General features: G+C 44.8%; 55 protein-coding genes, 1 other RNA gene and 1 pseudogene (1 of these 57 running past the window's edge). 48 read left to right on the plus strand and 9 right to left on the minus strand.

The window, feature by feature from the left end:
- Positions 1 to 118: 118 nt before the first annotated feature.
- Both MK370_RS05375 and MK370_RS05380 read right to left on the minus strand, forming a co-directional pair.
- Complete coding sequence (locus MK370_RS05375; protein ID WP_061602575.1) at positions 119 to 406, minus strand: hypothetical protein; 288 nt, start codon at positions 404 to 406, stop codon at positions 119 to 121.
- Positions 407 to 415: 9 nt separating this feature from the next.
- Positions 416 to 826, minus strand: a complete 411-nt coding sequence (locus tag MK370_RS05380; protein ID WP_002893566.1) for an HIT family protein — start codon at positions 824 to 826, stop codon at positions 416 to 418.
- Between the two features lie 68 nt (positions 827 to 894).
- On the opposite strand from MK370_RS05380, the gene MK370_RS05385 reads away from it, so the two are divergent.
- From MK370_RS05385 to MK370_RS05455, 15 genes are all read left to right on the plus strand, one after another.
- A complete protein-coding gene (locus MK370_RS05385) occupies positions 895 to 1,626 on the plus strand; it encodes an ABC transporter ATP-binding protein (protein ID WP_268684471.1) in 732 nt (243 codons plus the stop codon).
- A complete protein-coding gene (locus tag MK370_RS05390; protein WP_268684472.1) occupies positions 1,623 to 2,669 on the plus strand; it encodes an ABC transporter permease in 1,047 nt (348 codons plus the stop codon). Before MK370_RS05385 ends, MK370_RS05390 begins: the two co-directional genes overlap by 4 nt.
- Before the next feature lie 50 nt (positions 2,670 to 2,719).
- The gene (gene ccrZ / locus MK370_RS05395) at positions 2,720 to 3,514 is read left to right on the plus strand and encodes a cell cycle regulator CcrZ (protein ID WP_048773521.1); all 795 of its coding nucleotides are present in this window, start codon (positions 2,720 to 2,722) and stop codon (positions 3,512 to 3,514) included.
- Entirely contained in the window at positions 3,511 to 4,149 is a 639-nt protein-coding gene (trmB, locus tag MK370_RS05400; protein ID WP_268684473.1) for a tRNA (guanosine(46)-N7)-methyltransferase TrmB, read from the plus strand. The genes ccrZ and trmB overlap by 4 nt, the downstream gene beginning before the upstream one ends.
- Positions 4,150 to 4,348: 199 nt before the next feature.
- Positions 4,349 to 4,837: a ribosome maturation factor RimP gene (rimP, locus tag MK370_RS05405; RefSeq protein ID WP_326845081.1), complete on the plus strand. Its 489-nt coding sequence runs from the start codon at positions 4,349 to 4,351 to the stop codon at positions 4,835 to 4,837.
- Positions 4,838 to 4,896: 59 nt separating this feature from the next.
- Positions 4,897 to 6,153: a transcription termination factor NusA gene (gene nusA / locus MK370_RS05410; RefSeq protein WP_268684519.1), complete on the plus strand. Its 1,257-nt coding sequence runs from the start codon at positions 4,897 to 4,899 to the stop codon at positions 6,151 to 6,153.
- A gap of 10 nt (positions 6,154 to 6,163) precedes the next feature.
- A complete protein-coding gene (rnpM, locus tag MK370_RS05415; protein ID WP_002893558.1) occupies positions 6,164 to 6,460 on the plus strand; it encodes an RNase P modulator RnpM in 297 nt (98 codons plus the stop codon).
- The gene (locus MK370_RS05420; RefSeq protein ID WP_002893557.1) at positions 6,453 to 6,749 is read left to right on the plus strand and encodes a YlxQ-related RNA-binding protein; all 297 of its coding nucleotides are present in this window, start codon (positions 6,453 to 6,455) and stop codon (positions 6,747 to 6,749) included. The genes rnpM and MK370_RS05420 overlap by 8 nt, the downstream gene beginning before the upstream one ends.
- A 19-nt stretch (positions 6,750 to 6,768) precedes the next feature.
- Entirely contained in the window at positions 6,769 to 9,564 is a 2,796-nt protein-coding gene (gene infB, locus MK370_RS05425; RefSeq protein WP_268684475.1) for a translation initiation factor IF-2, read from the plus strand.
- A 176-nt stretch (positions 9,565 to 9,740) separates the two neighbouring features.
- Positions 9,741 to 10,091: a 30S ribosome-binding factor RbfA gene (gene rbfA / locus MK370_RS05430; RefSeq protein WP_268684476.1), complete on the plus strand. Its 351-nt coding sequence runs from the start codon at positions 9,741 to 9,743 to the stop codon at positions 10,089 to 10,091.
- 240 nt (positions 10,092 to 10,331) lie between these two features.
- Positions 10,332 to 11,483 carry an N-acetylglucosamine-6-phosphate deacetylase gene (nagA, locus tag MK370_RS05435; protein WP_268684477.1) on the plus strand — a complete coding sequence of 384 codons (1,152 nt, stop codon included), beginning with the start codon at positions 10,332 to 10,334 and terminating at the stop codon, positions 11,481 to 11,483.
- Positions 11,484 to 11,641: 158 nt separating this feature from the next.
- Positions 11,642 to 11,836: a hypothetical protein gene (locus MK370_RS05440; protein ID WP_002903311.1), complete on the plus strand. Its 195-nt coding sequence runs from the start codon at positions 11,642 to 11,644 to the stop codon at positions 11,834 to 11,836.
- 76 nt (positions 11,837 to 11,912) lie between these two features.
- Positions 11,913 to 12,758 (plus strand): aldo/keto reductase, encoded by an 846-nt coding sequence (locus MK370_RS05445; RefSeq protein WP_268684478.1) that lies wholly within the window; start codon positions 11,913 to 11,915, stop codon positions 12,756 to 12,758.
- Complete coding sequence (locus tag MK370_RS05450; protein WP_268684479.1) at positions 12,759 to 13,211, plus strand: GNAT family N-acetyltransferase; 453 nt, start codon at positions 12,759 to 12,761, stop codon at positions 13,209 to 13,211.
- A 652-nt stretch (positions 13,212 to 13,863) separates the two neighbouring features.
- Complete coding sequence (locus MK370_RS05455; protein ID WP_268684480.1) at positions 13,864 to 14,622, plus strand: DUF6261 family protein; 759 nt, start codon at positions 13,864 to 13,866, stop codon at positions 14,620 to 14,622.
- A gap of 391 nt (positions 14,623 to 15,013) precedes the next feature.
- On the opposite strand, the gene MK370_RS05460 is transcribed toward MK370_RS05455, so the two are convergent.
- Complete coding sequence (locus tag MK370_RS05460; RefSeq protein WP_268684481.1) at positions 15,014 to 15,613, minus strand: hypothetical protein; 600 nt, start codon at positions 15,611 to 15,613, stop codon at positions 15,014 to 15,016.
- A gap of 661 nt (positions 15,614 to 16,274) precedes the next feature.
- Between MK370_RS05460 and MK370_RS05465 the strand changes: the two genes are divergently transcribed.
- From MK370_RS05465 to MK370_RS05490, 6 genes are all read left to right on the plus strand, one after another.
- Positions 16,275 to 20,795 carry a S8 family serine peptidase gene (locus tag MK370_RS05465; protein ID WP_268684482.1) on the plus strand — a complete coding sequence of 1,507 codons (4,521 nt, stop codon included), beginning with the start codon at positions 16,275 to 16,277 and terminating at the stop codon, positions 20,793 to 20,795.
- Between the two features lie 311 nt (positions 20,796 to 21,106).
- Complete coding sequence (locus MK370_RS05470; RefSeq protein ID WP_268684483.1) at positions 21,107 to 21,868, plus strand: elongation factor Tu; 762 nt, start codon at positions 21,107 to 21,109, stop codon at positions 21,866 to 21,868.
- 199 nt (positions 21,869 to 22,067) lie between these two features.
- A complete protein-coding gene (gene glyQ / locus MK370_RS05475) occupies positions 22,068 to 22,985 on the plus strand; it encodes a glycine--tRNA ligase subunit alpha (RefSeq protein WP_268684484.1) in 918 nt (305 codons plus the stop codon).
- A 2-nt stretch (positions 22,986 to 22,987) separates the two neighbouring features.
- Positions 22,988 to 23,332, plus strand: coding sequence for a hypothetical protein (locus MK370_RS05480; protein WP_268684485.1), 345 nt, complete (start codon positions 22,988 to 22,990; stop codon positions 23,330 to 23,332).
- Between the two features lie 39 nt (positions 23,333 to 23,371).
- Positions 23,372 to 25,411, plus strand: coding sequence for a glycine--tRNA ligase subunit beta (gene glyS / locus MK370_RS05485; protein ID WP_268684486.1), 2,040 nt, complete (start codon positions 23,372 to 23,374; stop codon positions 25,409 to 25,411).
- Positions 25,412 to 25,431: 20 nt separating this feature from the next.
- On the plus strand, positions 25,432 to 25,689 hold the full coding sequence (locus tag MK370_RS05490) for a DUF896 family protein (protein ID WP_002916326.1): 258 nt from the start codon (positions 25,432 to 25,434) through the stop codon (positions 25,687 to 25,689).
- A gap of 60 nt (positions 25,690 to 25,749) precedes the next feature.
- On the opposite strand, the gene MK370_RS05495 is transcribed toward MK370_RS05490, so the two are convergent.
- The 3 genes from MK370_RS05495 to MK370_RS05505 are packed head-to-tail and all read right to left on the minus strand — an operon-like array spanning position 25,750 to position 26,728.
- On the minus strand, positions 25,750 to 25,926 hold the full coding sequence (locus MK370_RS05495) for a hypothetical protein (RefSeq protein ID WP_268684487.1): 177 nt from the start codon (positions 25,924 to 25,926) through the stop codon (positions 25,750 to 25,752).
- Positions 25,923 to 26,465 (minus strand): DUF3278 domain-containing protein, encoded by a 543-nt coding sequence (locus tag MK370_RS05500; RefSeq protein ID WP_268684488.1) that lies wholly within the window; start codon positions 26,463 to 26,465, stop codon positions 25,923 to 25,925. The genes MK370_RS05495 and MK370_RS05500 overlap by 4 nt, the downstream gene beginning before the upstream one ends.
- 47 nt (positions 26,466 to 26,512) lie before the next feature.
- Complete coding sequence (locus tag MK370_RS05505; protein WP_268684489.1) at positions 26,513 to 26,728, minus strand: helix-turn-helix transcriptional regulator; 216 nt, start codon at positions 26,726 to 26,728, stop codon at positions 26,513 to 26,515.
- 200 nt (positions 26,729 to 26,928) lie between these two features.
- On the opposite strand from MK370_RS05505, the gene rsmH reads away from it, so the two are divergent.
- The 13 genes and pseudogenes from rsmH to MK370_RS05570 all read left to right on the plus strand — a co-directional run bounded on the left by rsmH (position 26,929) and on the right by MK370_RS05570 (position 40,055).
- On the plus strand, positions 26,929 to 27,879 hold the full coding sequence (rsmH, locus tag MK370_RS05510; protein ID WP_268684490.1) for a 16S rRNA (cytosine(1402)-N(4))-methyltransferase RsmH: 951 nt from the start codon (positions 26,929 to 26,931) through the stop codon (positions 27,877 to 27,879).
- A gap of 7 nt (positions 27,880 to 27,886) precedes the next feature.
- On the plus strand, positions 27,887 to 28,210 hold the full coding sequence (gene ftsL, locus MK370_RS05515) for a cell division protein FtsL (protein WP_002893529.1): 324 nt from the start codon (positions 27,887 to 27,889) through the stop codon (positions 28,208 to 28,210).
- Positions 28,200 to 30,488 carry a penicillin-binding protein PBP2X gene (gene pbp2X / locus MK370_RS05520; protein WP_268684491.1) on the plus strand — a complete coding sequence of 763 codons (2,289 nt, stop codon included), beginning with the start codon at positions 28,200 to 28,202 and terminating at the stop codon, positions 30,486 to 30,488. Before ftsL ends, pbp2X begins: the two co-directional genes overlap by 11 nt.
- Position 30,489: 1 nt before the next feature.
- Positions 30,490 to 31,473: a phospho-N-acetylmuramoyl-pentapeptide-transferase gene (gene mraY, locus MK370_RS05525; protein WP_268684492.1), complete on the plus strand. Its 984-nt coding sequence runs from the start codon at positions 30,490 to 30,492 to the stop codon at positions 31,471 to 31,473.
- Between the two features lie 104 nt (positions 31,474 to 31,577).
- Positions 31,578 to 32,921, plus strand: a complete 1,344-nt coding sequence (locus MK370_RS05530) for a DEAD/DEAH box helicase (protein ID WP_268684493.1) — start codon at positions 31,578 to 31,580, stop codon at positions 32,919 to 32,921.
- A gap of 258 nt (positions 32,922 to 33,179) precedes the next feature.
- Positions 33,180 to 33,989, plus strand: a complete 810-nt coding sequence (locus MK370_RS05535; protein ID WP_268684494.1) for an amino acid ABC transporter permease — start codon at positions 33,180 to 33,182, stop codon at positions 33,987 to 33,989.
- On the plus strand, positions 33,989 to 34,732 hold the full coding sequence (locus MK370_RS05540; protein ID WP_268684495.1) for an amino acid ABC transporter ATP-binding protein: 744 nt from the start codon (positions 33,989 to 33,991) through the stop codon (positions 34,730 to 34,732). The genes MK370_RS05535 and MK370_RS05540 overlap by 1 nt, the downstream gene beginning before the upstream one ends.
- Positions 34,733 to 34,903: 171 nt before the next feature.
- Entirely contained in the window at positions 34,904 to 35,128 is a 225-nt protein-coding gene (locus MK370_RS05545) for a DUF4059 family protein (protein ID WP_002903287.1), read from the plus strand.
- Positions 35,129 to 35,193: 65 nt separating this feature from the next.
- On the plus strand, positions 35,194 to 36,108 hold the full coding sequence (gene trxB, locus MK370_RS05550; RefSeq protein WP_268684496.1) for a thioredoxin-disulfide reductase: 915 nt from the start codon (positions 35,194 to 35,196) through the stop codon (positions 36,106 to 36,108).
- A 107-nt stretch (positions 36,109 to 36,215) separates the two neighbouring features.
- Positions 36,216 to 37,676, plus strand: a complete 1,461-nt coding sequence (locus MK370_RS05555) for a nicotinate phosphoribosyltransferase (protein WP_268684497.1) — start codon at positions 36,216 to 36,218, stop codon at positions 37,674 to 37,676.
- Entirely contained in the window at positions 37,673 to 38,497 is an 825-nt protein-coding gene (gene nadE / locus MK370_RS05560) for an ammonia-dependent NAD(+) synthetase (protein WP_268684498.1), read from the plus strand. The genes MK370_RS05555 and nadE overlap by 4 nt, the downstream gene beginning before the upstream one ends.
- 47 nt (positions 38,498 to 38,544) lie before the next feature.
- Positions 38,545 to 39,105: a GNAT family N-acetyltransferase gene (locus MK370_RS05565; RefSeq protein WP_268684499.1), complete on the plus strand. Its 561-nt coding sequence runs from the start codon at positions 38,545 to 38,547 to the stop codon at positions 39,103 to 39,105.
- Positions 39,106 to 39,183: 78 nt separating this feature from the next.
- Positions 39,184 to 40,055, plus strand: a pseudogene (locus MK370_RS05570) (C1 family peptidase).
- 77 nt (positions 40,056 to 40,132) lie between these two features.
- On the opposite strand, the gene pbp1a reads toward MK370_RS05570, so the two are convergent.
- Positions 40,133 to 42,271 carry a penicillin-binding protein PBP1A gene (pbp1a, locus tag MK370_RS05575; RefSeq protein WP_268684500.1) on the minus strand — a complete coding sequence of 713 codons (2,139 nt, stop codon included), beginning with the start codon at positions 42,269 to 42,271 and terminating at the stop codon, positions 40,133 to 40,135.
- On the minus strand, positions 42,264 to 42,866 hold the full coding sequence (gene recU / locus MK370_RS05580) for a Holliday junction resolvase RecU (protein WP_111675390.1): 603 nt from the start codon (positions 42,864 to 42,866) through the stop codon (positions 42,264 to 42,266). The genes pbp1a and recU overlap by 8 nt, the downstream gene beginning before the upstream one ends.
- A 67-nt stretch (positions 42,867 to 42,933) precedes the next feature.
- Between recU and MK370_RS05585 the strand changes: the two genes are divergently transcribed.
- From MK370_RS05585 to MK370_RS05605, 5 genes are all read left to right on the plus strand, one after another.
- A complete protein-coding gene (locus MK370_RS05585; RefSeq protein ID WP_268684501.1) occupies positions 42,934 to 43,461 on the plus strand; it encodes a DUF1273 domain-containing protein in 528 nt (175 codons plus the stop codon).
- A 71-nt stretch (positions 43,462 to 43,532) separates the two neighbouring features.
- The gene (gpsB, locus tag MK370_RS05590; protein ID WP_023917285.1) at positions 43,533 to 43,895 is read left to right on the plus strand and encodes a cell division regulator GpsB; all 363 of its coding nucleotides are present in this window, start codon (positions 43,533 to 43,535) and stop codon (positions 43,893 to 43,895) included.
- Between the two features lie 21 nt (positions 43,896 to 43,916).
- Positions 43,917 to 44,284, plus strand: an RNA gene (gene rnpB / locus MK370_RS05595) — RNase P RNA component class B.
- 283 nt (positions 44,285 to 44,567) lie between these two features.
- Positions 44,568 to 45,722 carry a THUMP domain-containing class I SAM-dependent RNA methyltransferase gene (locus MK370_RS05600; RefSeq protein ID WP_268684502.1) on the plus strand — a complete coding sequence of 385 codons (1,155 nt, stop codon included), beginning with the start codon at positions 44,568 to 44,570 and terminating at the stop codon, positions 45,720 to 45,722.
- 12 nt (positions 45,723 to 45,734) lie between these two features.
- Positions 45,735 to 47,192: a cell division site-positioning protein MapZ family protein gene (locus MK370_RS05605; protein WP_268684503.1), complete on the plus strand. Its 1,458-nt coding sequence runs from the start codon at positions 45,735 to 45,737 to the stop codon at positions 47,190 to 47,192.
- 95 nt (positions 47,193 to 47,287) lie between these two features.
- Here the strand turns inward: MK370_RS05605 and MK370_RS05610 are convergent, their stop codons facing one another.
- Positions 47,288 to 47,770 carry an S-ribosylhomocysteine lyase gene (locus MK370_RS05610; RefSeq protein WP_002893508.1) on the minus strand — a complete coding sequence of 161 codons (483 nt, stop codon included), beginning with the start codon at positions 47,768 to 47,770 and terminating at the stop codon, positions 47,288 to 47,290.
- A 166-nt stretch (positions 47,771 to 47,936) separates the two neighbouring features.
- Here MK370_RS05610 and MK370_RS05615 point away from each other — a divergent pair, with 166 nt between their 5' ends.
- The 9 genes from MK370_RS05615 to pknB form a co-directional block, all read left to right on the plus strand.
- A complete protein-coding gene (locus tag MK370_RS05615; protein WP_268684520.1) occupies positions 47,937 to 48,059 on the plus strand; it encodes a hypothetical protein in 123 nt (40 codons plus the stop codon).
- A 78-nt stretch (positions 48,060 to 48,137) separates the two neighbouring features.
- Positions 48,138 to 49,751, plus strand: a complete 1,614-nt coding sequence (locus MK370_RS05620) for a ribonuclease Y (protein WP_268684504.1) — start codon at positions 48,138 to 48,140, stop codon at positions 49,749 to 49,751.
- 187 nt (positions 49,752 to 49,938) lie between these two features.
- Positions 49,939 to 50,571 carry a guanylate kinase gene (gene gmk, locus MK370_RS05625; protein ID WP_268684505.1) on the plus strand — a complete coding sequence of 211 codons (633 nt, stop codon included), beginning with the start codon at positions 49,939 to 49,941 and terminating at the stop codon, positions 50,569 to 50,571.
- Between the two features lie 25 nt (positions 50,572 to 50,596).
- Positions 50,597 to 50,911, plus strand: a complete 315-nt coding sequence (gene rpoZ, locus MK370_RS05630; RefSeq protein WP_002893503.1) for a DNA-directed RNA polymerase subunit omega — start codon at positions 50,597 to 50,599, stop codon at positions 50,909 to 50,911.
- Between the two features lie 60 nt (positions 50,912 to 50,971).
- A complete protein-coding gene (locus tag MK370_RS05635) occupies positions 50,972 to 53,359 on the plus strand; it encodes a primosomal protein N' (RefSeq protein ID WP_268684506.1) in 2,388 nt (795 codons plus the stop codon).
- Between the two features lie 83 nt (positions 53,360 to 53,442).
- Complete coding sequence (gene fmt / locus MK370_RS05640) at positions 53,443 to 54,378, plus strand: methionyl-tRNA formyltransferase (protein ID WP_268684507.1); 936 nt, start codon at positions 53,443 to 53,445, stop codon at positions 54,376 to 54,378.
- Positions 54,368 to 55,684 (plus strand): 16S rRNA (cytosine(967)-C(5))-methyltransferase RsmB, encoded by a 1,317-nt coding sequence (gene rsmB, locus MK370_RS05645; protein ID WP_268684508.1) that lies wholly within the window; start codon positions 54,368 to 54,370, stop codon positions 55,682 to 55,684. The genes fmt and rsmB overlap by 11 nt, the downstream gene beginning before the upstream one ends.
- 18 nt (positions 55,685 to 55,702) lie before the next feature.
- Positions 55,703 to 56,443: a Stp1/IreP family PP2C-type Ser/Thr phosphatase gene (locus tag MK370_RS05650; protein ID WP_268684509.1), complete on the plus strand. Its 741-nt coding sequence runs from the start codon at positions 55,703 to 55,705 to the stop codon at positions 56,441 to 56,443.
- On the plus strand, positions 56,440 to 57,671 hold the 5' portion of the coding sequence (pknB, locus tag MK370_RS05655; RefSeq protein WP_268684510.1) for a Stk1 family PASTA domain-containing Ser/Thr kinase. 622 nt of this gene lie beyond the right edge of the window; 1,232 of the gene's 1,854 nt are visible here — the first part of the coding sequence; its start codon is at positions 56,440 to 56,442; its stop codon lies beyond the right edge, outside the window. Before MK370_RS05650 ends, pknB begins: the two co-directional genes overlap by 4 nt.

Below are 57,671 nucleotides of genomic sequence, written 5' to 3' on the forward strand. Positions count from 1 at the left end.
TTCTGTCTAACTTTTGGGGTGCAGTTCAAATGTCTCGGTCTCTTTTGGTTATGGCGGAAAGTCCTTGACGCAGTGGCTGATTGGAATTATTGTTACCCTATCAGACACCTTTTCTCTATCAAGACTCGTACTTTTCCCAGATGTCTTTGACTTGCTGGATTTGTACTTGAGCTTGATTTTCAAGGACTTTATATTTATAAGTAAGATCTTGGGCCATGTCTTTGACTTGCTCTTTTTGCTCTTGAATGATGGCAATATTTCGTTGGATATTGGCTAGACTGTCCTTTACTTTGTCTAGACTATCTGTTGTTTCAATGATTTCTTCTTGAATTTTTTGACGGTTTTCAACTAGCTTGTAGCTGGCTGCTGCGGCACCGATAAATAGGAAAATATTTGAAAGTTTCATATTCCCTCCTTAAGCTTGCGCAATCTTCTCAGCTAATTCGGCCAGAGCTGGAAAGTCTGGTTCGTGGGCTGCGAAAGTAATCTTGAGATCATCTGCATCACTGTAGCGTGGTGCTAAATGCACATGGGTATGAAAGACAGTCTGTCCAGCAATTTCTTCGTTGTTGTTGATAATATTCATACCAGCTGCGCCTGTGGCTTTCATCACCTTACGGGCAATGTCAGGTACGCGAGCGAAGAGCTGACTGGTGCTGTCTGCATCCATATCCAGCACATTTCGGAAATGCTCTTTAGGGACAACCAAGGTATGACCTGGTGTTACCTGGGAAATATCCAGAAAAGCAAGGACTTTCTCGTCTTCATAGACTTTAGAAGAAGGAATTTCTCCGGCAATAATTTTACAAAAAATACAATCAGCCATAAATGGTACCTCTATTCGCTAGATTTTGTTATAATATAAGAACCATTATACCAGAATTCGGAGAAAATATGTTAGAAATCAAAGAGCTTACGGGCGGCTATGTTAATAACCCGGTTTTAAAGGATGTCAGCTTTGAAGTGGGCAATGGCCAGCTGGTTGGTCTGATTGGTCTCAACGGCGCGGGTAAGTCCACTACTATCAATGAGATTATTGGTCTTCTGACGCCTTATAAGGGGCAGATTCAAATTGATGGACTGGAGCTGCGGACCAATCCCAGTGATTACCGCAAGAAGATCGGTTTTATTCCGGAAACGCCTAGTCTTTACGAAGAATTGACCCTGCGCGAGCACATTGAGACGGTAGCTATGGCATACGACATTGAGCAGGAGACAGCCTTTGAGCGCGTGGATAAGCTATTGGAAATGTTCCGGCTCAAGGAAAAACTGGATTGGTTCCCTGTTCACTTTTCAAAAGGGATGAAGCAAAAAGTGATGATTATCTGTGCTTTTGTAGTTGATCCCAGCCTTTTTATTGTGGATGAACCTTTTCTGGGTCTGGATCCGGTAGCTATTGCAGACCTTATCCAACTCTTAGATGAGGAAAAGAAGAAGGGCAAGTCGATACTGATGAGCACTCATGTTCTGGACTCTGCCGAGAAGATGTGCGATAGTTTTGTAATCTTGCACAAGGGTCAAGTACGGGCCAAGGGCAGCTTGACTGAGTTGCGTGCTCAATTTCAAATGCCGGATGCTAGTCTGAATGACATCTATCTAGCCCTGACAGAAGAGGCGGCGCTATGAAAGAATTATTTGCCAAACGAAAGCAGGATTTTCGTCAGCAGTGTCTGAAGTACCTGCGCTATGTTTTTAATGATCATTTCGTGCTCTTTCTGCTGATTTTTATGGGATTTTTAGGTGTTCAGTACAGTCAGCTTTTGCGGCATTTTCCGACCAATCACCTACCCATTATTGCTAGTCTGGCTATTCTGTCGGTCTTTATCCTGCCTTTTGGACGGATTGCGACCTATCTGGAAAAGCCGGATGCTCTCTTTCTCTTGGTCAGAGAAGCAGAAGTCAGAGCTTTTATCAAGGCTCAGATTCTACGTTCCTATCTCTTGTATGCAGTCTTACAGACTGTGCTATTGCTACTATTAGCTCCGCTTTTTCTGGCTCTGGGATTGTCTGTTTGGGGCTTCGGGCTCTACTGTCTCCTTATGCTAGTTTTGAAATGGTTTTTGTTTCAGGCTAAGGCCAAGAAGTTCTTTACTGAAAATGGTTTAGATTGGCAGGTTCTGGTGGCTTATGAAGCTGCTCGAAAGCAGACGATTCTGCGCTTCTTTGCTCTCTTTACCAATGTTAAAGGCATTTCAAACAGTGTCAAGCGCCGGGCCTATCTAGATGGTTTGACAAGGCTTGTGGGCAAGCAGCATAGCAAGACCTGGCAGAATCTCTTTTTGCGCTCTTACTTGCGAAATGGAGACTTCTTTGCTCTGACCTTAAGACTGCTCTTTTTGGATCTTTTGGCCTTGGTTTTTGTCAGCCAAGCTTGGATTGCTGCAGCTTTTGCGGTCTTGTTCAATTACCTCTTGCTCTTCCAGCTGACAGCCTTGTACGAAGCTTTTGATTATCAGTTTTTGACCCAGCTTTTTCCGATAGAAAGAGGGGAAAAGCTGAAGGGAGCAAGACAAATTATCACTTCGATTGGCAGCAGTGTTCTCTTGGCTGAAGTGCTGACTGCTCTGATCTTTTTCCAAGACAAGACAGCAGTGCTGGCCATGCTAGGAGCGACTGCCCTACTCTATCTGTTCTATCTGCCGTTTAAGTTACGTAGATTGGTTGACTAAAAGAGTTAAAATTAGTAAAATGATAAAGAAACTTTTTACGGAGGGGAAATATGGACTTGGTTGATAACGAGCTGACCCTGACACCGATAGCTGGTAAGAGCGGAAAGGCCTATATGGGGACTTATCCGGACGGGGGGCGCGTTTTCGTCAAGATGAATACAACCCCTATCTTAGCAGGCTTAGCTCGAGAACAAATCGCACCGCAGCTTTTGTGGAGCCGCCGGATGCCGGACGGCAACGTAATGAGTGGACAGGAGTGGCTTTCAGGCACTATTCTGACCCCAAATGATATGTCCAAAAAGCAGGTAATCAATATTTTGACTCGGCTGCATCGCTCGCGCCCGTTGATGACGCAGCTGACCAAGCTGGGCTATACACTGGAAACGCCAACTGATTTGCTAAATGCTTGGGTCAATCAAGTGCCGCTTGCTTTGAGGAATAATCAATATCTGCAATCAGTAATCCGCGACCTACGCCAGACTGTACCAGCTTTTCGTGAGGACTATGCGACCATCGTTCATGGAGATGTGCGCCACAGCAACTGGGTGGAGACCGACAGCGGGCTTATTTACTTGGTGGATTGGGATTCTGTTCGCCTGACAGACAGGATGATGGATGTAGCACATATTTTGAGCCATTATGTGCCTGATTCAGGTTGGCAAGAGTGGCTGAGCGCTTATGGCTATAAGTATAATCAGACTGTTTTCAATAAGCTATACTGGTTTGGTCAGTATTCTTATCTGATGCAGATTGCCAAATACTATGAAAATAATGATTTAGAAAATGTGAACCGGGAGATTTACGCATTACGAAACTTCCGTTCCAAATACGGAAGAGGACAATGAGAGTAAGGAATCGTAAGGGGGCGACGGAACTGCTAGAGGCGCATCCCCAGTATGTGATGTTAAATCCAGCAGACGCCAAGGGCAGATGGCAGGAGATTTTTGGCAACGACCATCCCATTCATGTAGAGGTTGGCAGTGGCAAAGGAGCTTTTGTGTCCGGCATGGCCAAGGCCAATCCTGAGATCAACTACATCGGGATTGATATCCAGAAATCGGTCCTCAGCTATGCCTTGGACAAGGTGCTAGCAACGGATGTGTCCAATATCAAACTTCTATGGGTGGACGGTTCGGATCTGACTGATTATTTTGAAGAGGGCGAGATTGACCGTCTCTATCTGAACTTCTCGGATCCTTGGCCAAAGAAACGTCATGAAAAGCGTCGTCTGACCTATCAGTCCTTTCTGTCAACCTATCAGCAGATTTTGCCGGAAAATGGAGAAATCCATTTCAAAACGGACAACCGCGGTCTTTTTGAGTATAGCCTAGTAAGCTTTTCACAGTATGGTATGAAGTTAAAGGGCGTGTGGTTGGATTTGCATGCCAGCGACTTCGAGGATAATGTCCTGACCGAGTATGAGCAGAAATTTGCTAACAAGGGACAAGTCATCTACCGGGTGGAAGCAGCGTTTGAATAAGAAAGAGTCTTCGAGGAAATATTCCTTGAAGACTCAATTATTAGGAAAGAATTCTACTTAAAAATAAGAGTATTTTAAGTTGCATTCTGTCTTTAAAAACTTGCATGGCACATTTCCCTTGCATTCTGGGACTTGTCGTGCTATAATACTAGTAATGAATAAGGAAAGAGAGGCGAGGAAGTATCTTCGCCTCTTATCTGTGAGGAGGTGTCGTCATATCGCAACGATTGTTGAATTGGTGAGGGAGGTTATTGAACCAGCCATTCTGCCCCCCTATGAATTAGTCGATATTGAGTACGGAAAGATGGGCGGGGACTACGTTCTCAGTGTCTTTGTAGATAAGCCCGAAGGTATTACGGTCAATGATACAGCGGATTTGACGGATATTATCAGTCCGCTCTTGGATCAAATCAAGCCAGATCCTTTCCCGGAACAGTATTTTCTGGAAGTGACCAGTCCAGGCTTGGAGCGTCCGCTCAAGACCAAGGAACAGCTAGCCGATGCAGTCGGCAGTTATATCCATGTCAGTCTCTATAAGGCTGTTGACAAGCAGAAAGTCTTTGAAGGCACCTTGCTGAGCTTTGAAGAGGATGTTCTGCAAATGGAATATCTGGACAAGACTCGCAGAAAAGAAGTCGAAATTCCCTACAGTCTGGTTTCCAAAGCCAGATTAGCCGTTAAGTTTTAGCCGCAGAAGCAATATAGAAAAGAAAGGAACACTTTTGTTTCGGCAAAAGTCACATGAAAATGAGTAAAGAAATGCTAGAGGCCTTCCGCATTTTGGAAGAAGACAAAGGAATCAAGAAAGAAGATATCATTGACGCAGTGACTGAGTCACTCCGCTCAGCCTATCGTCGTCGCTATGGTCAGGCAGACAGCGCAGCCATTGAGTTTGACGAAAAGTCAGGAGATTTCCGTGTCTATACTGTTCGCGAAGTCGTGGACGAGGTCTTTGACAGCCGTTTGGAAATCAGCCTCAAAGATGCCTTGGCTATCAGTTCAGCCTATGAATTAGGAGATAAGATCAAATTTGAAGAAGCGCCAGCTGAATTTGGCCGTGTCGCTGCTCAGTCAGCCAAGCAAACCATCATGGAAAAGATGCGCAAGCAGACCCGAGCAATCACTTACAATACCTACAAAGAACATGAAAATGAAATCATGTCAGGAACTGTGGAGCGCTTTGACAATCGCTTTATCTATGTCAATCTTGGCAGCATTGAAGCGCAGTTATCGAAACAAGACCAGATTCCTGGTGAGGTCTTTGCCTCTCATGACCGCATCGAAGTCTTTGTCTACAAAGTAGAAGACAATCCTCGCGGTGTCAATGTCTTTGTCAGCCGCAGCCATCCAGAAATGATCAAGCGTTTGATGGAGCAGGAAATCCCAGAAGTTTATGACGGAACTGTGGAAATCATGAGCGTGTCACGGGAAGCGGGCGATCGGACCAAGGTAGCCGTTCGCAGCCACAACCCTAATGTGGATGCCATCGGAACCATCGTCGGACGCGGTGGAGCCAATATCAAGAAAATTACTAGCAAGTTCCATCCTGCCAAATACGATCCCAAGAGCGGCCGTATGGTGCCGACTGAAGAAAATATCGACGTCATCGAGTGGGTCGCAGATCCAGCTGAATTTATCTATAATGCTATCGCTCCTGCAGAAGTTGACCAGGTTATCTTTAATCAAGAAGATAACAGGCGGGCCTTGGTTGTCGTACCGGACAGCAAGCTTTCTCTGGCTATCGGTCGTCGCGGACAGAACGTACGCTTAGCAGCTCATTTGACAGGCTTTAGAATTGATATCAAGTCTGCCACTGAGTTTGAAGAAATGGAAGCAGCCAATGAACTGGGCGGATTTGCTCAGGAAGCAGAAGAAATTCTTGCGGATGCAGCTATTCTAGAGACAGAAGTTTCAGCAGCAGAAGCAACTGACTTTGACGCAGCAGCAGAGGAAACTGTACTAGAAACAGCTGGTTTAGAAAGCGAAGCTGAAGAACTAGATTAAGGGGGCTGGAATGGCAAAAACAAGAAAAATCCCTTTAAGAAAATCAGTGGTGTCCAACGAAGTGATTGACAAGCGTGATTTGCTGCGGATTGTCAAGAACAAGGAAGGTCAAGTCTTTATCGATCCGACAGGCAAGGCCAACGGCCGTGGAGCCTATATCAAGTTGGATAATCAAGAAGCCCTTCAAGCTAAGAAGAAGCGGGTTTTTAACCGCAGCTTTAGTATGGAAGTGGACGAGGCTTTCTATGATGAGTTAATCGCTTATGTCGATCATAAGGTCAAAAGAAGAGAGTTAGGTCTTGAATAAAGAGAAACTTGCAAATTTGCTGGGACTGGCTCAGCGGGCTGGCCGCATCATTTCTGGTGAGGAGCTGACCGTCAAGGCTATTCAGGAGGGAAAAGCACATTTGGTCTTTTTGGCCCAGGATGCAGCTCCTAATCTCAGCAAGAAAATCACTGATAAAAGTCGTTACTACCAAGTAGAAGTATCAACCGTGTTTTCAACACTGGAATTAAGCTCTGCCATTGGCAAGGCCAGAAAAGTGCTCGCCGTGACAGATGCTGGTTTTACAAAGAAAATGAGGTCTCTTATGTAATAGAAGAGGAGGACAAGATTTGTCTAAAGTAAGATTGTATGAAATCGCCAAAGAACTGGGAAAAGAAAGCAAGGAGGTAGTGGCTCGTGCGAAGGAGCTGGGACTAGATGTCAAAAGTCATTCATCCAGCGTAGAAGCTGACGCTGGTGAGCGAATCAAATCCAGCTTCAAGAAAGCAGCCGCACCTCAAGCTCCTGAAGAAAAGCCTGCAGCAGCTCAGCCATCACCGAAAAAAACTCCTGCCAAAGAGGAGGCGGCACCAGTCAAGGCAGAACAGACAGAAGCAAAAGCAGCTGCTAAGCCAGAAGCGAAAGCAGAAACGGTAGCGCCTGTCAAGCGCCCGCAAAGCCGGAACTTTAAGGCAGAGCGTGAAGCGAGAGCCAAAGAAGAGGCAGAGCGTCGGAAGCAGCAAGGCAACCGCAAACCACAAAACAAAGAGCAAGGCAAGCGTGAGGACCGCGATAATCGAAATAAGAATCGCGGAAACCGCAACGACCGAGATAGGGGCAATCGTCCAAATGACCGTCGCGATAATCGTGGTCAAGATGGCCGCCGCAATGGTCAGAATCGTCAAGGATTTAACGGTCAAAACCGCCAACAGCCTCAAGGTCCGAAGATTGACTTTAAGGCACGGGCAGCAGCTTTGAAAGCAGAGCAGAATGCTGAATACGCTCGCTCAAGCGAGGACCGCTTTAAGCAAGCTCAGGAAGCAAAAGAAGTGTTGGAACGGCAAAACCGCCGCAAGGAGCAGCCTAAGGCAGAAGCAAGTGCACCAGTTCAGCCTGCACCGGCCCCATCTGCTCCAGCAGCGAATCCAAGCGCAGCGCCAGCCGCTGTGAATACGCGTCGTAAGAAGCAAGCTCGACCAGATAAGAAGCGCGATGATTTTGATCGCGAAGAAGAAGGTCCAAGAAAACAACAAAAGAATCGAAGCAGTCAAAATCAAGTGAGAAATCAAAGAAATAGTAATTGGAATAAAAACAAGAAAAATAAAAAAGGAAAGGGCAACAATAATCAGGCACCAAAACCTGTTACAGAACGTAAGTTCCATGAGTTGCCAACTGAATTTGAATATACAGACGGAATGACCGTTGCAGAAATTGCAAAACGCATCAAGCGCGAGCCAGCTGAAATTGTCAAGAAACTCTTTATGATGGGCGTCATGGCAACGCAAAACCAATCTCTTGACGGCGACACTATTGAGCTCCTCTTGGTGGACTACGGTATCGAAGCTAAGAAGAAGGTGGAAGTTGACACAGCTGACATTGAGCGCTTCTTCGTAGAAGAAGGTTATATCAACCAAGATGCCTTGGTAGAGCGTCCGCCAGTTGTCACCATCATGGGACACGTTGACCATGGTAAAACAACCCTCTTGGATACCCTGCGTAACTCTCGCGTAGCAACAGGTGAAGCAGGTGGTATTACTCAGCACATCGGTGCTTACCAGATCGAGGAAAGCGGCAAGAAGATTACTTTCTTGGATACGCCTGGACACGCGGCCTTTACTTCTATGCGGGCCCGTGGTGCCTCTGTTACGGATATCACTATCCTGGTCGTAGCGGCTGATGACGGTGTTATGCCGCAAACGATTGAAGCTATCAACCACTCCAAGGCGGCTGATGTCCCAATCATCGTAGCCATCAACAAGATTGATAAGCCGGGAGCGAATCCTGAGCGCGTGATTGGTGAATTGGCTGAGCATGGTGTCATGTCAACAGCTTGGGGCGGAGATTCTGAATTTGTTGAAATCTCAGCGAAATTCAATCAAAATATTGACAGCTTGTTGGAAACAGTCCTCTTGGTGGCAGAAATCCAAGAACTCAAGGCAGATCCGACTGTTCGAGCGATTGGTACAGTTATCGAAGCCCGTTTGGATAAAGGAAAAGGTGCGGTTGCAACCTTGCTTGTTCAGCAGGGAACTCTGAATGTGCAGGATCCAATCGTTGTTGGTAATACCTTCGGTCGGGTTCGGGCTATGACCAACGACTTGGGCCGTCGCGTGAAGGTGGCTGGACCATCTACACCGGTTTCCATCACTGGTCTCAATGAAACTCCGATGGCTGGTGACCACTTTGCGGTTTATGAAGATGAAAAAGCTGCGCGTGCAGCCGGTGAAGAACGTGCTAAACGTGCCCTTCTCAAACAGCGTCAAGCTACTCACCGCGTCAGTCTGGAAAATCTCTTTGATACCCTCAAAGCTGGTGAAGTCAAGTCTGTCAATGTTATCATCAAGGCTGATGTGCAAGGTTCAGTAGAAGCCCTGTCTGCTTCCCTGCAAAAGATTGAAGTGGAAGGCGTTAAGATTACCATCGTCCACTCAGCGGTTGGTGCTATCAATGAATCTGACGTAACACTGGCAGAAGCTTCAAATGCTTTCATCATCGGATTTAACGTGCGTCCTACATCTCAAGCTCGCCAGCAGGCAGAAGCTGATGATGTCGAAATCCGTCTCCATAGCATTATCTACAAGGTTATCGAGGAAATGGAAGATGCCATGAAGGGAATGCTGGACCCAGAATACGAAGAAAAAATCATCGGGGAAGCTCTTATCCGCGAGACCTTCAAGGTTTCCAAGGTTGGTACTATCGGTGGATTTATGGTTATCAACGGTAAAGTTACCCGTGATTCCAAGGTTCGCGTTATCCGTGATGGCGTCGTGATTTACGATGGGGATCTTGCCAGCCTCAAGCACTTCAAAGATGATGTTAAGGAAGTTACTAATGGCCGCGAAGGTGGACTCATGATTAATGGCTACAACGACATCCAAGTAGATGACACGATTGAAGCCTACATCATGGAAGAAATTAAGAAATAAAATAAGAAGTCCGTTAAAAACTCGCAGTGAAAGTCGTATTTGGTGGAAGTCTGTACTTCTAATCCCACGTTTTTTTCACAAAGAGTTTAGATCAAATTTTATTCATTAAAACTAAAATATAAGCTAGGCCTAGCCTAGCTTATATTGCAAAAGAGAAAAATTAGAAAGGAAATCTCATGGCAAATAATTTTCGTATAGACCGTGTAGGCATGGAAATCAAGCGCGAAGTCAATGAAATCTTGCAGAAGAAAGTTCGTGACCCGAGGGTGCAGGGAGTGACCATCACTGATGTCCAAATGCTGGGCGACCTATCCATGGCCAAGGTCTACTATACGATTATGAGCAATCTGGCCTCTGATAATCAAAAAGCTCAGACCGGTCTGGAAAAAGCGACCGGTACCATCAAGCGAGAGCTGGGTCGAAATCTGAAAATGTACAAGATTCCAGATTTGACCTTTGTCAAGGACGAATCCATCGAGTATGGCAATAAAATCGACCAGATGCTGCGCGATTTAGATAAAAAGTAAAGCAGAAACTCAGCTGTTATGGCTGGGTTTTCTTATTTTTTAATTTAATATAACAATTTTTTGCAAAAATAGGTATATACCATTTACAAATAAAAAATAAAGAGTTATAATATAGTCAAGAAAACTCAGAGATTCAAAAGCGGGGGGTAGAAAGCAGCTTTAGAAAGATGCTAGCTCTATCACAGAATTCCGCTTTGAATGGCAGAGAATACAGAAGTCAAGAAAAAGGGAGGCAGTCTTATGCCTACATATATCAAAGCAGATCAATTTTTCTATCCTCAGGGAATCCGTCAGGGCGGTTATTTAGAACTGATTGACGGCAAGTTTGGCAAGCTGGTGCAGTCTGTTCCGCAGGATGCAGAAGTCATAGACTACAGCGGCTACTCGATTGCACCAGGTCTGGTGGACACTCATATTCACGGCTTTGGCGGTGTTGATGTGATGGACAACAATATCGAAGGAACTCTTCATACCATGAGTGAGGGTCTCTTGACTACCGGTGTGACCAGCTTTTTACCAACAACCCTGACCTCATCCTATGAGCGGCTCTTAGCAGTAACTGAAAATATCGGTGCTCGCTATCAAGAAGCCAGTGGGGCCAAGATTCGCGGTCTCTATTTTGAAGGGCCTTATTTCACCGAGAAGTATAAAGGCGCCCAAAACCCTGCCTATATGAAAGATCCTAGCATGGATGAGTTTCGTGTTTGGCAGAAGGCCGCAAATGGCTTGCTCAATAAGATTGCTCTCGCGCCAGAGCGTGATGGCGTGGAGGAGTTTGTCCGCACGCTGACTGATGAAGGCGTGACCGTTGCTTTGGGGCATTCTAACGCAACCTATGATGAAGCCAAAACTGCGGTTGAAGCAGGTGCCAGTGTCTGGGTGCATGCATACAATGGTATGCGGGGCTTGACCCACCGGGAGCTGGGCATGGTTGGTGCCATGTACGAGCTGCCCCACACCTATGCGGAACTGATTTGTGACGGCCACCATGTTGACCCTAAGGCCTGTGATATCTTGCTTAAGCAGAAGGGACATGAAAATATTGCCCTCATTACTGACTGTATGACCGCAGGAGGTCTTGAAGATGGTGACTACATGCTGGGAGAATTTCCAGTGGTTGTGGCGGAAGGAACTGCTCGGCTTAAGTCAACGGGCAATCTAGCGGGCTCCATTCTCAAGCTCAAGGACGGATTGAAAAATGTGGTCAAATGGGGCATTGCCAATCCTCATCAGGCGGTTATGATGGCTAGCCTGATTCCGGCAAAATCCGTCCATATTGATGATGTCTGCGGACAGATTAAGGAAGGCTACGATGCTGACTTTATCGTTTTAGATAAAGATTTAGAGCTGGTAGCTACTTATCTTGATGGTAAAGAACGATTCCATGTATGAGAACCGCAGGTGTTTTAAATTAGTCTCCTTATATTTTTCAGAAAGAGCAGGGCAACCTGTTCTTTTTGATTGACAAGCTACTTGATAGCCTTCTCCTAGATTTGAATTGCTTTCTTAGGCGTGATATAATGAGACTATAATGTGAACAGGAGTAGGCTATGAAACGAATTGATGCGAAATTTTTGATAATGGGACTTGTTTTACTGCTGGCGGGACTGATCTTTGGACGAATCTTGATCCTTGTCGCAGGAGTAGCTTTCATTATCTATAGCTTTTTCAGCAAAGGGATGGAACCGACCAAGGAAAATATCTTCAAACCCAAGCCAATACTGAAGAAAAAGGAAAAGAAGTGAGCAGTTCTGCTCTTGTGAACACTGTAGCAGCTGCCTTACTGAAGGCAGTAGATGGAACTTGTAAAGGAGACATGAGATGAGAGAATATCTTTTGAACAATGGTGTTGGCATTCCGGTGCTGGGCTTCGGTACTTGGAAGGCTCAGGATGGCGAAGAAGCCTATCAAGCAACATTAGCCGCTCTCAAGGCAGGCTATCGGCACATTGATACGGCAGCTATCTATAAGAACGAAGAGAGTGTCGGACGGGCAATCAAGGACAGCGGAATTCCGCGGGAGGAGCTCTTCATCACGACTAAGCTTTGGAATGAGATTCATACTTATGAGGAGGCTCAAGAGGCCTTTGCGGCCTCAATGGAGCGGTTGGGACTGGACTATCTGGACCTCTACCTCATTCACTGGCCGAATCCCAAACCCCTGAGGGAAAACGATGCTTGGAAAAAGCGCAATGCCGAAGTCTGGCGGGCTATGGAAGACCTTTATAATCTCGGAAGGATTCGAGCGATTGGCGTCAGCAATTTCCTGCCTCATCACTTAGAAGCCTTGCTTGAAACAGCGCGCATGACTCCTGCTGTCAATCAAATCCGCCTGGCTCCAGGTGTCTATCAGACAGAGGCGGTGAACTTCTGCCGTGAGCATGAGATTTTACTGGAAGCTTGGGGACCATTTGGCCAAGGAGAGCTCTTCCAAAATCCAGCTGTACAGGCTGTGGCAGACAAGTATGGCAAGACTATTGCCCAAGTCGCTCTAGCTTGGAGCTTGCAGGAAGGATTCCTGCCCCTGCCTAAGTCGGTCACTCCGAGCCGGATTGCCAGCAATCTAGACTGCTTTGACATTGAGCTAGATGCTGCGGACTTGGAAGTGCTCAAAAATGTCAGCGGTTTGGCCGGTGGCGCACCAAATCCGGATGGGATGGATTTTTAGATGCAAATCCGATTCTATAGAAGCTCAGATAGAGAAGCCTTGCAGTCTTACCATTTAACCGACTTGAGATTTACCAGCCATCCTAGCCAGGCTGTCGTTGACTTGGAAAATCGCTATGCTATCTTGGGTCTTGAAGAAGATCAAATCGTAACCTTTCTGATCTTGGATGCTGGAGAAAAGAAGTTTACTTATGGCGGTCAGCCAGAGAGCATGCTCCTTCGAAGCTTTTCAACGGATGAAGACTTTCGGATGCGAGGGTACGGTAGTCAGACGCTGAAGCTCTTGCCTGATTTCATAAAAGAGTATTTGCCCATGTATAAAAGCATTATCCTAGGCGTCAATGAGAGAAATCAAGTCGCTTCCTATCTCTACCGAGAGAACGGTTTTAGCAAACAGCCCCAGCGCATATTAGGACCAGCCGGCTGGCAGGAAGTGTATGAATTAAAAATATAAAAGCATCCCCAGTTTAAAAAGAGCTGGGGATTTTTATCTCTACCACCAGAAGAAACTATAAAACAAGGTGCTGCTCTGCTATAATAAGATGTGTAAAATGAGACCAATATCCAACGAAATACTAAGATAGGGGAATTAGATGAAGAAGACCCAAGAATTGGAAATTACACCCAACTGATTGAAAAAGGTATCGAGCCCTTGAGAGTGGGGAGATAAAGCTGAAAGGTAGTTATCAAAACTTCGAAGAGTAAAGTTTGGCTAAATATCCAATCAGTCTAAAAGCTGAACACGAGTGTTTACTAAATCCATTTAGATAATCTAGGCTTTGAATAGTCCTGTTTGTGAAAAAATACGCGCTTTCTATCTGTCGTATGATATGGTTTACTAAAATTTACGAGTATTCTAAAGGTCGAATACCAGCGTTTGTTAAAATTTCAAAGTATTCTAAACGTGAAATGCTCTGATAATACATTTTTAAAGAGAAATAATCCCCATCCGAAGTTAAAGAAATCATCGGGTGGGGATATTTTATGTCTTTGATTTTGAAAAAGTGTTATTTCAGGGATAAAAAATGACATTTCAGGGCAGTCTTGCAAAAGATTTATTGCCACGTGCTATACTTAGTTCATCAAATTATTGGAGAAGTTTTATTATGACTACTAACTACACCATTCGTCCCCTGACCTATAGCAACTTTACTCACCGTGAGTTTGAAAGTTTGATGACAGATTCTCGACAAATCATCGCGGACTTTGTCAAGGCCAATAAGAACGAAGATATGTATGGTACGCACTTGGAGCCCTTTGCGAGCAAGCTAGAAGAGTTCCAGAAACAGCTAGCCAGCGTGGAAAAGAAACAGACTACAAGTCTGGCAGAAGTAGATAAGGAGCGGGACAGCGCTCTGGTCGGACTTTTTACCCTGCATAGGGGATTTGCCAAGATAAAGGAAGCAAAGTTCAAAGAAGCCCATGAGACATTGGCTCCAGTCCTAACCAAGTACAAGGATATCACCAAGCATAATAACGATGTCGCCACTGCTGAGATTAAGAGCCTCCTCAAAACCCTCAAGGAAGAGGCCTACAATGCAGCAGTGACTACGCTGGGACTCTCACCAGTGATTAGCGCAGTGACGACTGCACAGGAAGACTATGATAAGGCCGAAGCCCTAGCGCGTGCAGCCAAGTCCAGCAAGGAAGTCTGTAAGACTAAGCAGCTGCGCACAGAAATCTCCCGCACTTATGACCTCTTTATGCGCTATACCGCAGCCTCCGCAGAAGCCTATCCAGAGAAAGTCCACTTTGCTAAACTCCTGAAGGATCTCAACACTATCCGAGACAGCAAGCGCCGCCTGGTCAGTCCAAATAAGAAAACAAACCGGAACAAGCACCGGAAGCAGCAGGATAAAGAATAATCCCTTAGAATTGTAAGTTCTAGGGGATTTTTGGTGTTTTTGTGGTATCATTTTAGTAAATTTAAGAGCCTTTTGAAAGAGAGAAAGTAAGTGGAGATTACTTTTATTTTATAGAATTCAATATGATGTTTGATGCAATTTCAGAGAAAAATTCTAATGAAAATGTGCTTATTTTAGATGCTGTATCTATAGTTTCTCTCAAAATTTTAGGAGTTCTAATTTTCTCTAAAAATTCATGGCCATCTTATGTAATTCTTCAATATCTAATAAGATTTCACGGGCGATTTCAGGATTAAATTTCATTTTCTCCAATTTATTTAAGGTTTACATATAATTTGAGGAATTATATTCATTTCTTGACAGGTAGAAATAAAAGAAGATAGTAGCCAAATTATTTGTTGAATTTGGGTATCAGTTGTTTGCCATTTCGATAGTTTAATTTAGATGTTGATGGAGATTGAGAAAATACAACCCCATCTTGGAGAACTCTAAAACCTTTTAGAACATGTTTAGATGAATAAATTGGTCGAAAGTTTTCTTGGAGATTTTGTCCCTCAATAGTCCTGTTTCTAATTCCTGACATTATAGAAGAGTTTGAAAGAGTAATTTTCTCAAATTCAGCTGTATCTTTAGTGAAATATTTTGTAAATTCTTCAAAAAGAAGCTCAGTGCCTATTATTTTTATTATTTCCTTATTAAGAGAACAAAATTTAGAATTTATTAAGATATATCCTTTATATAAAACAACAGTGCAATAACCATATTTAGTCTCCCATAAATCAGAGTCGACAATAAATGAAGGTTGGGATTGAATTTTAAATATTTTGGAGTAATAAGAATATTCGGAAACTATTTTTTCATTTTTAGACGTATAGTTACCACTTCTTTTGTGGCAAGCATTATGGAAAAATTCTTTCCAATCCTTTTTAGAAATATTTTCTTTTGCTCTAATGATTTTGACAGTAGAAGGTAGTTGTAATTGTAGTTCCATTTTAGTCCTTTCAAGATGTATAGTTGATATAGTTAAAAATTTTATGATTTAGCTCCATTTTATTTTATACTATCACATACAAGTAAATAAAACAATAAGTTGAGCTTTATTTGTTTGTTGAAAAAAGAATTGGTGACAGGTATCAACCTAAATAATTAGGTTGAATAACTAAAAGAGAATCTATCATTTAAGAAGCAACTCAAATCTCCCGGGTGCTTTATCAGCCTCTCTGGAACTCGGCGTATGTGCTCCGCCAACAGAGATTATCGCCAATATCAATTGTACCGATAGTGCGATTGCCAGCAAAACAGCTGAACTTGTAAACATGCTGGGCCAGCTCAGAGGCACAACGCTTGAAGCTCAGGAAGAACTAGAGAAGTTTTTGGCTGAATTTGAGAAATAATATCTAAAGAAATATCCTATCACAAACCAATCAAACTGGTACATTCTGCGCTAGTTCTGATTGGTTTTTCTTATTTCCGGATTTTAAGATGTATTTATTCTATATTTCAAATAAATAGATGCTTGAAACTTTATCATATAGATGTTCTTGGCTAGAACATTCGTCATTATTACGTTTTTGTTACATTTGTTATAAGTGTATGAATTGTCAGAAAATTTTTATTATAATATGGTTTATAAATAAAGTAAGGAGACTTCTATGCAAAGACAACGTTTTTCACTCCGTAAATACAAGTTCGGTTTGGCTTCTGTTCTGTTGGGAACCGCTCTGGTTTTTGGTGCTGGACAGGCTCAGGCAGATGAGCAGGCGACAGCTAGTTCGTCAGGGCAAGGTCAGCCGACTGCCGCTGTGGCATCAGCGACTGAGCCTGCTTCTCAAGCAGCTACACCTGAGAGTCAGCCGGTAAGTCCAGCCCCTGTGAAGAAAGCAGCACCAGCTTCTTCTGAATCGGCTGCTTCAAGTACAGATCAGGCTAGCCAGCCTTCTACGGCAGAGGCTAAGGAAGCAGCTGCAGCTCCTGTAGAAAAAGGAGCGACTTCTTCGTCAGAAGAGGCTTCTTCAAGTGCTGAGAAGGTAACTCAACCATCTACTACAGAGTCCAAGCCGACAACTCCAGCTAGTCCGACTGTAGAGTCTCCGGCAGCCGCAGACTCAGACAAGCCTGCTGCTAATCCTGATGCAACAGCAGAGCCTGCCGCTTCTCAAGGTGCTAAGCCAAGCAGCATCAGTACCAATGAGATTATCAAGGTCCCTCAGACCTGGTCACAGGGTTATAAAGGTCAAGGCCGTGTGATAGCCATTATCGACTCAGGTCTGGATGTCCATCATGAGGTTCTGAAGATCTCTGACCCGTCAAAGGCCAAGTATCAGACAGAGGCAGCTCTGGAAGAGGCTAAGAAAAAGGCCGGTATTGACTACGGGAAGTGGTACAACAGCAAAGTTGTCTATGCCTATAACTATATCGACGGTGATGACAATATCAAGGAAAAGAACAGTTACTCACATGGTATGCACGTAACAGGGATTACAGCGGGAAATCCCAACAAGAAAGCTCCTAATGATGAGTATGTCTATGGTGTTGCGCCAGAAGCACAAGTTATGTTTATGCGGGTATTCTCAGACCGTCAGCGCACAACAAGCGACGCTATCTATATCAAAGCTATTGATGATGCAGTAGCTTTGGGAGCTGATACTATCAATATGAGTCTAGGTTCAGCAACAGGTTCAACGGTTGATGTCAGCCCTAGTCTGCAGGCCGCTATTGAGCGCGCTCGGGCCAAGGGGGTGAGTGTGATCATTGCAGCGGGTAATGACAACACCTTCGGAAGTGAATACTCTAAACCGCTGGTTGAAAATCCAGACTATGGTCTAGTTGGCAGTCCTTCAACAGTAGAAAGCTCTATCTCAGTCGCTTCTGTCAATAATACTGTCCTGACAGAGGAAGTCATGGAAGTGCGTGGTCTGGAAAAGAACGATAAGCTTTTGAACGGTCATTTCAGCTACTCCATGGGTGAGACAAATGCAACCTTTGAAAAGGGCAAAGAATATGAGTATGTCCATGTTGGTCTTGGCCGTGAAGAGGACTTTGCTGGTAAGGATCTGACAGGGAAGCTGGCTCTTATCCAGCGTGGTTCCTTTACCTTTGCTGAAAAAGTTAGAAATGCCATTAGCCATGGTGCTGTTGGTGCTCTGATCTACAATAATGTCGACGGAGCTAACCTAACGATGAGCCTAGACAGTGAATCTAAAAAGGTTCCATCAGCCTTTATCAGTAAGGAATATGGAGAGGCATTGGCAGCCGGTAATTACAAGGTGGTCTTTAATGGTCTTAAGGTCAATCGGCCGCATCCAGGAGCTGGTAGTCTGTCTGACTTCTCTAGTTGGGGTGTAACGACAGATGGCTTGCTCAAGCCAGATGTGACAGCACCAGGTGGCGATATTTACTCTTCACTTAATGACAATACCTATGGCTCTATGAAGGGAACCAGTATGGCTACCCCTCATGTGGCTGGTGTAGCGGCTCTGGTCAAGGAATATCTCCTTCAGCACTATCCAGACCTGACACCTGCCCAGAATGCCGATTTGGTCAAAGCCCTCATCATGTCAACAGCCAAGCTACACGTCAACAAGGAAACAGGTGCCTATACCTCTCCGCGTCAGCAGGGAGCTGGTATCGTAGATACGGCAGCGGCTATTTCTACGGGCCTCTATGTGACAGGGGATAACCAATATCCTAGCGTTTCCTTGGGCAATGTCCAAGACAGTTTCACCTTTGACGTTACGGTTCATAATATCACGGATAAGGACCGGACGCTGAAGATGATTGTCAATACCAATACGGATACGGTCAAGGATGGATACTTTACTCTGACACCGCGCAAATTGACTGAAACTGTCTGGCCAGAAGTCACCGTCAAGGCTCACAGCAGCCAAAAAGTGACGGTCAAGGTAAATACTGCTAAGTTTGCGGAAGAGTTGATCAAGCAGATGCCGAACGGCTATTTCTTAGAAGGCTTTGTCCGTTTTGTCGATCCAGCGGATGACGGCGATGTGGTTAGTCTGCCATTCATGGGCTTCCGTGGGCAATTCCAAGATCTGCCAGCGGTAGAAAGACCAATCTATGATCTGGTCCAAGAAGGCAAGTCAGGCTTCTATTACCCAGTGCCAGAGGACAAGAGTATCCTATCTGATGACAATGTATCTTCCCTTGTGACAGAGTCAAATGATACACTCTACTCTACCGGTCGAACAGCTGCTCGTAGCTCAATTGTACTGGGAACTGCAGAAAATGCGGATGGTAAGCATGTGCTGCAGCTGGGAGCGGATGGCAAGATTCGTCTGGCCTTCTCACCTAATGGTGATGGCAATCAGGACAGCATCCAGTATCGGACAGTTCTCTATCGCAATATCAATAATCTGACGGCTAGTGTTTATACGGCAGATGATAAGGACTATCGCTTCCCAATCTGGCAGAGCAGCACGATTAGAGAAGGCCGCAAGAACTATTATAGTGGTCAGTCAGACAATCCTAAGTCCTACCTACTAGAAGATACATACTGGGATGGTCGTGATAGCAAGGGTGAGAAGCTGGAAGATGGCCTCTATACCTATGTGGTTCGCTATACGCCAGATGTACCAGGTGCAAAAGGGCAGCAGATTAGCTTTAACCTGCAGATTGATAATCAGAAGCCTTTGATTAGCTCAGGCTATATCAGTACCAAGGATGGTGCGGAAACCTTTACGGCTCGTAAGCCAAAAGATGTTGGCAACGGCGGTATTTTGAGAGAACAGGTCTTCTATCTGCAAGCAGATGAAAAAGGGAAAGAGACCTATAAAGCAGTGGATGATTTTGGCATTGAGCGTGATTACGAGCGTCGGGTTTACATCTCAGCCAATGCGGATGGCAGCTACACCTTGCCAAAAGGAGTGGACAAGTCTAAGATCTTCTATGTGGTAGAGGACTATGCGGGTAACCGTGATTCCATAGCTTTGTCAGAGCTAGTCAGTGCTGAAAATGATGGGCGTATCCGTGTCGCTCTGGTGGATGCTAATACGCATCAAGATGTGCATTCGACCTTTGTCTATCGGATCAAGGACAGCAAGGGCAAGTATGTCGAACTGGACAAGGGCAAGAAAATCAATGCTCTGCCGTTTGGACGCTACACAGCTGAGATCTTTACTTATGATAAGGATGAGCTTCGTTTCTACAGCGCTCTGACTCAGGAGTTTGAGCTGACAGCCCAAGATAGCTTTAAGACGATTGAGTTTCTGGTCAAGAAGCTGGTCTTTGCACCGGTCAGCGTTGCCTTTGATCAAGCTGTTCCGAAGAATACCCAAGTGGTTCTCAAGAATAATAATGGCGATGCTTATACGCTTCCAGCAGAACTGTTTGGCAAGCATGCCTTTGGAAGATCCGTAGCAGCTGGATTCTACTCTGTCTTTGTCAACCTACCGACTGGCTATGAGCTCTGGGAAAATGAGCCGACTGTTGAGGTCAAAGAGGGCAAGAATAACCTACTCAAGCTAGGAGTTATCGTCAAGTCAGGCTTGCTGGCAGCTGTTAATCAGCAGTCTAATCTGGTCGGCACTGCTCAGTATTACAATGCTTCTGCAGCGAAGCGCACGGCCTACGACCAAGCATATCAAGCAGCTAAGGAAGCTTTGACAATCAAACTGACCCAAGCGCAAGTTGATGCCGTAAGAGCAAAACTAGAAACAGCTTTGGCTGATCTAGACGGCAAGGACTCTGATATTGCTGCGGTTAAGGCGGCTGTGGAAGCTTATGCAGCTACTACTAAGACAGGGGTTTATGCTAATGCCAAGGATAGGGCTCGCCGCGCTTATGACAAGTCCTTCCAAGCAGTAGCTCTGCTCTTGGTGCAGGACAAGGTTACCCAAGAGCAAATTGATACTGCGATCGCTCAGCTGACTACAGCAGAGAAGAAGCTGGATGGCAAGGCGACTAACTTTACCAATCTCAAGAAGCTAGTTGATGATGAGGTGCATTACCAAGCCATCAGCAATAAGTTTATCTATGCGACTGACGCGGTGAAGGCGGCTTATCTAGAGGCCTATGCTGAGGCAAAGGCAGTCTTGGCGGATTCAGGTGCCAGCCAGGAAGATGTCAAAGCAGCCATTGCCAACCTCAGAGAGGCAAAAAGAAAACTCGATGGCAGAAAGCCAAGAGTAGTTAAACCGAAAAAACCTAAACAAGTCTAATTGGTTTAAATCAGTTAAAATCCCTTAAGTTGAAACTTGAGGGATTTTTTGATAAGTATTTTACATTAGCCTTATTTTCTGCTATAATCTTTTTTAGAAAGAATTCTCATTGTCTACTTTTTAGCGAGTTCGGGATAGTGTGAGCCGGATAGGGAAGCAGTGCAGATGGCGCTTTCGGATATAATTTCAAAAGTAATGAAGTAATAAATTAGGGTGGAACCGCGTCTTGACGCCCCTAGGTGAAATAGCCTAGGACTGTCGGATGTGGTTCTTTTGCGTACTGAGCCTATTGTTCGAAAGAAAGGAGATTCGTGGAGAACTTTTATCTTGTAAAAGACGAGAACCAATTAGCAGCTTTTCGAGGTTTCGTCGCAAAGAATTCCGCAAAGTTGCAGGATTATCTGGCTTTTTTAAAAGACGAGTTTGCGGTTTATGACTTGCCGCAAACCATCATTTGGTCCGATTTTGATTCTGCTACGCAGATCATTCGTGAAATTCCTGTGCCGGCTTATACAAATGATAAGCGGATGGTTATGACTCCCGAATTGACGGTTTGGAAAGATTTATATCTTCTTCAGTTGGAGAATTACGAGTCCTCTCACCAAACTCGAGCAATAGCAAACCACTATCAGTCTTTGTCTGAAAATTCTCTCTTGCAGATTGTGGGCCATGAGTTAGCTCATTGGTCGGAGCATTTTTTAGATGACTTTGATGGATACGGTGCCTATATCTGGTTTGAAGAAGGTATAGCTGAGTATATTAGCCGCAAGTATTTCTTTGCAGATGAAGAATTTCGAGTGGAAAAAGCTTGTAATCAGTCTCTCGTTGAGCTTTTTCAGAAAAAGCACGGTTGGCATTCATTGAATGATTTCGGCACTTCGACTTATCAAGGGAATTATGCTAGTATTTTTTACGAATACTGGCGCAGTTTTTTGACAGTTGACAAGCTAGTAGAAAATCTAGGCAGTGTGCAAGCGGTCTTTGATTCTTATCATCGGTGGGCAAATACAGATAAAACACTTCCCTTGTTGGATTGGTTCATAGAACAGAAAATAATAGACAAAGAGATATAAACAAACAAAAGGAGTAACAAATGTCTAAAAAACTTACTTTTCACCTCGCCAAAGTCAATTGCGAACCTAAAGGTTCGATTGACTAACGACAACCACTATGGGGCGGTTTGTCTAGGCGATGTACTAGCTTTTCAAAAGGGGAATAATCGTTCCCTTTTGAACGCTTCGCAAGAATCTCAAGAAACAAAAGGAGTAACAAATGTCTAAAAAATTGACTTTTCAAGAAATTATTTTGACTTTACAGCAGTTCTGGAATGACCAGGGTTGTATGCTCATGCAGGCTTATGATAATGAGAAGGGGGCGGGAACGATGAGTCCATATACCTTCCTGCGGGCTATTGGACCAGAGCCGTGGAATGCGGCCTATGTAGAGCCGTCTCGCCGGCCAGCTGATGGACGCTATGGGGAAAATCCTAACCGTCTTTACCAGCACCACCAATTTCAGGTGGTTATGAAGCCATCTCCAAGCAATATCCAAGAACTTTACTTGCAGTCTTTGGAGCTCTTAGGCATCAATCCGCTGGAGCACGATATCCGCTTTGTCGAGGATAACTGGGAAAATCCGTCAACTGGATCGGCTGGTTTGGGCTGGGAAGTCTGGCTGGATGGTATGGAAATCACTCAGTTCACTTACTTCCAGCAGGTCGGAGGTCTGCCGACTCAGCCGGTGACTGCTGAGGTGACTTATGGTCTGGAGCGTCTGGCTTCTTATATCCAAGAAGTGGACTCTGTCTATGACATTGAGTGGGCTGATGGCGTTAAGTACGGTGAAATTTTCACTCATCCTGAGTATGAACATTCCAAGTACAGTTTTGAGGTCAGCGACCAAGACTTGCTCTTGGGGAATTTTGAGAAGTTTGAAGCGGAAGCTAAGCGCTGTCTGGATGAGCATCTGGTGCACCCAGCCTATGACTATGTTCTCAAATGCTCGCATACCTTTAACCTCTTGGATGCGCGTGGCGCTGTATCTGTGACAGAGCGGGCTGGTTATATTGCTCGTATTCGGAATCTGGCGCGTGTTGTGGCCAAGACCTTTGTAGCTGAGCGCAAGCGTCTGGGCTACCCGCTTTTGGATGTAGAGACTCGCGAGAAACTCTTGGCAGAGGAGGGAGAATAATCATGGAGGAACTGTTAATAGTTGAATTGGAGGGCTTTCCTGGAACCCTTGATGATCATAGGATGGGGATAAATTTTAAAACATGTCTATCTCAAAAGATTGGGAATGTAGAATCAATATTGTATTGTAACTTCTCTCCTTTTTCTAATAACAATGAATACGATTATTGTGGATTATTGTTTCAATTAGGAATTTCTTGTGTAGGGCTATCAGAGGAAGAGTCAACGCGAAAATGTGACGAAATTTTGCAACAGATAAAATCTCTTAAAGATTTTTTGATTACTGTCCCCACACTGGAAGGTGTATATTCTAAAAGGGTTAAATCTATTGTCGAAATAGAATATTAAATAATTCACTAAATATTAGAAAAAAATAAAGGAATAATCATGGTAAAAAATTTATTAGTTGAATTAGGCTTGGAGGAAATGCCAGCCTATGTCGTGACACCGAGCATGAAGCAGCTGCGCGACAAGATGGGAGCCTTCCTGACAGACCATCGTCTGTCCTTTGAGAAAATTGAAATGTTCTCTACGCCTCGTCGTTTAGCGGTGCGCGTGGTTGGCTTGGCGGACAAGCAGTCTGATTTGACCGAAGATTTCAAAGGCCCTTCTAAGAAAATTGCTCTGGACGCAGATGGCAACTTTACCAAAGCTGCTGAAGGCTTTGTTCGTGGCAAGGGCTTGACGGTTGAGGACATTACTTTCCGTGAAATCAAAGGGGAAGAATACGTCTATGTGACCAAGGAAGAGATCGGTCGCCCGGTAGAGGAAATCATCCCAGCAGTGACAGAAGTTCTGCAAGCCCTGACCTTCCCTGTTAGCATGCACTGGGCTAATAACACTTTTGAATACATCCGCCCAGTTCATACCTTGACTGTACTCTTAGATGAGCAGGCCTTTGATTTGGATTTCTTGGACATCAAGAGCGGTCGTACCAGCCGTGGACATCGTTTCTTGGGGCGAGAAACAGAGATTACTTCAGCAGATTCCTATGAAGATGACCTACGGGCTCAGTTTGTCATTGCCAGTCCTCTTGAGCGGGGAGATATGATTGTCGAGCAGATTCGAGCACTGGAAGAGGAGCACGGGGTTTCTATCGAGATTGACGAAGACTTGCTCAATGAAGTCTTGAATCTGGTAGAATATCCAACTGCTTTCCTAGGTAATTTTGATGCCAAATACTTAGATGTGCCTGAGGAAGTGCTGGTAACTTCCATGAAAGAGCATCAGCGTTACTTTGTTGTGCGCGATACTGAAGGCAAGCTTTTACCACACTTCATCTCTGTCCGCAATGGAAATGCAGAGCATTTGGAAAATGTCATCAAGGGAAATGAAAAAGTCTTGGTGGCTCGTCTGGAAGATGGGGAATTCTTCTGGCGGGAAGACCAAAAACTAGCTATTGCCGACTTGGTTGAAAAGCTGAGCAATGTGACCTTCCATGAAAAGATTGGCTCTCTAGCAGAGCACATGGAGCGGACTGGCAAGATTGCGGCTCTTTTGGCACAAGAAGCAGGACTGGATGATGATGAGACAGCTGACTTGGCTCGTGCAGCGGCTATTTATAAGTTTGACCTGCTGACTGGCATGGTTGGTGAGTTTGATGAGCTGCAAGGTATCATGGGTGAGAAGTATGCTCTTCTGGCTGGTGAGAATGTTGCAGTGGCAGCTGCCATTCGGGAGCACTATATGCCGACATCGGCTGATGGTGAATTACCTGACACCAAGGTCGGAGCAGTCTTGGCTCTGGCTGATAAGCTAGATACCATTCTGTCCTTCTTCTCTGTTGGCTTGATTCCGAGCGGTTCCAATGACCCGTATGCACTGCGCCGTGCGACTCAGGGTGTCGTGCGTATCTTGGATAAGTTTGGCTGGAACATTGACTTGGATCAGCTTCTTGGTCGACTTTACGAACTCAAGTTTGATAGCTTAAGCTATGACAATCAAGAGGCGGTGCTGGACTTCTTCCGTGCCCGTGTTGAGAAAATGATGGATCGCAGCATTCCGAAAGACATTGTTACGTCTGTTCTTCAAAGCACTCACTTTGTCGTACGCGATTTGGTAGAAACAGCAGCGCTTCTAGCAGAAAAAGCTCAGGAAGACAACTTCAAGTCAGCAGTCGAAAGCCTGTCTCGGGTCTTTAATCTAGCTGAAAAAGCCCAAGGGCAGACAGCTGTCAATCCAGCTCTCTTCGAAAATCAAGAGGAAAAAGACTTGGCTGCGGCCATTGAAGCAGTAGAGCTGACATCTGACTTAGCTGCCAATTTGGACCAACTCTTTGCTCTCAGTCCAGTTATTGACGCTTTCTTTGACCACACCATGGTCATGGCAGAAGATGAAGCTGTGCGTAACAACCGCCTAGCTCTCCTAGCTTCATTGACGGCTAAGGCGGGACAGCTGGCCCAGTTTAATCAAATTAATACGAAATAACAGGTAAGAGAGGTAGAATCATGGATCCTAAAAAAATTGAACGCATCAACGAACTGGCTAAAAAGAAAAAAACGGAAGGCCTAACTGCTGAGGAAAAAGTGGAACAAGCCAAGCTTCGTGAAGAGTACATCGAAGGCTACCGACGTTCTGTTCGCCATCACATCGAAGGCATCAAGATTGTTGACGAGGATGGCAATGATGTGACGCCTGAAAAATTGCGTCAAGTTCAGCGTGAGAAAGGTCTTCACGGTCGCAGTCTAGATGATCCAGAGTCTTAAGTAGATATAAATAAAAAATCCCTCGCTAGGAAGCTAGAAAGTTCCTGTCGAGGGATTCTTTTAATCTTGTTTACGTTTTTTCAAAATGCGGAGGGCTACATAGATGCAGCTAACGATGATTGCTACATCCAGCCAGAAAATCCAAGGCCCCGTGATACGGAAAAAGAAATAAGCAGCGATGTCAATAATGAGGGACAGAATGCCTAGATCCATTTTTTCTTTGAGATTGAGTCTCATAGGTCTTCTTCCTCCTTTTTTTGTGCTTGGCGAATCTTTCCTTTGGCAATGAAATGCATCATCAGTCCAAATCCAAGGCCTGCGGCTAATCCAGTTATAATGAGTTTAGGCTGAAGCAAAATTTGCAGGATATCTTTCTTTTCCATGACAGCTATCATGATGCTAAAGAGAGGATAAAAGAGCAGCCAATAAGAGAAGCCTGCTTTGAGACCAGCATGTTTCATAGCTTTTTCTTCTTTTTCATCCTGAAGTCCTAGCTCTAGATCATCAATTCCTTTGCGGCGTGCTTGGATGACTATATAGACACAGAAGCCGAGGATAAGGATTTCCAGCAGGATAGGATAGGCAACAGCGATAATTTTGGGCCAGCGAAAGGCTAGGGGAAAGGCGATAGCATTGCCAAAAATCAGAATAAAGAAAAGCCAAATAAAGCCTATATTTCCTAGATGTTCAGCCTGTTGGCGTTTTTGCTCGTCCAAAGGTCCGGTAATGCCGTAAAATCGTTTAATCATCTTGTCTGAGAATGTTTCTTTTTTCATGTTTGTGTCCTTTCTTTAGGTATGAATGTTGCTGCAGGGAAAAACTCTTAGTCATCTGATTCTTCATTTGTCAGCTGGGGTTCCCAAAAGAGGGCGTTGAGGTCAGTATCCAGCGTTCTAGCCAGATTGATACAGAGCTCGAGGGTGGGGTTGTATTTGTTGTTTTCAATCATATTGATAGTTTGCCGCGATACCCCGATAGACTTGGCCAACTCTAGCTGAGACATCTTTTTTTCTTTTCGAAATTCTTTGACACGATTCATTACACCCTTCCTTTCTAATTCTATAACTGATAGCTTTCAGGCAGTTTGTCAGTTATATTTGACTTTTATTTTATGCTAGTATACAACTTTTTGGAAAAAGTGTCAAGTATATCTGACAAAAAATTTAAAAAAGGATTTCATCCGCTTACTTTTTCTTTTAAATTTTTTTTTGCTTTTGAATGTGATATAATAAGTAAGATATGACAAACGAATTTCATCACATTACTGTTCTTCTTCATGAAACGGTTGACCAGCTGGCGGTTAAGCCTGACGGCATCTATGTCGATGCGACCCTTGGGGGTGCTGGTCACAGCGAATATCTTTTGAGCCAGCTCGGAGACGAAGGGCATCTCTATGCCTTTGATCAGGACCAGACGGCTATTGACAATGCTAAAAAGCGCCTGGCTCCTTATGTAGAGCGGGGGATGGTGACCTTTATTAAGGACAATTTCCGTCACCTCAAGAGCCGTTTGCAAGAAGCCGGTGTGGAAGAAATTGATGGAATTTGTTATGACTTAGGCGTTTCCAGCCCTCAGCTGGATCAGCGTGAGCGTGGTTTTTCCTATAAACAGGATGCGCCTTTGGATATGCGCATGAACCGCGATGCAGCCTTGACAGCTTTTGAGGTTGTCAATCATTATAGCTATCAGGATTTGGTACGAATCTTTTTTAAATACGGCGAAGACAAGTTTTCTAAGCAGATTGCTCGCAAGATTGAGCAGGCTAGAAGTGTCAAGCCCATTGAAACAACAACAGAACTGGCTGAAATTATCAAGTCAGCCAAGCCAGCTAAGGAGCTGAAGAAGAAAGGGCACCCAGCCAAGCAGATTTTTCAGGCCATTCGGATTGAGGTCAATGATGAATTGGGCGCAGCGGATGAGTCTATTCAGCAGGCCATTGATCTGCTAGCGGTGGACGGCCGGATTGCGGTCATTACTTTTCATTCGCTGGAAGACCGTCTGACCAAGCAGCTTTTCAAGGAGGCGTCAACAGTGGATGTTCCCAAGGGCTTACCCTTTATCCCTGATGAACTGCAGCCTAAGCTGGAGCTGGTCAGCCGCAAACCAATTTTACCAAGCAAAGAAGAATTAGAGAGCAATAATCGGGCTCATTCCGCCAAACTGCGTGTGGCCCGTAAGATATACAAGTGAGGAAGAAATGTCAGAAAAAAGACCAAACCCGCTTCAAGATCAGATGCGAAAATTTTCCCGAGTTGAGAAGGCCTTTTACGGCTCTATCGTTTTGACTGCCATTATTTTAGCAGTCAGCATTGTCTTTATGCAGACCAAGCTATTGCAGGTGGATCGGGATTTGACGGAAGTCAATACGCAGATTGAAGCGGAGCAGACAGAGCTAGCCGACATCAAGCAGGAAGTCAATGAACTGACCCGCTATGAAAGACTGTCCCAGCTTGCCAGCTCTCAGGATATGAAACTCCAGAAGGGAAATCGTAAAACAGTGAGTTCAACGGATGAAGAATAGAATTTTTGAAATAATTAAAAAATACGCCCTGAAAAATAGGCAAACCCCTGAATACAATCGGCGGCAAGCGGGAAAGAGCATGAGCATCTTAGCTATCTTTCTCTTTTTCGTTTTCTTGATTAATTTTGCCATTATTATCGGGACAGACCAGAAGTTCGGGGTTAATCTATCTAAGGGTGCAGAAGTAGTCCATCAAAAGACGGTTACAGTCGCTGCCCGGCGGGGAACGATTTATGACCGAAATGGAGTTCCCATTGCTGAGGATGCCACGACTTATAATGTCTATGCCATTATTGACAAGAGTTACAAGTCAGCTACCGGCAAAATTCTCTATGTGGAAGAATCCCAGTATGATAATGTGGCAGAGATTTTCAATCAATACTTAGAGTTGGATAAGGACTACGTCAAAACCCAGCTGTCGCAGAAAAATCTCAAGCAGGTTTCCTTCGGGGCTCAGGGCAATGGCATTACCTACAGTAATATGAATGCTATGCGGGAAGCCTTTGAAGCTGCTGGTATTGAAGGGATTGACTTTACTACCAGTCCTAACCGCAGTTATAATAACGGCGTCTTTGCCTCCCAGTTTATTGGTCTTGCTCAGCTGCAAGAGGATAAGGAAGGTAATAAGACGCTGAAAGGGACTTCTGGCATGGAGCAGGCTCTGGATAGGGTTCTTGCTGGTCAGAATGGGATTGTGACCTATGAAAAAGACCGAAACGGTAATGTTGTACCTGGGTCAGAAAAGGTCTCTGTACAGGCAGAAGACGGCAAGGATGTTTATACAACGCTGTCAGCTGATTTGCAAACCTACCTAGAAACGCGGATGAATGCCTTCCAGGAAAAGGTTAAAGGCAAGTTTGTCAATGCAACCTTGGTCAGTGCCAAGACCGGCGAAATCCTAGCCACTTCCCAACGGCCGACCTATAATGCAGATACTAAGGAAGGCTTGAATGAGAAAAATCTGGGCAACTGGAACACCATGCTCTATCAAGGCCAGTACGAGCCTGGTTCTACCATGAAAGTCATGACTCTGGCTTCAGCTATTGATAATGGCAGCTTTAATCCTCATGATACTTATGACAGTAGAGAGTACAAGGTTATGGATGCGACCATTCGAGACTGGAACGTCAACATGGGGATTTCAGAAGGGGAAACCCTGACCTTTGCCCAAGGATTTACCTATTCCAGTAACGTCGGTATGACTATTCTAGAGCAGAAGATGGGCAATGACAAGTGGCTAGACTACTTGAGTAAGTTTAAGTTTGGTCTGCCGACCCGCTTTGGTATGGGGAATGAAACCTATGGCTCCTTGCCAGGTGATAACTATGTTACGATTGCCATGAGCTCCTTTGGTCAAGGGATTGGTGTGACACAGGTGCAGATGCTGCGCGCCTTCTCGTCCGTTGCCAATGATGGTGTCATGGTTGAGCCTAAGTTTATCAATGCTATCCATGATCCTAAAACCAATACAGCTCGTAAGACTGCGACGGAAATTATCGGAAATCCTGTCTCAGAAAAAGCAGCTCAAACCACTCGGGATTATATGGTTCAAGTCGGAACAGACCCCTACAAAGGAACCCTGAATGTTGGTGGAGAACCCGTCATACAAGTGGCTGGTCAGAATGTCGCTGTTAAGTCAGGGACCGCTGAGATCGCTTCTGAAAATGGTTATCTAGAGGGCGAGAACAACTATATCTACTCAGTTGTTGCCATAACGCCGGCAGAAAATCCTGAATTTATCATGTATGTGACAGTTCAGCAGCCTGAGGAAAAATTCCAGCCTATATTCTGGCAAGAAGTAGTCAATCCGGTCTTGGAAGAAGCTGTCGCTCTCAAAGACAGCCTTAATCTGACAACGGAGGCGACTCCGGCTCTTGAAACAGTCACTGAAGAAACCAGTTATAAAATGCCGTCCGTAGAAAAACTGACCAAGCAACTAGGTCTGAAAAATCAAATCAGCCCTGGCGGTCTGGCAGATGAATTGCGCCGCAACCTAGTCCAGCCAATTGTGCTGGGAACAGGTGGAAAGATTAAAAAAGTATCTGTCAAAGAAGGTAAAAATCTTAAGGCCAATCAACAGGTTTTGATTTTGTCAGATGATTTAGACAGTCTGCCTGATATGTACGGCTGGACCAAGGCCAATGTCGAACGTTTTGCCAAGTGGCAGGGCATAGAAGTCACTTTCAAAGGAGAGGGCTCCAAGGTCGTCAAGCAGAGCGAGAAGACCAATACTTCGCTGAAAAATCTCAAGAAAATATCAATTACAATGGGAGACTAATATGCTTATTGCTCTTATTGCAGGAATCGTAACTTTTATCCTAACTATTATCGGCATTCCTGCCTTTATTCGTTTTTACCAAAAGGCCCGTATCACAGGCCAACAAATGCACGAAGATGTCAAGCAGCATCAGGCCAAGGCCGGAACACCAACCATGGGTGGTACTGTCTTTCTCTTGACATCTGTTCTGGCCAGCTTTGTTATCGGTTTGATTTCGCATCAGCTGTCCAACGGCCTCATCATGATTCTTTTTATCTTGGTCCTGTATGGTGTTGTCGGCTTTTTGGATGACTTCCTCAAGGTGTTTCGTAAGATCAATGAGGGTCTTAATCCCAAGCAGAAACTATTTCTGCAGCTGGTCGGCGGAGTTGTCTTTTACTTCTTTTACAATCAGCACGGGGCAGGTGACCATCTAAATGTCTTCACCGTTCCTGTCCATCTGGGCTTCCTTTATATCTTTTTCGTCCTTTTTTGGCTGATTGGCTTCTCCAATGCTGTCAATCTGACGGATGGAATTGATGGTTTGGCTAGCATCTCGGTGGTCATTAGTTTGGTGGCCTATGCTGTGATTGCTGTTGAGCAGAAGCGTTTTGATATTCTGATTATCATCATTAGCATGATTGGCGGCTTGCTAGGGTTCTTTGTTTTCAACCATAAGCCTGCTAAAATCTTCATGGGGGATGTGGGAAGCTTGGCTTTGGGCGGTATGCTGGCTGCTATTTCCATTTCCCTTCACCAAGAGTGGACCCTGCTCTTGATTGGTATCGTTTATGTGTTTGAAACGACTTCTGTCATGATGCAGGTGACCTACTTCAAGCTGACCGGCGGCAAGCGGATTTTCCGGATGACTCCAGTTCATCATCACTTTGAGCTGGGGGGCCTAACTGGCCACGGCAAAGAATGGAGCGAGTGGAAGGTCGATTTCTTCTTCTGGGGAATCGGTATCGTGGGCAGTCTCTTGACCCTGGCTATCCTATATCTATAGCAAGAAGCGAGTCTCTGGCTCGCTTTTCTGCTTCTTGGATTTGAGGGTAAGCAGGATGGCAGATTTTTTGGTATAATAGTTAGGATAATAGAATAGAGGACAAGATGAAATTTACAGAATTTAAGTTTAAAGATTATATTCAGGAAGCGCTCAGGGATTTGAACTTCCTTGAAGCGACTCCTGTCCAAGAAAAGCTGATTCCGGTGGTATTATCAGGTCGGGATTTGGTTGGCGAGTCCAAGACAGGCTCTGGGAAGACCCACACGTTTTTGCTGCCGATCTTTCAAATGCTGGATGAGGAAGCAGACAGCGTGCAGGCTGTTATTACAGCCCCAAGTCGAGAGCTGGCAGCGCAGATTTATCAGGCGGCTCGGCAGTTAGCTAGCGTTTCTGAAAAAGAGATTCGGGTGGCCAATTATGTCGGTGGAACTGACAAGGTTCGTCAGATTGGGAAGTTAGAGTCCAGTCAGCCTCATATCGTCATCGGAACGCCTGGGCGGATTTATGACTTGGTAGAGTCTGGCGACTTGGCCATTCACAAGGCCAAGACCTTTGTTGTTGACGAAGCTGATATGACGCTGGACATGGGCTTTTTGGCGACGGTTGATAAGATTGCAGGCCGGCTGCCAAAAGACCTGCAGTTTCTTGTTTTTTCAGCGACCATTCCGCAGAAGCTCCAGCCTTTTTTGAAAAAATACCTGTCTAATCCAGTTATTGAGCAGATTAAGACCAAGACGGTCATTGCCGACACCATTGAAAACTGGCTCTTGTCAACCAAGGGACGAGACAAGAATGCCCAGATTTATCAAATCAGTCAGCTCCTGCAGCCTTATCTAGCTATGATTTTCGTTAATACCAAGACGAGGGCAGATGAGCTGCACAGCTATCTGACAGCTCAAGGGCTCAAAGTTGCTAAAATTCATGGAGATATTGCTCCGCGGGAGCGCAAGCGTATCATGAATCAGGTCAAGAATCTGGATTTTGAGTACATTGTCGCTACCGACTTGGCCGCGCGGGGGATTGATATCGAAGGTGTCAGTCATGTTATCAATGATGCCATTCCTCAGGACTTGTCTTTCTTTGTCCATCGGGTAGGCCGGACCGGCCGTAATGGTCTTCCCGGCATAGCCATTACCCTCTACCAGCCGAGTGACGACTCAGATATTCGGGAGCTGGAAAAGATGGGGATTAAGTTCATTCCCAAGATGATAAAGGATGATGAGTTTCAGGATACCTACGACCGAGACCGTCGAGCCAATCGGGAAAAGAGTCGGGAGAAGCTGGACACGGAAATGCTGGGGCTGGTCAAGAAGAAAAAGAAAAAAATCAAACCAGGCTACAAGAAAAAAATCCAGTGGGCTGTTAACGAAAAGCGCCGCAAGACCAAGCGAACAGAGAATCGTGCACGTGGTCGGGCAGAGCGTAAGGCTAAGCGCCAAACCTTTTAGTGATATACTTTTCTTATGGCTGTGATAAGAAAAATATATTAGTCTTTGTGAGATAGATATGATAGACTAGTGAAACTAGTCTATTTTTATATTGGGCTTAGTGTGGTCTGTTTGGTGTTTGGCTAAAGGATATTTGCACAGACGGCTCATATTTTAATTGTCAAAAAGGCCGTAGCTTGCTGGTCCAAGCGAAGCAAATTCTTTGTTTTGTTCCAGAATTGTGTTAAAATATTTCATTATCAAGAAAAGGAAGTAATAATGGTGGTTACAACTTATCTTCTGACAACTGGTTGGTATGAGGAGTTCCTCAAGTTCATTCCAGATGGTAAATTATTTAGTTTAAGGGCTGTTTTTGAGGCTATTCCCGGCATTTTGCAAAATCTGCCAATCACCCTTCTCTTGACAGCGGGGGGTGCAGTCTTTGGTATTCTGCTTGCCATGGTTTTTGCTGTCGTCAAGATTAATCGGGTTAAAGTCCTGTATCCGATTCAGGCTTTCTTTGTCAGCTTTCTGAGAGGAACACCGCTGCTGGTCCAGCTCATGCTGACCTATTTTGGGATTCCTTTATTGCTCAAGGCCATCAATCAGAAGTATGGCACAAGCTTTAATATCAACGATATTCCAGCATCTGTCTTTGCGATTGTTGCTTTTGCTTTCAACGAAGCGGCTTATGCCAGTGAGACCATCCGGGCAGCAATCTTGTCCGTAGATCCGGGAGAAATTGAGGCTGCTCGCAGCTTAGGGATGACCAACAAGCAGGTTTATATGCGTGTCATTATCCCCAATGCAGCAGTGGTAGCGACGCCTAGTCTGATTAATTCCCTGATTGGCTTGACCAAGGGTACTTCTCTGGCCTTTAGTGCTGGTGTAGTGGAAATTTTTGCCAAGGCACAGGCTATCGCGGGGGCGGACTACCGTTACTTTGAGCGTTTTATTTCGGTTTCGCTGATTTATTGGGCAGTCAATATTCTCATTGAGCAACTTGGCCGCTGGATCGAAAAGATGATGGATATCAAGCAGCCAGATGATGTTGAATCACTTCAGCAAGCAGAAGGAGAAGGAATCTGATGATTAATATTTCACATTTAAGTAAGACTTTTTCAGGTCAAAAGGTTCTGGATAATCTTAGTTTGGAAATTCAAAAAGGCGAAGTGGTAGCTTTGATTGGCTCTTCTGGTGCTGGGAAGTCAACCTTCCTCCGTAGTCTCAACTATCTGGAACAGCCAGATAGCGGAAAGATTGCTATCGACGGTTTCAAAGTGGATTTTTCAAGGATTTCCAAAGATGAGATTTTGCTGCTTCGTCGCAAGCTAGCTATGGTCTTTCAGCAGTTCAACCTCTTTTCCCGCCGGACTGCTCTGGAAAATGTCAAGGAAGGTCTGCTGGTAGTTAAGAAACTGTCTGACCAAGAAGCGACCAAGCTAGCCAAGGAAGAATTAGCAAAGGTTGGCTTGTCCGACCGAGAAAATCACTATCCAAGGCATTTATCAGGCGGTCAGAAGCAGCGGGTAGCCTTGGCAAGGGCTTTAGCTATGAAGCCAGATGTTCTTTTGCTAGACGAGCCGACCTCAGCCTTGGATCCTGAGTTAGTTGGAGAAGTAGAAAAATCAATCGCTGATGCAGCCAAGTCTGGCCAGACCATGATTCTGGTCAGTCATGATATGTCCTTTGTCGCGCAGGTGGCCGACAGGGTGCTCTTTTTGGACAAGGGGAAAATCATAGAGTCCGGCACACCGGATGAGATTATCCATCATCCAAAAGAAGAAAGAACCAAGGAATTTTTTGCTAGTTACAAACGGACCTATATTTGATATAATAGAGACAGTGAAGGCTCAGTTGGCTAGACCAGCTGAGTTTGTTTTCAGTCTTAGCGTACTGTGGAGCAGGCTTTCTTGTCTAGTGGGTGTTTTATGTTGACAGCTAGATTTGGAGTTGTTCCCTTTCTTTGCACTATGAGGCTGATTGACCTTTGAGGAGTTGACATGTTAGATCAAATATTTGCACTTTATATCGAGAGCTTGCTTTATACTGCAGTCGGTGTAGGGATCATTGCGGGTTTATGGATTGGACTGCGGATGCTTCGCCGCAAGGACAAGACAGCTAAGGAGCGCCAGAGCCATCTGTACGATGTCCTTCTGATTGTTATTATGACGATTCCAGTCCTGTCTTTTGCGACACTGGGTTTGCTCATTGTCCTAAAAGCTTAAATGCTTGTAAAACTGCAGAAAAGTTGTTAGAATAATTCTAGTTACAACAAGGAGAAAGAAGAGTTATGTACGATACAATTATTATTGGAGCTGGACCTGCCGGCATGACAGCTGCCCTTTATGCAGCCCGCAGCAACCTAAAAGTTGCCCTGCTGGAGCGCGGTATTCCTGGCGGTCAGATGAACAATACTGCTGACATTGAAAACTACCCAGGCTATGCTAATATCAGCGGTCCTGAGCTGGCAGAGAAAATGTTTGAGCCTCTTGAAAATCTGGGTGTTGAACATCTCTTTGGCCTAGTAGAAAAAATTGAAGATCGGGGCGATTTTAAGGAAATCATCACAGAAGATGAGCGTTTTGAAGCTAAAACAGTCATCATTGCTTCTGGTGCTAATCATCGTCATCTGGGAGTTCCTGGTGAGGAAGACTTTAACAGCCGCGGGGTTTCCTATTGTGCGGTCTGTGATGGTGCCTTCTTCCGTGACGAAGACTTGCTGGTTGTCGGTGGTGGCGACTCGGCGGTAGAGGAAGCTATTTTCCTGACGCGCTTTGCAAAAAGTGTGACCATCGTTCACCGTCGCGATGAGCTGCGTGCACAAAAAGTGCTGCAGGATCGCGCCTTTGCCAACGAAAAGATTCGCTTTGTCTGGGACTCTGTGGTGGAAAGCATCCATGGTAATGAGCGTAAGGTGACTGGCGTAACCTTCAAGAATGTCAAGACAGGTGAAACTAGTCAAGCAGATTTTGGTGGTATCTTTATCTATGTCGGCCTGGATCCAGTTAGTGAATTTGCTAAGGACTTGGGTATCACTGATGAGGCTGGCTGGATTCTGACGGATCATCAGATGAAAACGTCAGTAGACGGTATTTACGCTGTTGGAGATGTTCGCCAGAAAAACCTGCGCCAGATTACGACAGCTGTTGGCGATGGTGCCATTGCCAGTCAGGAAGTCTACAAATATCTTACAGAGCAAGCATAAACATATAAGCTAAGCAGGTGTGTCTATTCAAGTGAGTTGATAGGATTTGCTTAGCTTTTTTGGAATTATGATATAATAAAAGGTATCTAGCGTAAAGGAGCAAAAAGATGTACCCAGATGATAGTTTAACTCTGCACACTGATTTGTACCAAATCAACATGATGCAGGTTTATTTCAAGCAAAATATTCACAACAAGCATGCGGTTTTTGAAGTTTTTTTCCGTAAGAATCCTTTTAATAACGGCTACGCAGTCTTTGCGGGCTTAGAAAGAATTATTTCCTATCTCAATAATCTGACATTCAGCCAGAGCGATTTAGATTATTTGCAATCCTTGGGCTATCACGGAGAGTTTCTGGATTATTTGCGAAATCTCAAGATGAGCCTGACAGTAAGGTCTGTTCAGGAAGGTGATTTGGTTTTTGCCAATGAGCCAATCGTGCAGGTGGAAGGTCCATTAGCTCAGTGTCAGCTGGTTGAGACTGCCCTGCTCAATATCGTTAATTTTCAAACCCTGATTGCTACCAAGGCAGCTCGTATCCGCTCTGTCATCGAAGATGAACCTCTGATGGAGTTCGGTACGCGTCGGGCCCAGGAAATGGATGCTGCTATTTGGGGGACCAGGGCTGCGGTGATTGGCGGAGCTAACGGAACCAGCAATGTCCGGGCTGGCAAGCTCTTTAATATTCCAGTCTTGGGAACGCATGCTCATGCTCTCGTTCAAGTCTATGGAAATGATTATGAAGCCTTTAAAGCTTACGCTGAGACTCATCATAACTGTGTTTTCCTAGTAGATACCTACGATACATTGCGCCTAGGTGTTCCGGCAGCTATTCGGGTGGCGCGTGAGCTAGGAGACAAGATTAAGTTTCTTGGTGTCCGTATTGATTCGGGAGACCTTGCCTATATTTCTAAGAAAGTTCGGCAGCAATTAGATGAAGCTGGCTTCCCTGATGCTAAGATTTATGCGTCCAATGATCTGGATGAAAATACCATTCTCAACTTGAAAATGCAAAAGGCCAAGATAGATGTCTGGGGTGTGGGAACTAAGCTCATTACGGCCTATGACCAGCCGGCTTTAGGAGCGGTTTATAAGATTGTTGCTATCGAAGATGAGAGTGGGGTTTTGCGCAATACCATCAAGCTGTCCAATAATGCTGAAAAAGTTTCTACTCCAGGCAAGAAGCAGGTTTGGCGCATTACCAGCCGTGAAAAAGGGAAGTCCGAGGGAGACTACATTACCTATGATGGCCTTGATGTCAATGGCTTGGAAGAGCTGGAAATGTTCCATCCAACCTATACCTATATTAATAAAACGGTCAAAAATTTTGATGCCGTACCGCTTTTGGTCGATATTTTCCAAGAAGGGAATTTGGTTTATAATCAGCCGACCTTGACTGAGATTCAAGCCTATGCCCGTAAGGAATTTGATAAACTTTGGGATGAGTACAAGCGGGTTCTCAATCCACAGGATTATCCAGTTGACCTGGCTAGAGATATCTGGCAGGATAAGATGGACTTAATTGACCAGATGCGCAAGAAAGCCTACCAGACAGGAGCAGAAAAATGAGCCTACAAGAAGAAATTATCGCTCAACTGGGCGTCAAACCAGTGATTGACCCGGAGGAAGAAATCCGCAAGTCAGTGGACTTTCTTAAGGCCTATCTGAGAAAGCACCCTTTTTTGAAAAGTTATGTTCTGGGAATTTCTGGTGGTCAGGATTCAACCTTGGCTGGCCGCTTAGCTCAGCTGGCTGTAGAGGAAATGCGAGCTGAGACTGGAGATGATGGCTATCGCTTTATTGCTGTCCGTCTGCCTTACGGTGTTCAGGCAGATGAAGATGATGCCCAAAAGGCTCTGGCTTTTATCCAGCCTGATGTCAGTCTGACAGTTAATATCAAGGAATCTGCTGATGCCATGACAAGGGCTGTAGAGGCAACGGGTGCCAAAGTCTCTGATTTTAACAAGGGCAATATCAAGGCCCGCAGCCGTATGATTGCCCAGTATGCTTTGGCTGGTTCATACAGCGGAGCTGTTATTGGGACCGATCATGCAGCCGAAAATGTCACGGCCTTTTTCACCAAGTTTGGGGATGGCGGAGCAGATATCTTACCGCTTTACCGTCTCAATAAGCGTCAAGGAAAGCAGCTTTTGGTCGCCTTAGGAGCAGATCCGGCTCTCTATGAAAAGGTGCCGACGGCTGACTTGGAAGAAGAAAAACCTGGGATTGCGGATGAAGTCGCTCTGGGAGTTAGCTACAATGAAATTGATGATTATCTCGAAGGCAAGTCCGTTTCAGCCCAAGCTCAAGAAACTATCGAATCTTGGTGGTATAAAGGACAGCACAAAAGGCATTTGCCAATTACGATTTTTGACGAATTTTGGAAGTGAAAATCTCTATCGCAACTTTTTAGTCTGAGCTAAGAAACGAGGAAGCCATGAAAAAGATAGGTACACAGTCCATTGAAACCAAACGTCTTTTACTAAGACCTTTTCTAGAATCGGATGTACAAGCTATGTATGACAACTGGGCTTCTCGTCCGGATAATTTGCTGCATGTGACCTGGGATGCTCACGAGAGTCCTGAAGTCACCCAACAGTCTATTGCTCGCTGGGTTGAGAATTATCAAAACATGGATTTTTACAAGTGGGCCATCTGCCTGAAAGAAAATCCTGAACATGTGCTTGGTGATATTAGTGTGGTGGACATGGATGAGGCAGTCAACGCTTGCGAGGTCGGTTATATTTTAAGTAAAGACTATTGGGGGCAGGGGCTGATGACAGAAGCTTTGAAAGCTGTTTTGAACTACCTTTTGCAAGACGCAGGATTCAATCGTGTCACAGCAAAATTTGTAACAGCCAATCCAGCTTCGGGGCGTGTTATGGCTAAAGCTGGAATGAGCTACGAAGGCACTTTCCGTCAGGCTGTATTTCATAAAGGACAAGTCAAAGATTTTTCCGTCTATGGAATCCTAAAATCCGATTTAGAAAAAGGCTAGGACTCTTTTGTCCAGCCTTTTTACTTGCGCTCCTTTTTTAAAGTTCTATAATAGATGTATAATGAAAAGGAGGATTCTATGCATTCGTTAGAACAAGATTTTACAGATAAGCTGTACGCTGCTTATGAGGCAAATCCCAAGTTTGCAGCAATGGAAAATGCCATCAGTCACAATGGCCTTTTGACTTCCTTGGAGAAGCGAAGCGCTGCCGTGGAAAATACACCAGTCTTTTCGCTGGATCTCACTAAGGATAAGGTTAGCGACCAGAAAGCGTCTGGCCGCTGTTGGATGTTTGCAGCTCTTAATACCTTCCGCCACAAGATGATTGCTGGTTTCCAATTGGAAGATTTTGAGCTATCTCAAGCTCATACCTTCTCAAGCTAGATGACTATGTCTCTATCATCAATGCACCGACTGCTGACAAGCCTTATGGTAGGTCCTATACAGTTGAGATGTTGGGCAATGTCGTTGGCAGCAAGCCCGTTCGTTATTTGAATGTTGAAATGGACCGACTAAAAGAGCTGGCTATTGCCCAAATGCAGGCTGGCGAGACCGTTTGGTTTGGCTCGGATGTTGGTCAGTCTAGCAATCGTAAGGCAGGTGTTATGGCAGAGGGGCTGCACGATTTCACTGCCAGCATGGATATTCGACTAACTCAGGATAAGGCTTGCCGCTTGGACTATAGCGAAAGCCTCATGACCCACGCCATGGTCTTGACAGGGGTAGACTTGGATGGAAATGGCAAGGCTAAGAAATGGAAGGTCGAAAACTCCTGGGGTGAAAAGGTTGGTAACAAGAGCTATTTCGTAGCCTCTGACGCTTGGATGGACGAATATACCTATCAAATCGTCGTTCGTAAAGAATTTCTGACAGCAGCGGAATTAGCTGCTTATGAAGCAGAGCCTATTGTCTTGGCTCCTTGGGATCCCATGGGGGCTTTGGCAAAGTAAGCTTTGATGAGAGAATAAGAAAAGAGTAAGAATTTTTCATTCTTACTCTTTTAGTTTGTATTCTAATCTTCGTAACCCTAGTCATTTCCACCGTCACCGGAAGATGAGTCATTATGGCTAGAAGAGCTATTGTTTGAATCACCAGAATGCTCACTTGAAGCTGATGTGTCAGAGCTAGCTTCTGTACTGTAACTGCTATAGCTAGAATAGTTATAGTACTGCTGGTTATTGTAGTAACGGTTATAGCCAGTACCACTGTTGAGGTAGACATAAGAGCCACTGCGGTAGAGACCATCTGGCATTTCCCAATCTTCTGAAGCAGAGCCATCTTGAGCTAGGTAAAGCATCATTTCGCGGTAGACATCTGTTGCAACCTTAACCCCGTCATCAAGGATTGGTGTCAGGCGGTTAGAGTAGCCAGTCCAAACAGCCATGGAATACTTAGGTGTGTAGCCAACGAAGAGCTCGTCTGGTGTGACAATGCTAGAGTAGTAGTAAGGCTTGGTCAGCTTAGCTAATTCATCGTCAGCATAGTTGGAGGTTCCGGTCTTACCGGCCTGATAAACACCAGAAATAGCAGCGTTTGTACCTGTACCAGACTGCAAGACTGTTTTCATCATATCGGTCATCATGTAGGCTGTCGTTTCCTTCATAGCCTTGGAACCATTGTTGGAGAAAGTCTTCTCCGTTCCGTCACTGAAGACGACGCGATTGACATACTGAGGTTTGTAGTAAGTACCGCCATTGGCAAAAGCAGCATAGGCAGCAGCCATTTTTTCACTGCTGGCTCCGTATTCATTGCCGGATTTGCTGGTATTACTTGAAAAGGCATTAACATAGAACATTTCAGGATAGTTAATTCCTATACGATTTAGGAACTTGAGGGATTCATCCAGACCAACGGCTTCCAGCGTTTTCACGGCAGGAACGTTCCGGGATTCCTGAATCGCATATTGAATCGTCATCCCGCCATAGTATTTCTTATCCCAATTGTAAACTGGTGTGCTGGAATAAGGGAAGTTATATGGAGCATCTGTGATAGGAGCAGCAGTTGAAGTATAGACTTCATTTTCAAGAGCTGGAGCATAATCGGTGATTGGTTTCATAGTTGAACCGAAGTCACGGTTGGTTTCAACAGCTTGGTTGGTACCAAAGGATACGTTGGTAGACTGGTGACGAGCACCGAGTTGGGCAATGACTTTACCAGTTTGGACATCCATAACTGTGGAGGCAACCTGCATTTCATCATCTGGATAAGCTACATAGTCTTCAGTATTGTAAATATCCCAGAGTTTCTGTTGAGCCTCTGTGTTGACGTTTGTATAGACTTCCATACCAGTTGTTAGGACATTATAACCAGTTTCTTCTTCAACCTGTTCAATTGCTTCTTTGATATAGTTATCCATGTAAGCTGGGTAGCTAGTAGAAGCTTTCAGACTTTGAAGTCCATCGGTTACAGGTGTGTTTTTGGCTTGCTCATATTGTTCATCTGTTATGTATTTGAGGTCGTGCATCTCACGAAGTACCAGATTACGGCGATTGGTCGCAGCCTCTGGGTGAGTATAAGGGTCATATTGGTTAGGTGCCTGAGGCATACCTGCCAGCAGAGCCGTTTGATGTAAGCTCAAATCTTTTAGGTCCTTGCCATAGTAGCTTCGGGCTGCTGTCTGCATACCGTAGTTACTGTTAGACATGTAGACTTTATTGACATAATAGGTCAAGATTTGCTGCTTGGTCGCTTTCCGCTCAAGCTGAGCAGCCAACCAAGCTTCTTGAATTTTACGTGAAAGGGTCGCGTCCGAGGAAGAAGTTGAGAAATAGGACAGCTTAATCAATTGCTGGGTCAGAGTTGATCCCCCTTGGCGACCTCCGCGGATGTTGCTAACAAGGGCACCTGCAATCCGAATAAAGTCCACCCCGCGGTGATTGAAGAAGCGATGGTCTTCGATGGCGACAATGGCATTGACCAAATCCGTAGGAATTTCACTTGTTTCAGCATTGACCCGCTTTTCAGCGCCTAGGTCCGCAATCAAATTGTTATTGCTGTCAAAAATCTTACTGGATGTTGTCGCGATCAGGTCTTTTTCAGAAAGCTTAGGAGCCTTGACCGCATAGTAGGTAAATACTAAACAGCCAATCACGAATCCAATCATAAGCAGGGTTATAAGTGCACTTGCAAGATATTTTAAAGCCTGCATAAGAGTTTGTTTATTCATTTATAATACCACCTAGTAGTTTTTGTTCGATAATTTCAAGATAGGGGATGCTGGGAAGCTGTTGCATTTCAATCGGATAACCATGCTCTTGGATGTAAGTTAGAGGCATGGACTTCCCTCCCTTGTCGATCTTGTAAAACTCAATTAAATAAGAAGCGGGAAGTAGGTAAGTCTCCCTTAAGCTGGAAAAATGCAGTAAGACAAAACAGATGCCCTTTTGCTCAAGGACTGCCTCCATATGCTCAATCTGATGCGAATGAAAATTTTTCATGGGCATCGATTTTTTCTGTCGGGTTTCCTTGGCTTCAAAGTCAATATAATGACCCTTGTAGACACCAGAATAGTCTGTTGTGGAAGCTTGCCGAAAGTAAGCCTCTACAATCTTGGCTCGGCTACGATGCGGATAATCAACCTTGACAATCTGAATGGGGGTGGGCTTTTTATGGATGACAGCGAGTCCTCTGCTAAGATAGTAGTTGTTGGATTCGTTGATCATCTTTTCAAAAGACATCCCACGATTGGCAAAGTTAATCATGCCGGAAACTGGCCTATTGATACTGCTTTTTGCCTTTAGCTTATGCGGATAGTTGACCATAAAACTCCTTATTGGTACAATAGCATCACTCTATTATACCACAAAAAACTTTTTTAAGGGAGAATAAATGACCAGTCTACTAATAACAGGCTACAAAGCCTTTGAAATCGGCATTTCGACGGAAAAAGACATGAGAATAAACATCATAAAAGAAGCCGCTAAAAGGGACTTAATCCGTTTTTTGGAAGATGGAGTAGATTGGCTGGTTTTTATGGGCAATCTGGGCTTTGAGTCTTGGGCCTTGGAGCTGGCCGATGACTTGAAAAAGGACTATGAGTTTCAGACGGCAACCATCTTTCTCTTTGAGAATCAAGGTGAAAATTGGAATGAAGCTAATCAGGCAAAATTAGCTGCTTTTAAGCAAACCGATTTCGTCAAGTATGCTTATCCGACCTACCAAAATCCTAGTCAGTTTCGTGATTACAATCAATTTATCATTCAAAATACGGACGGAGCCTACCTGTTTTACGATGAAGAACAGGAGACAAAATTGAAATATCTTTACCAAGAAATGAAAAAACAAGAACAGTATTTTATCAAAAAATTAACATTTGATGACCTGAATGAAGTGGCCGAAAATTTTTCGGGAAATTAAATGATAAATCTTGATTTTTATAGTGCATTTTGTTTATAATTGAATATGACAAACTAGATTGGAGAGAGAAGATGGCAAGTATTATTTTTACAGCAAAAGATATTTTTGATCAGGATTTTAAACGCGAAGTACGTGGCTATAGTAAGTCCGAAGTGGATGAGTTTTTGGACGATATTATCAAGGATTATGAGACTTATGCAGCCTTGGTAAAGGAGCTGCGTGAGGAAAATCGCCGTCTCAAGGAAGAGTTGGCTGCGAAGCCGGTTGAAAAAGCACCGGTTCAGCCGACTCAGCCTGTCCAATCAACACAAGCGACTCAGTCGACTGCAGAAAGCTTCCCTCAGATGACTTCTGCGACTAACTTTGATATTTTGAAGCGCTTGAACCGTCTTGAAAAGGAAGTATTCGGGAAACAAATTTTGGATCGTGAATAGTGGTTCTTTTAGAATAGTGCAATTTTTGGATAATCGCGTGGAAATTATAGATTTTCATGAGGAAAGTCCATGCTAGCACTGGCTGTGATGCCGGTAGTGTTTGTGCTAGGCGAAGAAATAAGCCTAGGGACGGATTTTTCCGTTACGGCGACTGAAAGGGCTAAGTCTTTGGATATGTCTGATTAGGTCTGAAAGTGCCACAGTGACGTAGTTCTTTTGGAAACAGAAGAAGTGGAACGCGGTAAACCCCTCAAGCTAGCAACCCAAACTTTGGTCGGGGCATGGAGTGCGTGGAAGCGAACATAGCACTCTGACTGGAAACAGTAGACAGATGATTATCGAAGGAAATGGTACCTAGTCATTTCCGGAACAAAACATGGCTTACAGAAAATTGCATATAGGCTGAGGCTAGGACGTCAAGTCCTGTCCTCTTTAAATTTTATAATAGAATAGCAAGAGAGTGGCTGAGCGCTCTATTCTCTGCCAAGTTCAACTAGCTGTTGCTTCATTTGTCTAATGGACATTTCAAGTAATGATCTAGCTGACAATGGCAGCGAAACCTTCTCAGCCCAAAATTTAAAAAGGGAGAGTGAGGAAAATCGATGTGACGAAATCACGATTTTTGTCTCACCCCCTTTGTTTGTATAGATTGGAATCCATTTAAAAGCCAAGATGAAAGAAAAATTTAATTTAATTGCGACCGCAGCGGCAGGGCTAGAAGCTGTCGTCGGCCGTGAAATCAGAGAGTTGGGGCTTGATTGCCAGGTCGAAAATGGCCGGGTTCGCTTCGAGGGTGATGTCAGTACTATTATTCAAACCAATCTCTGGCTGCGCGCGGCCGATCGGATTAAGATTATAGTTGGCAGTTTTCCAGCCAAGACTTTTGAAGAGCTCTTTCAGGGAGTTTTTGCTCTGGATTGGGAGAATTATCTACCGTTGGGAGCTAAATTTCCTATTGCCAAGGCTAAATGCGTCAAGTCAAAACTTCACAATGAGCCTAGTGTTCAGGCTATTTCTAAAAAGGCAGTTGTTAAGAAGCTGCAGAAGCATTATGCACGTCCGGAAGGGGTGCCCCTGCAGGAAAATGGAGCTGAGTTTAGGATAGAAGTTTCTATCCTAAAAGATGTAGCGACAGTCATGATTGATACGACAGGGTCCAGTCTCTTCAAACGTGGTTATCGGGCTGATAAAGGCGGTGCACCAATCAAGGAAAATATGGCAGCAGCTATTTTGCTCCTGTCCAATTGGTATCCGGATAAGCCTTTGATAGACCCGACTTGCGGCTCTGGTACTTTTTGTATCGAGGCAGCCATGATTGGGATGAAGATAGCGCCAGGACTCCATCGTTCCTTTGCCTTTGAAGACTGGAATTGGGTGGATAAAGACCTGGTAGCCCAGGCTCGCTCGACTGCACTCAGTCAGATTGATCAGACCATCCAGCTGGATATTTCTGGCTCGGATATCGATGGCCGTATGGTAGAGCTAGCTCGAAAAAATGCTGAGCAAGCAGGAGTAGCAGAGCAGATTCACTTTAAGCAGATGCGTCTGCAAGATTTGCATACAGATAAGATCAACGGTGTGATTATCTCTAATCCGCCATACGGGGAGCGCCTTCTAGATGATGAGGCTGTGACTCAGCTTTATCAGGAGATGGGGGAAACTTTTGCTCCGCTCAAAACTTGGAGCAAATTTATCCTGACCAGCGATGAAGCTTTTGAAAGCAAATACGGCAGTCAGGCCGATAAAAAACGCAAACTTTATAATGGTACTTTAAAAGTTGATTTATATCAGTATTTTGGCCAGCGGGTCAAACGTCAGTTAGATTAGAAAGGATTTACCGTGACGAAAGAAGAAAACTACTCACCGGAAGAAGAAAAGAAAGAGTCGGTCCTTGATTTTGAAGAGGCCAAGGAAATGACAGTCGGCCAAGCCACTCGTAAGAAAGAGGAGCTGGAAGCCGGTGTGAATGAAAGCGACAATGTGCTGGATAAGTATATCAAGCAGCACCGTCAGGAAATCGAAGCTGGAAAATTTGAAACCCAGAAAATCAGAAAGCTGCAGGAGCAGGAAACGGCTCAATCTGAGCAAGCCTCTTCTGATTTGACCGACTTCATCAAAGAAAGACGCCAAGAGGTTGAAAGTGAACAGGAGATTAAAGTAACTCAGTCGACAGCCACTGAGACAGCAAGTGAGCCAGAAGCAGCTCCAAATCCCTTAGGATCTCGCAGCCAACGCTCAGAGCAGGCGGATTCGATTGCTGCTGCTCCCGTTCAAAAGACATCTTACGGTCCTATTCCAGAACCGCTTGATGAGAAGGAATTACAGGTTCCTAAGACACCTTTCTACAAGAAAAAAGCTTTCCTTTATCCTGTCTTGGGACTTCTAGGGATTGCTGTAGCGGGAACAGGGCTTTACTTTGCTCTGGGGCATAATTGGGGTCACAAGACCGTTACAAGCTCCAGCTCTTCAACATCGCAGTCCAGCAAAAAGAGTTCGTCTTCCTCTAGTTCTGATAATACTGCCAAGGATTTGAAGTCCTTTAATGATGAGTATGCTGCATTTTTCACAGATAGCAATCAGACAGCTGTCAAAAACAGTAAATTCGGAGATTTGGAAAAATTAAAAACCTTACTTGAAAAACTAAAAGGCAACAAAGACTATGATGCAGCCAAGAGTAAGTATGATTCCCTAGTAAAACAAATTTCAGCTATCCAAAGTGTCAATTCGCAGTTTGACGGCGGAGCGATCACTGACGGTGTCTTGAACAAGGAAGCCAAGGCTAATACAAATGCGACCTTCTCAGATGTATCAAGTGGCAATACTAAATTAGATGAAGTTCTAAAGGCAGCAATTGCCCAAGGACGCGGCCAACAGGTGCCAACACCAGCTCCTGCTACTGATCAAGGAGGTACAGGTGCAGGTTCAAGTGGCGGTTCAAGCTCGTCTGCTTCTGGTTCAGGAGCTTCCAGCTCTTACTCTGGCTATGGTCTTCCTAGCAACGGAGTAAATCTGCAGAGAGACCTCAGTCGTGTCCCTTATAACCAAGCGGCTATTGATGACGTCAACAATCCGGCTTGGACATTCAATCCTGGCGTTTTGGAGAAGATTTTGCAAACTTCTCGTGAGCGTGGCTATATTTCTGGAGATAACTATATCCTGGAACGCGTCAATATTATCAAAGGAAACGGCTACTACAACCTATTCAAGCCAGACGGCACCTATCTCTTCAGTATCAACTGTAAAACTGGATACTTCGTCGGCAATGGACCGGGCTATGCTGACTCGCTTGATTTCTAGTCATCTTTGAACATTTCTTCAGCACCTAGCTTTCTAGCTTGTTGATGGATTTCATTATACATGCACAAAAAAAGTTCTCGATTTCGAGAACTTTTTTAAATCACATGGCGTTCAAAGGCATCATCTGAGATTCCTTGGCTGAGAATAAGTTTAGCCCATTCTTTGGCTGAGAAAAGGCTGTGATCCTTGTAGTTTCCGCAGGATTCAATGGTTGTTCCAGGGACATCTTCCCAGCTAGTTGACTCAGCAATTTCTTCCAGACAGGATTTAATGACCTGAGCAATCTGGCTGGAACTATGTTGGCCCCACATAATCATATGAAAACCAGTTCGGCAGCCAAAAGGTGAGCAATCAATCATACCATCAATGCGCTTGCGAATCAACATAGCCAGTAAATGCTCAATGGTATGCAGGCCAGCTGTTGGGATTGAATCTTCGTTAGGCTGAACCAAGCGGATATCAAAATTGGAAATGATGTCGCCTTTAGGGCCCGTTTCCTCTCCGATGAGGCGGACATAAGGCGCTTTGACAATGGTGTGATCCAGCTCAAAGCTTTCAACGATAACTTCTTTAGACATGGTTTCTCCTTTACAATGTAGCGAGTGTAAGAAGGTTTTTCTAGTCATATCAAGCCATTGGTTTTGTCTTGTTCGCGAAGAAAAAGCCTGTCTCATATACACATTTTCTTCTCTGATTATAGCATAAAAATTTTTTATTTGGGAATAAAGTTTACGTCTTAGGAAAATGAAAAATTTGAACAATCTTGCTTATGGTTTGAAAAAAAGTTTTGGTTCTCAGGCTTCTGCAAACTTTGAAGATTTAGTCGGTAAAAATTGGACAAAAGCTTTCTTGATTTTCAAAAAATAGGTTTGTGAATTTTTTAGATTTGTGATAGAATAGTATGGAATTTTGAATTCAACAATTAAATAGATTTGGAGTAAAAACATGGACCTATTTCCTATAATTATGTCTGTTTTTGCTGCCATCATTGGTTTAGTGATTGGATATGTAAGTGTCTCGGCTAAGATGAAATCATCTAAAGAAGCTGCAGAGCTTACTCTTTTAAATGCTGAACAAGAAGCAACCAATTTACGCGGACAAGCTGAACGCGAAGCTGATTTGATTATCAAAGAAGCCAAGCGGGAAACAAGTTCGCTTAAAAAAGAAGCACTTTTGGAGGCAAAAGAAGAAGCCAGAAAATATCGTGAACAAGTTGATGCAGAATTTAAGTCTGAACGTCAAGAGTTGAAACAAATCGAAAGCCGCTTGACAGAGCGTGCTTCTACCCTTGACCGCAAAGACGATAATTTAAGCAACAAAGAAAAGGCTTTGGAGCAAAAAGAACAAAGTCTCTCAGATAAATCTAAACACATTGATGCGCGTGAAGAACAAGTAGCGGAACTTGAAAAGCAGAAGGCAGCAGATCTGGAGCGAGTTGCCTCGCTATCGCAGACAGAAGCGCGTGATATTATTTTGACGCAGACCGAAGACAAGCTTTCTAAAGAGATTGCGACTAGGATTCGGGATGCGGAACAAGATATCAAAGAGCGGTCTGATAAGGTTGCCAAGAATATCTTGGTCCAAGCCATGCAGCGGATTGCCGGTGATTATGTCGCTGAGCAAACCAACTCAACGGTGCATCTGCCGGATGACAGTATGAAGGGTCGGATTATTGGCCGTGAAGGTCGCAATATTCGGACTTTTGAAAGTCTGACTGGTATTGATGTCATCATTGATGATACGCCTGAAGTGGTCACTCTCTCAGGTTTTGATCCGATTCGCCGCGAGATTGCTCGTATGACTATGGAAGCACTCTTGAAAGACGGTCGCATTCACCCAGCCCGCATCGAGGAGTTGGTTGAGAAGAACCGTCTGGAAATTGACAATCGCATTCGTGAGTACGGGGAAGCCGCAGCTTATGAAATCGGAGCTCCTAACCTACATCCTGATTTGATGAAAATCATGGGCCGCTTGCAGTTCCGTACTTCTTATGGTCAGAACGTCCTTCGGCACTCTATTGAAGTTGCCAAGCTTTCCGGTATCATCGCTGCTGAGTTGGGTGAAAATGCCAATTTAGCCCGCCGTGCTGGATTCCTCCATGATATTGGCAAGTCTATCGACCGTGAGGTTGAAGGCAGCCACGTGGAAATCGGGACAGAACTGGCTCGTAAGTACAAGGAGCATCCAATCGTTGTTAATACGATTGCCAGCCACCACGGGGATGTGGAAGCAGAAAGTGTCATTGCCGTTATCGTAGCTGCAGCAGACGCTCTCAGTGCCGCTCGGCCAGGTGCCCGCAGTGAATCTCTGGAAAGCTATATCAAGCGTCTCCAAGATTTGGAAGAAATCGCTAATAGCTTCAAGGGTGTCAAGAACAGCTTTGCTTTACAAGCTGGCCGGGAAATCCGGATTATGGTGCAGCCGGACAAGATTAAGGATGACAAGATTACGATTTTGGCTCACGATGTGCGTGAAAAGATCGAAAACAACTTGGAATATCCAGGCAATATCAAAGTTACGGTTATCCGTGAGATGCGTGCCGTCGACTACGCAAAATAAAGAAAAAAAGCAGTCTGGTAACAGATTGCTTTTTACTTGAATGTTCTGCTGGTCTATTTTGTTTTCCGTATGATTGCTTGCTTAATTTTTCTATTTTCTCAAAACTCTAGACACATACATTTCTTCCTATCCTCTTGAAATATCAGACTAATTTTGTTACACTAGATAGAAAGACTGTGAAGGAGACATGATGACGGAACGAGGCTTACTAATCGTCTTTTCTGGCCCCTCTGGTGTAGGAAAAGGGACTGTTAGACGAGAAATTTTTGAAAGCACTGATAATCAATTCCAGTACTCGGTGTCCATGACGACTCGTCCTCAGCGTCCAGGTGAAGTGGATGGAGTTGACTATTTCTTCCGCACTCGCGAGGAGTTTGAAGAGCTGATTCGTCAGGGACAGATGCTGGAGTATGCAGAGTATGTAGGAAACTACTACGGGACGCCTCTGACTTATGTCAATGAAACGCTGGATAAAGGTATTGATGTCTTCCTAGAGATTGAGGTTCAGGGAGCTTTGCAAGTCAAGAAAAAAGTTCCAGATGCCGTCTTTATTTTTTTGACTCCTCCAGACTTAGAAGAACTTAAAGACCGCTTGGTCGGACGTGGGACAGACAGTGCGGAGATTATCGCTCAGCGCATTGAAAAGGCCAAAGAAGAAATTGCCCTCATGCGCGAGTATGATTATGCCATTGTCAATGATCATGTGCCGCTAGCTGCCGACCGTGTCAAGCGTGTGATTGAAGCAGAGCATTTCCGAGTAGACCGTGTTATCGGCCGTTATCAGGACATGCTTCCAAAAAATGAAACGATTATTCGATAGAAAGTTAGAAATTAGGTAGAAAATTATGATGTTAAAACCGTCTATTGACACTTTGCTGGACAAGGTTCCTTCAAAATATTCCTTGGTTATTTTAGAAGCTAAGCGCGCTCATGAGCTTGAAGCTGGAGCTCCTGCTACGCAGGAATTCAAGTCTGTAAAATCCACTCTTCGTGCTTTGGAAGAAATTGAATCCGGCAATGTCGTTATCCATCCAGATCCAGAAGGCAAGCGCGAGGCAGTTCGCCGTCGAGCAGAAGAAGAGCGCCTGCGTAAAGAAGAAGAAGAACGCAAGATTAAAGAGCAAATCGCTAAAGAAAAAGAAGAAGGTGAGAAGATTTAAGGTTGGGGATGCTCAATCTTATTTTTTCTGTAATGACGTTTAGGAAAGTGGGGTGAGAATGTGAAGCTAGCAAAGATTATTGTGGATGTTCCTCTGATGCAGACGGACAAGCCCTATAGTTATGCTATCCCAGAAGAGTTTGAAGGGATGCTGGCAGCTGGCATGCGGGTCCATGTCCCTTTTGGGCAGGGAAATCGCCTGATTCAAGGGATTGTAGTCGGCTTTGATGAGACGGGAGGCCAAGAAGAGCTGAAGGAAATTGCAGAAGTCCTTGATTTCAGCCCCGTCTTGAATCAGGAACAGCTCTGGCTGGCGGATGAACTGCGTAAGTCAGTCTTTTCCTATAAGATTACCCTTTTAAAGGCCATGCTGCCTAGTCTTCTCAACTCCAGTTATGATAAACTGCTCTATCCGACAGAGCTGCTGAATGATGAGGAACGCTCAGCTATCTTTGGTCAGGAGGACAGTCTTCGCTTTTCTGATTTGGACAAGAAGAGCCAGGCCAAGCTGATGCGACTGACTCAGACTGGCCGTATTCGGCTGGAGTATCAGGCGACGGACAAGAAGCATATTAAGACTGAGAAATGGTATCAGGTCAATCATACTGCTCTGCAAAATCATGACCTTCCCCGACAAGCTAAGAAAAAACAAGAATTAAAAGAAGTCTTGCTGGAACAGAGAGATAGCCTGCTCTTGGCTGATTTGCGAGAAAACTTTTCGCGCGATGTTATCAATTACTTTATCAAAGAAAACCTAATTAGCATTGAAGATAGAGAAATTAGCCGTTCTGCTGCTTATTTCCAAAAGGAGCGACAGCAGCAAAGTCTGACCTTAAACGATGAACAATCCGCAGCGGTTGCAGCAATCACTCAGAAAATTGGTCAGAGTCAATCTCAGCCAGTTCTTTTAGAAGGGGTCACGGGCAGTGGGAAGACCGAAGTTTACCTACAGGTTATCACAGAGGCACTGGCCCAAGGCAAGACCGCTATCATGCTGGTTCCAGAGATTTCTCTGACTCCGCAGGTTACTGATCGCTTTATTTCTAGATTTGGCGACCAAGTTGCAATTTTGCATTCAGGTCTGTCAGACGGTGAGAAATATGATGAGTGGCGCAAGGTGGAGCGAGGAGCTGCCCAGGTTGTTGTTGGCGCGCGTTCAGCTATTTTTGCTCCGCTGACAAATATTGGAGCCATCATCATTGATGAAGAGCATGAATCCTCCTACAAGCAGGATTCCAATCCTCGCTATCATGCCAGAGAGGTGGCTCTCTTGCGAGCTCAGTACAATCAGGCTGTTTTAGTGCTGGGTTCGGCGACTCCGAGCTTGGAGAGCCGTGCTCGAGCAAGTCGCGGTGTCTATGATTTTCAGCTGCTCAGCAAGCGCGCAAATCCGCTGGCGCAGATTCCTCAAGTGGAAGTGGTGGATTTTAGAGATTATATCGGCCAGCATGAGGCCAGTAATTTCACCCCAGTCCTGCTAGAGGCTATTCAAGATCGTCTGGATAAGGGAGAGCAGACGGTTCTCATGCTCAACAGGCGGGGGTATTCCAGCTTTGTTATGTGTCGGGAATGTGGGACCGTTGATAGCTGTCCCAACTGTGATATTTCTCTGACCCTGCATATGGACACTAAGACCATGAACTGCCACTACTGTGGTTTTACTAAGAACATTCCTCAGAGTTGTCCTAACTGTGCCAGCCGCAGCATTCGCTATTATGGTACTGGGACGCAGAAAGCTTATGATGAGTTGATTCAGCTCTTTCCACAGGCTCGCATTTTGCGGATGGATGTAGATACGACCCGTAAGAAAGGCAGTCATGAAGCCATTTTAGAAAGCTTTGGTCAGGGGCAGGCAGATATTCTCTTAGGCACCCAGATGATTGCCAAGGGGCTGGATTTTCCAAACGTGACGCTAGTTGGTGTTCTCAATGCAGACACTGCTCTTAATCTACCGGACTTTCGATCTTCAGAGCGAACCTTCCAGCTGCTGACTCAGGTGGCGGGCCGTGCTGGTCGGGCTGAAAAGGCTGGTCAGGTCTTTATCCAGTCCTATAATCCTCATCATTATGCCATTGAGTTTGCCAAGCAACAAGATTACGAGGGCTTTTATGCTTATGAAATGGGAATCCGCCGGCAGCTAGGCTATCCGCCTTATTACTTTACGGTAGGTCTGACTCTGTCGCATAAGGATGAAGAAACAGCGGTGCGAAAAGCCTATGAAGTTATGGATATTCTGCGGAGCGGTCTGTCAGAAAAAGTGCAAATCTTGGGTCCAACTCCGAAGCCCATAGCTCGTACCCACAATCTCTATCATTATCAGATTTTGCTCAAATATCGCTTTGAAGACAAGCTGCAAGCGACACTAAATCAAGTCTTGGACTGGACGCAGAATCGGGACAATAAAGATTTACGCCTGACAATTGATAATGAGCCACAAAATTTTATGTGAAGCATTTTAGCCGAGATTAAGGTTGTTGTAGACGACTTCTGATATAATAAGGGAAGGAACAAAGAAGGAATCAATAGTTGAAAATGATGAAAATAATATTTATGGGAACACCGGACTTCTCAGCGACTGTCCTAAAAGGGTTGCTGGACTGCGGTCAATACGAAGTGTTAGCAGTGGTAACGCAGCCGGACCGTGCCGTCGGCCGTAAAAGAGAGATTCGCATGACTCCAGTAAAAGAATTGGCCTTGGAATACGGGCTGCAAGTTTATCAACCGGAAAAGCTGGCTCAAAGCTCGGATTTAGAGGAGTTGATGAACTTAGAAGCAGATGGTATTGTCACAGCTGCTTTTGGGCAGTTTTTGCCTAGCCGCTTGCTGGACAGTGTTGATTTTGCGGTGAATGTTCATGCCTCTTTGCTGCCTAAATACCGAGGTGGTGCACCCATTCACTATGCTCTGATCAATGGCGATGAGCAAGCGGGTGTTACGATTATGGAAATGGTCAAGGAGATGGATGCTGGAGATATGATAGCCAGTAAGGCGACGCCGATTGAAGAGACTGACAATGTTGGAACTCTCTTTGAAAAATTGGCCCTTATCGGCCGGGACCTGTTATTGTATGTGCTGCCAGATTATAGGGCAGGGCAGATTATCCCTCAGCCGCAGGATCCTAGCCAAGTCACTTTCTCTCCAAATATCAGCCCAGAAGAAGAGCGGATAGACTGGAGCAAAACAAACCGCCAAATTTTCAATCAAATTCGCGGCATGTATCCTTGGCCGGTAGCTCATACCTTGCTGCAAGGGCAACGTTTTAAGATTTACGAAGCAGATATGGCGGCCGGCGACGGTCAGCCTGGACAGATATTGTCTATTAGTAAAAAAGAACTGGTGGTTGCAGCTGGTCAGGGAGCTCTCTCACTGAAGACGGTTCAACCTGCTGGTAAGCCCAAGATGGCTATCGTTGATTTTTTGAATGGACTGGGCCGTAGCCTGTCCATAGGAGATACTTTTGGAAAGTAAGCAAAAAATGGCCCGTTGGCAGGCCTTGGAAATTTTGGAAGAAGTTTTTGAAGAAGGAGCCTATTCCAATATTGCCTTAAACCGAGCACTGAGTCAAAGCCAACTGAGTCAAGCAGATAAAGGTCTGGTAACAGAGCTGGTTTACGGCACAGTTGCTCGGAAAATCACTCTGGAATGGTATTTATCCCATCTGATTGAGGATAGGGACAAATTGGATAACTGGCTCTACATTCTGCTTATGCTCAGCCTGTACCAGATGCTCTATCTGGATAAAATCCCTCAGCATGCAGTTGTTCATGAGGCTGTTGAAATTGCGAAAATACGTAAACGAGGCAGCGAAAAATTTGTCAATGCCTTGTTACGTAGGATTGAGCGTGAGGATGTGGCTGATTTTAAAACAATCAAGCGTAAAAACAAGCGCTATTCGATCCAGTATTCTCTGCCGGTCTGGCTGGTCAAAGCATTGATAGAAGAGTATGGCGAAGAAAGAGCTCTAGTTATCTTTACCAGTCTTTTTGTTCGCAGCAAGGCCAGCATTCGCGTGACAGATATGTCGCGCAAGGCAGAACTTCGCCAGCTTTTAGGGGCTGAGGATTCGCTCTTATCTCCGTCAGCCTTGGTTAAGAAACAGGGGTATTTTGCTGGACATCAGCACTTTGAAAGCGGAGCGATTACGATTCAGGATGAGTCTAGCCAGCTTGTGGCTCCGACTCTGGCCATCGAAGGAGAGGAGCAGATTCTGGATGCCTGCAGTGCACCGGGCGGCAAGACTGTTCACATGGCTTCCTATCTGACGAGCGGCCACATTACAGCCTTGGACCTCTACGATCATAAGTTAGAGCTTGTAGAAGAAAATGCAAAAAGACTGGGCTTGGCAGATAAAGTCACTACTAAAAAGCTAGACGCAACCAAGGTGTTTGAGACTTTTGGCCCAGATGCTTTCGATAAAATTTTAGTGGACGCTCCTTGCTCTGGTATTGGCTTAATTCGCCGCAAACCAGATATAAAATATAATAAAGAAAATGCAGATTTTGAGAATTTACAAAAAATTCAGCTGGATATACTAGACAGCGTTTGTCAAAGTCTACGTAAAGGTGGTATAATAGCTTATAGTACTTGCACGATTATGGCCAAAGAGAATTTTGAGGTTGTCGATAAATTTCTGGCCAGTCATCCGAATTTTGAGCAAGTCTTATTAGACCATGAAAGAAAAGATATCGTTAAAGACGGCTGTATCTTGATTACGCCGGAATTATATGAAAGCGACGGATTTTTTATCAGTCAATTTAGGAAGATATCGGAATAAGAGGAGGAAACTGACAGTATGGAAATTTCATTATTAACAGATGTTGGTCAAAAGCGTACAAATAACCAAGATTATGCCAATCTTTTTGTGAATCGGGCGGGCAAGACCCTTATCATCTTGGCAGATGGTATGGGTGGTCACAGAGCGGGAAATATTGCCAGTGAAATGGCTGTGACAGACTTAGGAGCTGCCTGGGTTGATACACAGATTGATTCGGTGAATCAAGTGCGTGAATGGTTTGCGGAGCACTTGGAAGAGGAAAATCAGCGCATTCATCAGTTTGGTCAAGATGAAGAATACAAGGGCATGGGCACGACTTTGGAAGCCTTGGCTATCATTGATAATCAAGCCATCTATGCCCATATCGGTGATTCTCGCATCGGCTTGATTCGCGGTGATAAATACTGTCAGCTGACTAATGACCACTCGCTTGTTAATGCTTTGTTGAAAGCTGGACAGATTACTCCAGAAGAAGCAGAGCGTCATCCGCAGAAGAATATCATTACCCAGTCTATTGGTCAAAAAGACGAAGTACAGCCTGACTATGGCATGATTACCTTGGAAGATGGTGACTACCTTCTGCTCAACAGTGACGGTCTGACCAATATGATTTCAGACAGTGAAATTTGTGACATTGTCACTAGCGACATCAGCCTGTCTGAAAAAACACAAACCTTAATTCGCTTTGCCAACAATGCTGGAGGACTGGATAACATCACAGTTGCTCTGGTTCGCTTTGACAAGGAGGATAAGGCATGATTCAAATCGGCAAAATCTTTGCCGGGCGATATAAAATCATCAAGCAGATTGGCCGCGGAGGCATGGCAGATGTCTATCTGGCCAAGGACTTGATTTTGGATGGTGAGGAAGTTGCGGTAAAGGTTCTTAGGACCAATTACCAGACAGATCCTATCGCTGTCGCGCGTTTCCAGCGGGAAGCTAAGGCGATGGCTGACTTGGACCATCCACACATCGTTCGGATTACTGATATTGGGGAAGAAGATGGCCAGCAGTATCTGGCTATGGAATACGTGGCAGGTCTTGACCTCAAGCGCTATATCAAAGAGAATTCTCCGATTTCAAATGAAGAAGCAGTCAGAATCATGGGACAAATCTTGCTAGCAATGCGCTTAGCGCATACACGCGGTATTGTCCATCGTGACCTGAAACCACAAAATGTCCTCTTAACCCCGGATGGCAATGCCAAGGTAACAGACTTTGGGATTGCGGTGGCCTTTGCAGAGACAAGTCTGACTCAGACTAACTCTATGCTGGGCTCGGTTCATTATCTATCTCCTGAGCAGGCACGTGGCTCTAAAGCAACTGTTCAGAGTGATATTTATGCGATGGGGATTATTTTTTATGAGATGCTGACAGGTCATATCCCTTATGATGGGGATAGTGCCGTTACGATTGCTCTTCAGCATTTCCAAAAGCCGCTGCCATCCATCATTTCTGAAAATCCTAATGTGCCTCAAGCATTGGAAAACGTAGTCATTAAGGCAACAGCCAAAAAACTGACGGATCGCTATCAGTCGGTTGCAGAGATGTATGTTGACTTGTCCAGTAGCTTATCCTACGAGCGCCGCAATGAAAAGAAATTAGTCTTTGATGATGTAGCGAAAGCAGACACCAAGACCTTGCCAAAAATCTCACCTGTACCTCAGCCGGCAGTTCCACCTGTTAAGTCAACACCGCCTAAAGCGGAAGCGGCTGAAGTCAAGGAAGAGACATCTGATGCGGTTAAGAAAGCTCCAAAGAAACGTCGCTTGAGAACGCGTTACAAGGTACTTTTCTTTGCAGTCCTATTGGTTTTGGCTGCCTTTGTCGTCCTTCTCTATAATAGCCCGTCCAATACCAGCGTGCCAGATGTTTCTGGCCAGACTGTAGCAGAGGCTCGCTCTGCTATTGAAGCTAAGAAGCTGGTTGTCGGAGAGGAAAAGGAAGAATACAGCGACAATATCGAATCCGGCAAAGTCATTAAAAC

Origin of the sequence: Streptococcus sanguinis (assembly GCF_026781265.1) — a bacterium.
Taxonomy (GTDB): Bacteria; Bacillota; Bacilli; order Lactobacillales; family Streptococcaceae; genus Streptococcus; species Streptococcus sanguinis_T.

What these genes read in the sequence shown, in the direction of transcription:
- MK370_RS05375 (WP_061602575.1), bottom strand. Translation starts at nt 406, where the DNA reads ATGAAACTTTCAAATATTTTCCTATTTATCGGTGCCGCAGCAGCCAGC.
- MK370_RS05610 (WP_002893508.1), bottom strand. Translation starts at nt 47,770, where the DNA reads ATGTCTAAAGAAGTTATCGTTGAAAGCTTTGAGCTGGATCACACCATT.
- MK370_RS05480 (WP_268684485.1), top strand. Translation starts at nt 22,988, where the DNA reads ATGGAGGAACTGTTAATAGTTGAATTGGAGGGCTTTCCTGGAACCCTT.
- gpsB (WP_023917285.1), top strand. Translation starts at nt 43,533, where the DNA reads ATGGCAAGTATTATTTTTACAGCAAAAGATATTTTTGATCAGGATTTT.
- MK370_RS05620 (WP_268684504.1), top strand. Translation starts at nt 48,138, where the DNA reads ATGGACCTATTTCCTATAATTATGTCTGTTTTTGCTGCCATCATTGGT.
- rbfA (WP_268684476.1), top strand. Translation starts at nt 9,741, where the DNA reads ATGGCAAATAATTTTCGTATAGACCGTGTAGGCATGGAAATCAAGCGC.
- nadE (WP_268684498.1), top strand. Translation starts at nt 37,673, where the DNA reads ATGAGCCTACAAGAAGAAATTATCGCTCAACTGGGCGTCAAACCAGTG.
- MK370_RS05490 (WP_002916326.1), top strand. Translation starts at nt 25,432, where the DNA reads ATGGATCCTAAAAAAATTGAACGCATCAACGAACTGGCTAAAAAGAAA.
- MK370_RS05380 (WP_002893566.1), bottom strand. Translation starts at nt 826, where the DNA reads ATGGCTGATTGTATTTTTTGTAAAATTATTGCCGGAGAAATTCCTTCT.
- glyS (WP_268684486.1), top strand. Translation starts at nt 23,372, where the DNA reads ATGGTAAAAAATTTATTAGTTGAATTAGGCTTGGAGGAAATGCCAGCC.
- trmB (WP_268684473.1), top strand. Translation starts at nt 3,511, where the DNA reads ATGAGAGTAAGGAATCGTAAGGGGGCGACGGAACTGCTAGAGGCGCAT.
- MK370_RS05460 (WP_268684481.1), bottom strand. Translation starts at nt 15,613, where the DNA reads ATGGAACTACAATTACAACTACCTTCTACTGTCAAAATCATTAGAGCA.
- MK370_RS05445 (WP_268684478.1), top strand. Translation starts at nt 11,913, where the DNA reads ATGAGAGAATATCTTTTGAACAATGGTGTTGGCATTCCGGTGCTGGGC.
- nusA (WP_268684519.1), top strand. Translation starts at nt 4,897, where the DNA reads ATGAGTAAAGAAATGCTAGAGGCCTTCCGCATTTTGGAAGAAGACAAA.
- MK370_RS05500 (WP_268684488.1), bottom strand. Translation starts at nt 26,465, where the DNA reads ATGAAAAAAGAAACATTCTCAGACAAGATGATTAAACGATTTTACGGC.
- MK370_RS05505 (WP_268684489.1), bottom strand. Translation starts at nt 26,728, where the DNA reads ATGAATCGTGTCAAAGAATTTCGAAAAGAAAAAAAGATGTCTCAGCTA.
- MK370_RS05650 (WP_268684509.1), top strand. Translation starts at nt 55,703, where the DNA reads ATGGAAATTTCATTATTAACAGATGTTGGTCAAAAGCGTACAAATAAC.
- mraY (WP_268684492.1), top strand. Translation starts at nt 30,490, where the DNA reads ATGCTTATTGCTCTTATTGCAGGAATCGTAACTTTTATCCTAACTATT.
- glyQ (WP_268684484.1), top strand. Translation starts at nt 22,068, where the DNA reads ATGTCTAAAAAATTGACTTTTCAAGAAATTATTTTGACTTTACAGCAG.
- MK370_RS05585 (WP_268684501.1), top strand. Translation starts at nt 42,934, where the DNA reads ATGACCAGTCTACTAATAACAGGCTACAAAGCCTTTGAAATCGGCATT.
- MK370_RS05465 (WP_268684482.1), top strand. Translation starts at nt 16,275, where the DNA reads ATGCAAAGACAACGTTTTTCACTCCGTAAATACAAGTTCGGTTTGGCT.
- nagA (WP_268684477.1), top strand. Translation starts at nt 10,332, where the DNA reads ATGCCTACATATATCAAAGCAGATCAATTTTTCTATCCTCAGGGAATC.
- MK370_RS05495 (WP_268684487.1), bottom strand. Translation starts at nt 25,926, where the DNA reads ATGAGACTCAATCTCAAAGAAAAAATGGATCTAGGCATTCTGTCCCTC.
- rpoZ (WP_002893503.1), top strand. Translation starts at nt 50,597, where the DNA reads ATGATGTTAAAACCGTCTATTGACACTTTGCTGGACAAGGTTCCTTCA.
- ftsL (WP_002893529.1), top strand. Translation starts at nt 27,887, where the DNA reads ATGTCAGAAAAAAGACCAAACCCGCTTCAAGATCAGATGCGAAAATTT.
- pbp1a (WP_268684500.1), bottom strand. Translation starts at nt 42,271, where the DNA reads ATGAATAAACAAACTCTTATGCAGGCTTTAAAATATCTTGCAAGTGCA.
- MK370_RS05450 (WP_268684479.1), top strand. Translation starts at nt 12,759, where the DNA reads ATGCAAATCCGATTCTATAGAAGCTCAGATAGAGAAGCCTTGCAGTCT.
- rnpM (WP_002893558.1), top strand. Translation starts at nt 6,164, where the DNA reads ATGGCAAAAACAAGAAAAATCCCTTTAAGAAAATCAGTGGTGTCCAAC.
- MK370_RS05565 (WP_268684499.1), top strand. Translation starts at nt 38,545, where the DNA reads ATGAAAAAGATAGGTACACAGTCCATTGAAACCAAACGTCTTTTACTA.
- MK370_RS05535 (WP_268684494.1), top strand. Translation starts at nt 33,180, where the DNA reads ATGGTGGTTACAACTTATCTTCTGACAACTGGTTGGTATGAGGAGTTC.
- ccrZ (WP_048773521.1), top strand. Translation starts at nt 2,720, where the DNA reads ATGGACTTGGTTGATAACGAGCTGACCCTGACACCGATAGCTGGTAAG.
- gmk (WP_268684505.1), top strand. Translation starts at nt 49,939, where the DNA reads ATGATGACGGAACGAGGCTTACTAATCGTCTTTTCTGGCCCCTCTGGT.
- MK370_RS05540 (WP_268684495.1), top strand. Translation starts at nt 33,989, where the DNA reads ATGATTAATATTTCACATTTAAGTAAGACTTTTTCAGGTCAAAAGGTT.
- pbp2X (WP_268684491.1), top strand. Translation starts at nt 28,200, where the DNA reads ATGAAGAATAGAATTTTTGAAATAATTAAAAAATACGCCCTGAAAAAT.
- recU (WP_111675390.1), bottom strand. Translation starts at nt 42,866, where the DNA reads ATGGTCAACTATCCGCATAAGCTAAAGGCAAAAAGCAGTATCAATAGG.
- rsmH (WP_268684490.1), top strand. Translation starts at nt 26,929, where the DNA reads ATGACAAACGAATTTCATCACATTACTGTTCTTCTTCATGAAACGGTT.
- MK370_RS05455 (WP_268684480.1), top strand. Translation starts at nt 13,864, where the DNA reads ATGACTACTAACTACACCATTCGTCCCCTGACCTATAGCAACTTTACT.
- MK370_RS05615 (WP_268684520.1), top strand. Translation starts at nt 47,937, where the DNA reads ATGAAAAATTTGAACAATCTTGCTTATGGTTTGAAAAAAAGTTTTGGT.
- fmt (WP_268684507.1), top strand. Translation starts at nt 53,443, where the DNA reads ATGATGAAAATAATATTTATGGGAACACCGGACTTCTCAGCGACTGTC.
- MK370_RS05440 (WP_002903311.1), top strand. Translation starts at nt 11,642, where the DNA reads ATGAAACGAATTGATGCGAAATTTTTGATAATGGGACTTGTTTTACTG.
- MK370_RS05530 (WP_268684493.1), top strand. Translation starts at nt 31,578, where the DNA reads ATGAAATTTACAGAATTTAAGTTTAAAGATTATATTCAGGAAGCGCTC.
- MK370_RS05600 (WP_268684502.1), top strand. Translation starts at nt 44,568, where the DNA reads ATGAAAGAAAAATTTAATTTAATTGCGACCGCAGCGGCAGGGCTAGAA.
- MK370_RS05555 (WP_268684497.1), top strand. Translation starts at nt 36,216, where the DNA reads ATGTACCCAGATGATAGTTTAACTCTGCACACTGATTTGTACCAAATC.
- MK370_RS05545 (WP_002903287.1), top strand. Translation starts at nt 34,904, where the DNA reads ATGTTAGATCAAATATTTGCACTTTATATCGAGAGCTTGCTTTATACT.
- trxB (WP_268684496.1), top strand. Translation starts at nt 35,194, where the DNA reads ATGTACGATACAATTATTATTGGAGCTGGACCTGCCGGCATGACAGCT.
- MK370_RS05385 (WP_268684471.1), top strand. Translation starts at nt 895, where the DNA reads ATGTTAGAAATCAAAGAGCTTACGGGCGGCTATGTTAATAACCCGGTT.
- MK370_RS05390 (WP_268684472.1), top strand. Translation starts at nt 1,623, where the DNA reads ATGAAAGAATTATTTGCCAAACGAAAGCAGGATTTTCGTCAGCAGTGT.